We start from the raw sequence: 55,789 nt of genomic DNA, 5'->3' as shown, positions 1-55,789 counted from the left end.
CGACCTGATCGTAAATGCTCTCTGGATGGCCGATCCGGAGGTCGCCGAGAATGATCCTGAGGGGGTCCATATGGCGGCATTCTCGCTACCAGTGGCCATGGCCGAGTTTGCACGTGATCGTGGTATGGCGCTGCTCCAGCTGTCCTCCTGCTACGTGTTCGATGGCCGGAAGCAAAGCGGGTACATCACTTCCAATCCAGGGCAGCCGGTGAATGAGCTGGGTAACTGGCAATGGGAGTGCGAGCAGGCCCTGCGGACCCTGTTGCCTCGGCATATTATCCTGCGGACCGGCTGGAGCCTGGCACGGTTCATCCGGAAGGTGCAGGCCAGTACGGCTGCCGGTGAAATACTGTCACTACCCGGACGATGCCGGGGGCAACCCGTATCGGTCCGTGATCTGGCCCGGGTAATCGAGGCTGTGGTTCTGCAACTTGATTGCGGGGCCGAGGTCTGGGGCACCTATCAGTACGCCGGTGCCGAGGAAATCAATCTGTACGAGCTGGGCCTGGCGATTGCCGGGCTGCCCGGGATTCCCGAAGGGATCCGGGTGGTGGACGAGGTGCCCGAGTGGGGCCACCTTGAGCCGGTCAATACCACGCTGATCTGCACCAAGATCCGCAATACCTTCGGCATCAAGCAGATGCCCTGGCGCTCCGGCCTGGTGGATGAGCTGACGATGCTGAAAAAGAATAACGGCAGGGAAGTGGAGAGTGAGCCCGCCGGCTAGTAGCAACGGCGGGCAAAACGCAGTTTCTCAGTTATTGCACTGGCGGGAGAATTCCCGGCTGACCATTTGCAGGGCTTCGATATCCAGAAGTTCGACTTCCCGGCCCCGGGCCTTGATGATGCCCTGATTCTGAAAGCGCGTGAATACCCGGCTTACCGTTTCAACGGCGAGGCCCAGGAAGTTTGCGATGTCGTTCCGAGCCATGGGCAGACTGAAGTTGGTCGGCGACATACGGCGGCGCTGGAATCGGCTGGACAGCGACAAGAGCAGTGCAGCAATGCGCTCTTCAGCGGTGTTCTTGCTCAGCAGCATGGCCAGTTGATGGCTGTTCTGGATCTCCTGGCTCATCAGGTGATACATGTGGTGCTGCAACTCGGGCAGTTTGCCGGTCAGCTCCTCCAGTTTCTCCATCGGGAACTCACACACGCTGGTCCGTTCCAGAGCCTTGGCGGTGCACGCATAATGTTCACTGCCAATACTGTCCAGGCCTACCAGCTCTCCGGGCATGAAAAAGCCCGTCACCTGTTCCTCGCCATTCTCGGTAATGATCGACGTCTTTATGGAGCCGCTTTTTACCGCAAAACAGGAGCGGTAGGGCGTGCTCTGGTCGAAGATGTGTTCACCACGGTTGAAGATCCGCCCCTGCTGGACAATGTCTTCCAGCCGGTCGAGGTCATTCTCTTCAATTGCCAGGGGCAGGCACAGGTTGCTCAGACTGCACTGGTGGCAGGACGCCTTGAGGGGAGATGCCTGACGAAACGGAATTGCTTGAGCCATACGTGATAATCCGTCCGATTTGATCCATGTCAACTATGTACCTTAATACGGATGGCCGTCTTTGCCAATAATCAAGCTGGATGATCTTAGAATATATTTTTAAAAAATAAGGGCCCGCAGGCCCTTATGCATCGCGGTTTCAGAGCTTCTCGAATACCAGGGACGCGTTGGTTCCGCCGAATCCGAAACTGTTGGACATCACGGTGTTCAGCGAGGCTTCCCGACCTTCAGGGCCTACAATAGGAATATCGCTGATTTTCTCGTCCGGATTGTTCAGGTTCTTGGTGCCGGCAATGAACCCGTTCTGCAGCATCAGCAGCGAGTAGATGGCCTCCTGAACACCCGCAGCGCCGAGCGAATGACCAGAGAGTGATTTGGTTGAGGAAATGGCCGGGATGTCGGAACCGAAGGTGGCCCGCACCGCGCCCATCTCGGCAACGTCGCCAACCGGTGTGCTGGTGCCGTGGGCATTGATGTAGTCAATCTTGCCCCGGATAGTGGCCATCGCCTGCTTCATGCAGCGTTGGGCACCTTCGCCGGAAGGCGCGACCATGTCATAGCCGTCCGAGGTGGCGCCGTAGCCGGTCAGCTCGGCAATGATGTTGGCACCGCGTTTCTTCGCGTGTTCCAGTTCTTCCAGCACCATCATGCCGCCACCGCCGGCAATCACGAAACCGTCACGGCCGGCATCGAAGGGGCGGGAAGCCGTTTCAGGGGCATCGTTGTATTTGGTGGACAACGCTCCCATGGCATCGAACATCATGGTCAAGCTCCAGTCCTCTTCCTCACCGCCGCCGGCGAACACGATGTCCTGCTTGCCAGCCTGGATCTGCTCCATGGCGTGGCCGATGCAGTGGGCGCTGGTGGCACAGGCCGAAGACATGGAGTAGTTCACGCCACGGATCTTGTAGGCGGTGGCGAGGCAGGCGGACACTGTGCTGGTCATGATGCGGGGGACCATATAGGGCCCGATGCGCTTCACGCCTTTCTCGCGCATGATGTCGGTGGCTTCTACCTGGCTCGAGCAGGATGCGCCGCCGGAGCCGGCAATCAGGCCGGTGCGGTCGTTGGAGATCAGGTCTTCGGTGAGCCCCGCCTGCGCGATGGCCTGCTCCATGGACAGAAAACTGTACATGGCGGACGGACCCATGAACCGGCGGATTTTGCGGTCGATAACGGATGTGTCCACATCCACCGAGCCTGCAATCTGGCTCCGGAAGCCCATTTCCTTGTAGGTTTCGTTGAAGCGGATGCCTGATTTTCCATCCTTCAGGCTCTGGGTGACCTCGTCCAGTGAGTTTCCGAGGCAGGACACAATGCCCATGCCGGTGACGACGACGCGTCTCATAAGTTCCTCCTTACCGACCGGCCGAAATGGCCGATCCTGCGATCAATAACATTATTTGACAGTCTAGGCGCTTTGGCCCGGATACGATATTTGACCTTGGTAAGGGGAGCTCAGGAGGCGCTCAGTCTGCCGCCTCCTCGGCGGCCCGGGCTTCGCGTTCGACCATTTCCGGGGTTTCCAGGGAAATGCGTCCCAGCTTGCCCGACCGGAATTCGTTGAGAAGTACCTCCGAGACCTTGTGCAGGTCCGGAACGCCGCCCCGCCCGAAAAATCGGCGTTTCGCGGCAATGCCATCCATCAGCGCCAGGGCATCTTTCGGTAGTTCCGCGAAGCCGTAGCGGGTCCTGACCAAGTCCGGGTAGGCTTCCAGCAGGTACTCGGCCTCGAACATGGCCACATCCTCAAAATCCAGCACCGCGCTTCGAATCGCTCCGGTAACCGCCAGACGGTAACCACAGGCTTCGGGCGACAGTTTCGGCCAGAGGAAGCCAGGGGTATCGTAGAGCAGAATATTGTTGGGCAACTTGATAGCCTGCTGGGCCCTGGTTACTGCCGGTTCGTTCCCGGTTTTGGCCGCTGGTCGTCCCGCCAGTGTGTTGATCAGGGTGGACTTGCCGACGTTTGGAATGCCCAGGATCATCACCCGCAATGCACTCTTCTGGCGATCGTGACCGGGCGTCATCTCTTCCGCCAGCTTGAGGATGGACAGTGCTTCATTGCGCTGGTTGTGGGTAAGCGTGATGGCGCGTACCCCACGTTCTTTCTCGAGCCAGGCTAACCACTGCTCGGTAATTTCTGGATCCGCCAGGTCGCGCTTGTTCAATACCTTGATCAGTGGCGTATCACCACGAAGGGCCGGCACGAGCGGGTTTTCGCTACTGAAAGGAATACGCGCGTCAACCACTTCGATGATGAGATCCATCTGCGGCATGACTTTTTTGATCTCCTTGCGGGCCTTGTGCATATGCCCTGGAAACCAGTTAATGGCCATCTTGTCTGCTCCGGATGTGGTTAAACGGCGCCATTATGAAGGGGAATGACCAAACTTTCACATTTGTTTGAATCCGCGCGTGTGGCGGCTTTTGGCGCGGGATACTGAGAAGTATGTACAAAAAGAGGGCTGATCGGGGTGAAAAACCGTATCCGTATGTTTTAGGGTGTAGTCCCTGAACGATGAAACCAATGTATGTCGGTGGTATTCAGATTGTGGCCACCCTGTTAACGGAGACGTTTATGAAGCTTGTAAAACTGTTCGGTACTGCCCTGGTAGCCCTTAGCCTCTCGGTTCCGGCCGTGGCCCAGCAATCCGGTGGCCAGCCGGATCAGGTTGATCAACTGGCACAGATGGTGGGGCTGACCGATGACCAGCAAACTGAAATCCGTGCCATCATCGACGAGATGCAGGGCGAAATCGGCGAACTCCGCCAGGAAGCCCGTGCACTGCAGCAGCAGATGCAGGGTGAGATCAAATCAGACTTTGATGAATCCGCTATCCGCGAGCAGGCCAAAGAACTGGGTGATGTGACCGGCGAGATCGCTGCTCTGTCCACTCTGATGCAGGCGAAGGTCGACAGCGTTTTTACCCAGGAGCAGCGCGACGAGCTGGATAAGCGTATGCAGCAGATGCAACAGCAAATGCAGCAGCGTCGTCAGATGCAACAACAGATGCAGCAGGGGCAAGGTCAGGGCATGCAGTGATCCTGCTTTCCCTTTAGCTGGGTTGGAGAAGGGCCGCATCTTTTGGTGTGGCCCTTTTTTTGTGCCCCTAGCCTGCTGGTTTTGGGGGAGGAACAGGGGTGTGGCGCCCTCCCAAAAACCGCTACGAGCACATCCATGTGCGCTTGTCTGTGGCCATCCCTGGCCACAGACATTTTTGGGAGGGCGCCACACCCCTGTTCTTCGAACGATTCAGTCATCGCTCACTGCTCAACTGCTTGTCGGGGATATTGGGTGCGGAGTGTCTTCCTATAACTCCTATTTCTGAAGCTTGGCAGGTGTAGGCCTTTGCCAGAATGTCGGCGGCCAAGGATGGCCGACGTCAAGCGCACATGGATGTGCTCGTAGCGGTTCTGGCAAAGGCCTACACCTGCCGAGCCACCCCCTAACCTAGAAGGCTAGGAGCCCAGCCCAAACCTACACCCCCGAGCCAAAGGGCTTAACGAGAACAATGAGCCGAGGAAGCAGCGTAAGCGCCCCAACCAGAGCCATGAACATGGCAAACCCCGTAAACAACCCGAAGTAGATGGTCGGGATGAAGTTGGACAGCACCAGTATCGAGAACCCGGAGATGATGGTCAGCGACGTGAAGAACATGGCCTGGCCGATGCTTCGGTGGCAGCGGTGCATGGTGGCAATGTAGTCGCCGTCTTTATGGAACTCGGTTTTGAACCGGTGGATGTAGTGGATGGTGTCGTCCACGGCGATGCCGACGGTGATGGCCGCCACGGTGATGGTCATCATATCCAGGGGAATGCCCAGCCAGCCCATCAGGCCGAGCACTGAGCCGGCGGCGATGAGGTTCGGGGCGATGCCGATCAGGGCCAGTTTCAGGGAGCGGAACAGGATCAGGAACATCACCATGATGGCCGCGAAGACCACGCCGATGGTTTTGATCTGGGAATCGAACAGGCTTTGCAGCATGTTGTTGTACATCACGGTCATGCCGGCAAAGAGCACCTGATCTTCCGAGTAGCCCAGTTCCGTGGTCAGGTGATCGTGGATTCGGTTCAACAGCTCCTGTCGACGCAGTTCCGGCATGGTTTCCAGGATCCGGATGCTGAATCGGGCCTGGTCGTGCTCCTCGGAGATGTAGGGTGTCAGCAGGGTATCCTGCAGGTCATCCGGAACCGCAGCGGGTACAAACGCCAGTTCCAGGGCGTCCAGAGGCTCGCCCTGGTTGATTTGGGCGAGGATATCCAGCGTGGTGTTGATTGAGAGCACCTTGCCGGTCTCCGGTAGGCCGTCCAGGTAGTTGTGAACCGCTTCCAGTTCTTCCATTTTCTGGTAGGTGTACCAGGTATCCCGGTATTCCTCTCCGGCACCGCAGTCTTCCACGAACGGGTCGCAGTCACTGGCAAACGGGTCGCCGCCGCTCGCGCCTTCCGGTGGCGGATCGTCGGTGATAACCACGTCCAGGGGCGTGGTACCGCCCAGGCGGTTGTCGATGGTGATCATGCCCTGATGGATTTCGGTGGACGATTTGAAATAGTCGATAAAGCTGTTTTCCACCGTCAGCTTGTTCAGGCCGACCACGCAGAGCACCGCAATCAGGCCGGAGCCGACCAACACTGTCTTGCCGAAGTGTTCCGTGAACCGCGCAAAGGCATCGGTGAAGGGAACCCTGTCAGAGGTAACCCGGCTGTCCAGTGGTGGTGGCAACAGGGTGAGCAGGGCCGGGAAAACAATAAAGGTGATGAGAAAAGCCACGGTCAGGCCCAGGGTCATCATCCAGCCGAAATCGATGACCGGGCGAATGCCGCTAAAGGTGAGGGACCCGAAGGCGACAATGGTAGTGATGGCCATATAGAAGCAGGGCTTGATCATCGCCATTACGGTGTTGCGCAGGGTGTCTCTGGCGCTGGCCTCGGGCTCGTCGTGCTGGAATTCCCGGTAGCGCACGATCAGGTGGATGGTGAGCGACAGGGTCATGATCAGCAGCAGGGAAATAAAGTTGGATGAGATAACCGTCACCGGCCACTGGGCCCAGCCCAGAAAGCCGATCATCAGCCAGACGGTAAAGCTGCAGCACAACAGCGGCACCAGAACCCAGCGCCATTGCCGGAAAATGATGGCCAAAGTGAGCAGCAGAAAAGCCAGGACGCCAAGCCCGAAGGTCGACAGGTCGTTTTCGATGAAGCGGATCATGTCCGCCACAATCATGGGCACCCCGCCCAGGTGGATGTCCGCGCCGTCGCGGTAGGTGTCGAGAATGGAGCGAACCGTGCGGATGGTGGCATCGCGCTCGACCCCGAGGGTTTCGGTAAAGTCGATGAAATCCTGTTTTACCTGTTCCAGTTCGGCCAACTCGGCCTCGGAGGCTTTGCCGGCATCGGCCTTGTCTCTCAGATCGTTGCGCTTTCTCAGCAGCTCAAAATAGCGATCCGGCGTTGGCAGGTTGACCTGTATGGCAGTGGTTCGCCCGTCTTCGCTGATTAGCAGGTTGGGGTAGAGCGGATTGTTCAGAAGCGCCTGGCGGGCTGTGTCCGGCGTTACATCGTGGTCGTCCAGGGTCTTGATCTCGCTGTCCACGGTATCCAGCGTCAGATCCGGGCTGTGGAGCAGGGGTACGTTCAGGATGCTGTTGGTGGAGCCGACGGCTTCCAGGCCTTGCAGCTCATCCCGCAACGCGCCCAGCCTGGCCAGGCCTTCCTCAGAGAACAGTTCGTCTTCGGGGGTGTAGGTGACGATCAGAAAATCGTCGGAGGTGGTGAAGCGGCGGTTTACCTGGCGGTACTGTTCCAGGGAGCGGTCGTTTTCCAGCACCAGGGATTCGGCGGAAGCGTCCAGGCGGAATTCGCCAAACTTGACGGCTGCGAGGGCCAGCAACAGGGCAAAAGCCGCGAGGATAATAAAGGGATGCGGAAAAATCAGGCGGTCATACAGGGCGCGAAGACGATTCATGAACAACTACTCTGCCAGTTCAAACGAGTGCAGAGTGTGCCATAAACCTCAGTGAACCGTGACCTTTGACGAGGCTTCTTCCAGGGAATCGATCAGCTTTTTCAGGCGGCGGCTCATATCCGCGCTCTCGGCAAGCTGGGTCACCATGTTCTGGGTGGTTTCGCGAATGCCCTGTACGTTGGCCAGCACGTCGTCGGTGCCCGCGGTCTGTTCCGCCGACACGTTGGCGATTTCCTGGTTGGTATGATCGATCCGGCTGACCACCTCGTTGATGGCTTCCAGGGCACGGCGGCCTTCTTCGGATTCCTCAACGCAGCGGGTGGCATCCTCGGAGCTGCCGGTCATCTGGTTCACGGCAGTATTCATGGCGTTGAGCAGGCGATCGATGGTGCCCTGAATCTGATCGGTGGAGTCCTGAACCCGCTGGGCCAGTTTACGCACTTCATCGGCCACCACGGCAAAGCCGCGGCCCTGTTCGCCGGCCCGGGCCGCCTCGATGGCGGCGTTCAGGGCCAGTAAATTGGTCTGTTCGGCAATACCCCGGATCTCGGTAATGGCGTGGCTGATTTCATGGCTGTTCTCGGCCAGGGCTTCGACGCTGCTGGCGGAATTGCGCACCACATCGGCGAGCTTGCGGATGCTGTCGGCACTCTGGCCGACACGGCTGCTGCCGTCGCGAGCTGCGTCGCTGGCCTCGTGGGACAGGGTCTTGGCAATTCCGGCCTGTTCGGCGATGCCAGTGAAGCTTTGCAGCATGGTTTCGATGACTTCCGCCGACCGGTCTGCGCCCTGCTGTTGGCGGCCCAGGTCATCCCGGCGGGCTTCGGCGGCCGAGGTTAGTTCCTCGACTTCCCGGTGCAGGCGTTCGATAGCTTCCTTCATGCTTCGGACCACGCCTACGGTGCGGTCTTGCATGGCATTGAAGGCACTCGCCATTTCGCCGATTTCGTCGGTGGAATCCACCACCGCCCTCTGGCTCAGATTGCCCGAGGCCTGGACATCGACCATGGTGTCTTTCAGGCGATTCACATGGCGTTCGATAAACGAGATCAGCAGCTGGGACCCGGCCATCTCTAGCACCATAAGTATTGCCACAACCAGCGCGAAGCCGGGTGCTGTATCAGCGAAGACCTCGTTGAACGACCGGCCGGTCTGCCCGGCAATCGTGTTCATGGCATAGAGAACGAGCAAGCAGAGAACTGCAAAAACGACAATGTTCAGCAACCAGAATTTGTACTTCAGCCGGGCATTTCGCAGCAGTGTCAGCATGTATGTTCTCAGTCGATGGCCTTCACCGGAATCTGCATGGCATTGGAGGCTTGGGGAACCTCGGGCACGGCAAGACCCAGATTGTTTTTATCGAAGACTTTGTCAGCCCGGTAGCTGGAGCGGACCATGGGGCCGGATGGCACTTCCATGAAGCCCTTCTCCAGGCCGATTTCCCGGTAACGGTTGAACTCTTCGGGGGTGACGTAGCGTTCTACCGGCAAGTGGTTCGGAGTAGGGCGCAGGTACTGGCCCAGAGTCAGGATATCCACACCGATGGCGCGCAGATCGTCCATGGTTTCCAGGATTTCCTCTTCGGTTTCGCCGAGCCCCAGCATCAGGCTGGTCTTGGTAAGCACGTCCGGACGGTGCTTCTTGGCGTGCTCCAGGACCCGGAGGGTTTTTTCATACCCGGCACGCGGATCACGAACCCGACTGGTCAGCCGCTTGACGGTTTCCACGTTCTGGGCAAAGACATCCAGCCCGGAATCCACCACCTTCTCAACGTCCGCCATCACCGCATCAAAATCCGGCGTCAGCGCCTCAACGGCGACTTCCGGCGTGCGCTGTTTGATGGCAGAGACGCAAGCGGCATAGTGGGCAGCGCCGCCGTCTTCCAGGTCGTCACGGTCTACCGAGGTAAGCACAATATAACGAAGGCCCATCAGCTCTACGGACTTGGCCGTGTTCTCCGGCTCTTCATGGTCAAGCCAGCCTTTCGGGTTGCCGGTGTCCACCGCGCAGAATTTGCAGGCCCGGGTACACACAGACCCCATCACCATGATGGTGGCCGTGCCGGCGGTCCAGCACTCACCGATATTGGGGCAATGAGATTCCTGGCAAACGGTGCTCAACCGGTGCTCACTGACGTTCTTGCGTACCGCCTCATAGCGCTCGCCCCCGGGCATGCGTGCCCGGAGCCATTTGGGCTTCGGCTCTCGCTTTTCCGCTGTTGTGGCTTCCTGCTTCGATGACCGCTTGACGCCATCCTTGATGGCCGAGAAGCCATGCTCATTGCGGAATTTGGAACCACTGGTAATGCGGGTTTTTGCGCTTTCGCTCATTGCAACCGGACTCTCGATTCGGGCATGGGGAACACTAAAGAGTAATGGCCTGGCGGGGGAGTTACAAGACAGATAGGGGCAATCACGAGGGTGCCGGGCACGACATTGGTCGTACCCGGTTGACCGCTATCAGGCCTGGGCTTTGTCCAGGGCCTGGGTAATGTCGGCAATGATGTCGTCGACATGCTCGATACCGATGGACAGCCGCACCAGATCCTCGCTCACACCAGCGCTCTTCAGCTCTTCCGGGTTGAGCTGGCGGTGGGTGGTGGTCGCCGGGTGGCAGGCCAGGGACTTGGCGTCACCGATGTTCACCAGACGCAGGATCAATTCCAGGGCATCGATGAACTTTGCCCCGGCTTCCCGGCCACCCTTGATGCCGAAGCTCAGGATGCCGGACGCTTTCCCGCCGGAAATCTTCTCGCAGGTCGCCTTGTACGGGCTGTTGGCCAGGGTCGCGTAGTTGACCCATTCAACAGACGGGTGCTCCTGCAGGAAGTTCGCGACTTTCTCGGCGTTCTCGCAATGACGTTCCATGCGCAGCGCCAGGGTTTCCAGACCCTGCATGATCAGGAACGCATTGAACGGAGCAAGGGCGGCACCGGTGTTGCGCAGCGGAACCACTCGGCAGCGGCCGATGAAGGCAGCAGGGCCCAGGGCGTCTGTGTAGACCACGCCGTGGTAGGACGGATCCGGTTCGTTCAGCATCGGGAACTTGTCAGCACTGGCTTTCCAGTCGAACTTTCCGGAATCCACTACAACGCCTGCGACGGTGGTGCCGTGGCCACCGATGTACTTGGTGAGCGAGTGAATCACGATATCGGCGCCGTGCTCGATCGGGCGGCACAGGAACGGCGTGGCAACCGTGTTGTCCACCATCAGCGGGATGCCGTGTTTGTGCGCAATTTCGGCCCAGCGCTGGATATCGACCACGTTGCCCGCCGGGTTGCCGATGGACTCGCAGAACAGGGCGCGGGTGTTCTCATCAATAGCCTTTTCCACGGCATCGAAATCGTCATGGCGAACCATCTTGCACTCAATGCCCTGGTTCGGCAGCGAGTGCGCGAACAGGTTGTAGGTGCCGCCGTATAGCTGACTGGTGCTGACGATGTTGTTACCCACCTTGCAGATGGTCTGCAGCGCATAGGTGATGGCCGCCATGCCAGAGGCCACGGCCAGGGCGCCAACACCGCCTTCCAGTTCTGCCATCCGCTCTTCGAGAACCGCGTTGGTCGGGTTCATGATACGGGTGTAGATGTTGCCCTGAACCTTCAGGTCAAACAGATCGGCACCGTGCTGGGTGTCATCGAAGGTGTAGGACGTGGTCTGGTAGATCGGGGTGGTAGCGGCCCGGGTAGTGGGATCGCTTTTGAAGCCTGCGTGCAGCGCTAGGGTTTCCGGTTTCATGTCAACGGTCCTTGCTGGTGTGTTGTTCTTTATGGGTTTCAGCCCGTGAGTATGCCACAGAGTTTGTCTTTAGAGGATCGTCCCGCTCCCTCCTTGCAGACCTGAGATAGTCACTGATGGATGGGTAGAAGAATATCCCCAGGCAGACCCAAAAAACACTGATCGACAGGATGGCCGCCTTCACGCTCGCGCCGGCGAACCCAAGGGCAATGGGAACCAGAACAACGGCCAGGAACACGGTGAGCGCGTGGCGGGATTTCATAATGCGATACAGCCTTAAAACGCATTCGGGTGAAGCCTCTATCCTATCCGACTACTGCCCCCGGGATTGTCAAAGTTTGTTTAAGTGGCGTTGGATTTCTTGGCATCCGTGTCAGGAAATATTGTGTCGTAACACCAGGTGAATACGAACGCATACACCAGATAGAACACCACGAACGCCACATCTACGATCAGCGCTTGTAACAGGCCAATGCCCATCCACCAGGCAATGATCGGCAGGAAGATGAGCATCAGGCCCAACTCGAAACTCACCGCGTGCAGGAAACGGATCCGCAGGGATTTTCGGGTTGAGCCATTGAAGTGCTTCAGGCCGTGATCGAATCCCAGGTTGAACAGGTAGTTCCAGATGGTCGCGATGGTGGCGCCAACCACACCAAGAACTCCGGTTCTTCCCATATCGAATCCGAAGGTCACGGCAGCGAGGGGAACGGAAAGCAGGAGGCCGATAACCTCAAAGGAAATCGCCTGTCGAACTCTGTCTCTGGTTGATTTCATAGAATGTTTTGTACGGAGGCGGGTCGTCCCGCGTTCACTGCCCGGGAAGGGTGGGGTCGTCCCCAGAAGCTCAGGAGCCCGGCGCTTTCGCGACGGGCTTGCCAGAATACTGGTAGCAAGCGGCGGAGTCTAACCGCTGCCCGATAAAGACCACTAAGCAAAGGGCTGGAAAAGATGAGCACGGTGCCGATATGACAACTACTATAAAAAAAGCGCTTGGTGTTGTGTGTTAGTCAATGTCACGTTTTTTCGCTTAAATGCCTTAAAAGGTATGCACTGTATTCGCACGATTGGGGGGGTGAGGCATGCAAAGGCTCGTATGGCTCAAGCTTCTGCATTTCTTTTTGCTTCTGCTTTTCTCTCTATCTCTGTCTGCCGAGTCAAAACGCCACCATTTTGTTGGAGTCTTTGCCGATATAGAACGCGAAATTTCTGTAGAAAATGGAAAGCTCGTGGGTCGTTTTGCGCCTTATTATCGTTGTGTCTTTAGCCGCGTAGGCGGCGATTTCAGGTTCATTAATATGCCTTTGGCCCAGATACTTCGCCAACTGGAAAAGGGTGGTATTTCGGTTGGATTGCCCTTGATTCAAACGGCAGAAAGGGACAAGTATGCGGACTTTGGCGGTTCGCTGTTCCGATTAGAATATGTGTATCTCATGGCTCAGGATTTGCCGCCGCTAGAAACCATGACGGGGCTCAGGTTTGGATTTGTCCGCAAATTTGCTGGTTTACAGCTTTTAAAAGGTGATAGCCCTCGCGTAACTGATGTCTCTGATTGGGCGCAGGCGGTCGAAATGCTTCGGCTCGGTCGCGTGGATGTCGTGGTTCTGCCGCGGATCATGATGGACCTGTATATCGATGACTATCCGGGGCATTATTATGAACGGACAGCCGCCTGGATAGATTTGTCCATGTACATCTCTCATAGAGTAAAAGACAGCCGTCTCACGGAAGATTTCAGGGATGCAATCAGAACCTGCCGCTTGATTGGCGAGAAAAATCATGGTGCCTGGGATATTCACGGGAGACAGCGAGATCCAGAAGACGGACCTGGCGTCAGTGAATTTGCCAACCCTCAATAAGATTACAGCGCTCTGGGGCAGGGGACAAAAAGGAGAGATCCAACAAAAAAGGGTCACGACTCGCGTCGCAACCCTTTGAATCTTGGTAGCAAGGGGCGGAGTCGAACCGCCGACCCCAGCATTATGAGTGCTGTGCTCTAACCAACTGAGCTACCTTGCCATTTCGCTTTGGGCATCGCCCCAAACGAGGCGCGTATTTTCAGTATTTGGGCTCTTTCTGTCAAGGCTTAGGGCCCAGTTTTTCCTGAAAAATTACACGTTGAAGCGGAAGTGGATAACGTCGCCGTCTTTCACGATGTATTCCTTGCCTTCCAGGCGCCATTTTCCGGCATCCTTGGCCCCGGCTTCGCCGTTGTACTGAACGAAATCGTCGTAGCTCACCACTTCTGCCCGGATGAACCCGCGTTCGAAGTCGGTGTGGATCACGCCGGCGGCCTGAGGCGCTGTGGCGCCGATTTTTACGGTCCAGGCACGGACTTCTTTCACCCCGGCGGTAAAGTAGGTCTGCAGGCCCAGCAGGCCATAGCCCCCGCGAATTACCCGATCCAGGCCTGGCTCTTCCATGCCCATTTCTTCCAGGAACATCGATTTTTCATCGTCTTCCAGTTCGGAGATTTCTGCCTCTATCTTGTTGCAGATGGGCACAAGCGCGGCATTTTCCGACTCAGCGATCTGTCGCACGGTGTCCAGATGCGGGTTGTTCTGGAACCCGTCTTCGCTGACGTTGGCAATGTACATGGTCGGCTTCACGGTCAGCAGGCAGAGCTCTCGGATCAGGGCCATCTGGTCCTTGTCGAGGTTCATGCTGCGCACCGGTTTGCCCTCGTTCAGCACCGGCAGCAGCTTTTCAAAGATTTCGAGCTGAGCTTTCGCTTCCTTGTCACCGCTCTTGGCCACGCGCTGAACCCGCTTGATGGCTTTTTCAACGGTTTCCAGATCGGCGAGAGCCAGTTCGGTGTTAATGATTTCTATATCAGAAGCCGGATCAATCTTGTTGGCAACGTGAATGACGTTGTCGTCCTCGAAGCAGCGCACCACATGGGCAATGGCGTCGGTCTGGCGGATATTGGCCAGAAACTGGTTGCCCAGGCCCTCGCCTTTCGAAGCACCTTCTACAAGGCCTGCGATATCCACGAACTCCATGGTGGTTGCCACCACCTTTTCCGGCTTAACGATCTCGGCAAGTTTGTTGAGGCGCGGGTCGGGCATGGCGACAACACCAGCGTTGGGTTCGATGGTGCAGAACGGGAAGTTCTCTGCGCCAATGCCGGATTTGGTCAGTGCGTTGAACAGGGTGGATTTGCCGACGTTGGGAAGGCCGACGATGCCGCAGTTAAATCCCATGGAATGCCTCTGCTGGTACTGGAAAATTTGGGCGGATTATACCGGTTTGAAACTGTGCAGGCGATTCATGGCGGCGGGAAGCTTGCCGCTGGCTGCATCCGGTAATACCCGCATGATTTCGTCGATCACTGCGTTCAGTTCCTCGGTCTCCTGTTTGCCCAGGCGGCCGAGCACGTAGCCGGTTACCCTGCGGCTGTCGCCGGGGTGCCCGATTCCGATGCGCAGTCTCTGAAAATCGTTGGTGCCCAGGTGGGCGATGGTGTCGCGAAGGCCGTTATGTCCACCGTGGCCGCCGCCTTTCTTGAGCTTGGCGGTACCCGGGGGCAGATCGAGTTCGTCGTGGGCAATCAGAATCTGTTGGGGCTGAATCTTGAAGAAGTCTGCCAGCGCCTTGATGGCCAGGCCGCTGCGATTCATAAAGGTGGTGGGATTCAGGAGGTGCAGGTCGAGGCCCTGCCACTGAATGCGGGCGTAGAGCCCGTGGTACTTCTTTTCGGGGCGGAGCGTCTGGCCCGCAGCGCGGGCCAGAGCTTCGACGAAGAGAGCGCCGGCGTTATGGCGGGTATTCTCGTAGTCAGCGCCGGGGTTTCCCAGACCAACCACCATGACAATATCCTGCGCCATTCGCCGCTGCCCTCCTCAGAACAGGAGTGATTACTCCTTGTCTTCGCCGCCTTCTTCGCTTTCTCCGCCTTCTTCGGCTTCATCATCAGCCTTCGCGCCGCGCGGCTTGTGGATAGCCACAACCGGCAGGTCATGATCCTCACCCTGGAGCAGGGCGGCAATCTTGACGTCTTTCGGCAGCTTCAGATCGCTCAGGTGAACTACCTGGTCCATCTCGACACTGGTCATGTCGACTTCGATGAATTCGGGCAGGTTCTGCGGCAGACAGATCACTTCAACTTCGTTGATCTGGTGGTTCGCTACGCCGCCGTGGAGCTTGATAGCCGGTGCGGTGTCTTCGTTGATGAAGTGCAGCGGTACGTTGACGTGGATCTCGTGGTCCTTGTCAACACGCAGGAAGTCAGCGTGGGTCAGGATCGGCTTGTACGGGTGACGCTGCAGATCCTTCAGGATTACGCTTTCTTTCTTGCCGTTCAGCTCAACGGTCAGAACGTGGGAGAAGAATGCTTCGTTCTCCAGTGCTTTCTTCAGCTCGTTGTGCCAGATGGCAATCGGAGTTGCATCCTTGTTGCCACCATAAATGATGGCCGGGATTTTCCGTTCCTCACGACGCAGGCGGCGGCTCGCACCTCTCCCCTGATCGTCACGAGGAAATGCTTCGATAACAAATTCCTGAGACATGGTAATAACCTCAATCGTCACCTGAACTGCCCGCGACCAGGCGTAGGATCAGGTGATGTTTCTGAAAAGCCGGATTTTTCCGGCTGACTAAAAGAGTCGGGAGCCTGTGTAGGCTCCCGACCCGGTAACTGCTTGTAATGCCTTGATATTACGACCGAAAGGTCACTCAGGCATTCTCGAACATGGCACTGATGGACTCTTCGTTGCTCACGCGGCGAATCGACTCCGCAAGCAGCCCGGCCATTCCGAGGACGCGGATTCTATCACAATTATGCGCTTTGTCACCCAGCGGGATGGTATCGCAGACCACAAGTTCGTCCAGCTGTGAGGCATTGATGTTATCAATGGCCGGGCCGGAGAGAACCGGGTGGGTGATGTAGGCAACCACGCGGGCCGCGCCGTGTTCTTTCAGGGCGTTGGCCGCTTTGCAAAGCGTGCCGGCGGTATCAATGATGTCGTCTACCAGGATACAGGTCTTGTCTTTGACATCACCGATGATGTGCATTACCTGGGAAACGTTCGCTTTCGGGCGACGCTTGTCGATGATGGCAAGGTCGGCGTCGTCCAGGCGCTTGGCCACGGCACGGGCGCGAACCACGCCGCCAACGTCAGGAGATACCACGACAAAGTTCTCGAAACGCTGCTTGAAGATGTCTTCAAGCATGACCGGTGTGGCGTAGATGTTGTCCACCGGAATATCGAAGAAGCCCTGGATCTGGTCGGCGTGCAGGTCGACGGTCAGAACCCGGTCAACGCCGATGCTGGAAATCATGTCTGCGACCACCTTGGCGCTGATGGCAACACGGGTAGAGCGTACCCGGCGATCCTGGCGCGCGTATCCGTAATAGGGGATAACGGCGGTGACACGTGTAGCGGAAGCACGGCGAAGTGCGTCGGCCATCACGATCAGTTCCATCAGGTTATCGTTGGTGGGGTAGCAGGTCGGCTGGATGATGAACACATCATGGCCGCGGACATTCTCATTGATCTCGACGGTGGTTTCCCCGTCGCTGAAACGGCCAACAGTGGCCTGACCCATGGGAATGTGGAGTTTGCGGGCAATCGCTTGAGCCAGTTCAGGGTTGGCGTTGCCAGCGAAGATCATCAGTTTGGACACGACGGCATCCTTCTCAGTATCGGCGTTTGATTCAGAAGAAGCGGGAGAAAGGTGGCTGGGGTGGCAGGATTCGAACCTGCGCATGACGGGATCAAAACCCGTTGCCTTACCACTTGGCGACACCCCAGTATCGTGCTTTTTTGGCATCATTTCAGCTCTGTTAGCTTTTTGTGTAGAGGTGATTTGTTCACCCCTTTAGCTACGAACCCCGTGACGCCGGAGGGTTTGCTTTCCCAGATGATCCGGGCTGCGGATTCTGTCGGGAAACGTCCAAATATGCAAGCCCCGGTTCCGGTTAATCTTGCAGGTCCGAATTGTGAAAGCCATTCCAGGCTCTGGTTAACCTCAGGATACAGTTTTCGAACTACATCCTCACAGTCGTTTCGGTACCTCGAGGCGTCTCCCTCAAAAGCGGGCGCTATTTTGATTCTCGGGGTGTTCCTTGTCAACCCTTGCTCGGAAAAAATCTTGCCAGTGTTTATGTTGCAGCCGGGCTTGAGGACAACGAACCAGTCTTCCGGCGGATTTGTGTTGGTCAGTGTTTCACCAACTCCCTCGCCAAAGGCGGCATGGCCCCGGACAAATACCGGAACATCGGCGCCCAGGCCGAGGCCGATTCCGGCAAGCTCATCGGTGCTCAAGTCGAGCTGCCAGAGATGGTTCAGGCCCAGCAGAGTGGTTGCAGCATTGGAGCTGCCGCCGCCCAGGCCGCCGCCCATGGGCAGCCGTTTGGTGATGCCGATGGTGACCCCGGGCAAGTCGCCTTGAGCCCTCTCAAGGAGTGCTCTGGCCGCTCGAATGATGAGGTTGTCCTCGTCGTCGACACCGGGAACAGACTCCGCGAGCCTCACCCCCGGCTCGCCGGGTGTCAGGGTGAAGCTCAGTTCGTCGCCGTAGTCCAGAAACTGGAACAGTGTCTGAAGCTCGTGATAGCCATCATCCCTGCGCCCGACAATGTGCAGGAACAGGTTCAGCTTGGCCGGTGAGGGCAGTATCAGGTCAGGTGTCACTCGGGCTGCTCCTGCCAGTCGCTGACCACCAGGCGTACCCGCTTGTCGTCCTTGAGCGCGGTAATCCGGGCGGGCAGCGCAGGGTAAGCAGAGAGGAAGGCCTGCCAGCGGTCGTAGCGGATTTCCCAGCCGTTCTGGCGGATTATGGCCAGGGTGCCCTGATTATCAAACAGCAGGCGATAGTCGCTGGCGGGGGATGGCAGGCCCCGAATCCACCAGGTCAGATTCTCCAGTGGCAGCTGCCAGCCCGTGGCCGCCTCGACCAGCGCTTCCGGTTCGCCCGAGCGGTAAGTTTCGCCGCTCGGCAGGGTCAACTCGATAAACCCGGGAACCCCTTTGAGTGTTGTGCTGCCCATACCGAGGAACGATGAGGAGAGGGCAAGATCGTAGGCTTCGCCATCCTGAATCCAGTGATTGATGATGGCGCTTCCGCTGTCGGATGGCTGGCGTACGGCCAGCTTCCCGGACAGCTTCCAGTGGTCGAGTTTGTCGAGATTGACTGCGCGAGTGGTCCAGTCAGCCGGAGGCTGGTCTGTCATGCCCTCCGGCAATGGATCGATCTGGATCGTAGTGCAGGCGCCGAGGGTGGCAAGCATCGTCAGTGCGGCCAGAATTCGCGCCAGTCTCATTCGGTGTCACCACCATTGGTCAGCCGATCGATGGTTTCTCTGAGCACTTCGTGATTGCTGTCCTGTTCGAGGCCTTCCTGCCAGATGATTCTGGCCTGTTCTTCGGCTCCGTTCATCCATAGCGCCTCACCATAGTGAGCGGCAACTTCCGGATCGGGGAAGGCGGCCCAGGCACGGGAGAGGTAGTCGAGCGCCGGCTCGAGCTGGCCTTCGAGGAACAGGACCCAGCCCATGCTATCGAGAATGGCCGGATTGTTCGGGTCCAGCCGCAGAGCTTTCTCGATATAGCCGCGGGCTTCTCTGAGTCTGTCTGTCCGAGTGGTCAGGATGTAGCCCAGGGCATTCAGGGCAACGGCGTTTTCCGGTTCCTGTTCGATAATCTGCTTCAGGTCGGCTTCGGCGTCGGCAGGCCGTCCGATGCCATCGTAGAGCATGGCCCGGGCGTACCGGATCTCGATATTGTCCGGATGTTCTTCCAGGGCTTCCGTGGCGGTGCTCAGGGCCTGCTGTTGTTGTTCCTGATCCAGCAGCAGGTTCACCTCCAGCAGCCAGAAGTTCTCTGCCTGGCGGGGATTGGCTTCGCGCAGCCTGCGAATGCGGTTAATGGCGTCCTCAAGCTGTCCATTCTCGGCCAGCAGAGAGCTGGCGCGGGCCAGGGCCGGGAAGTAGTAATTGCCCTGTTCCACGCTCTGGTAATAGCCAATGGCCTGCTCGGTATTGCTTGCCTGGTCTTCAATGCGGCCCAGGTAGTAGTTGGCTTCGCTGGTATGGTGGCCCTGTTCGGCCAGTTGTGTCAGTTCTTGCCGGGCCAGGTCGGTCTGCCCATTTTCAAGAGCGACCAGTGCATGAGAGAGTCGCAGGCCCGGCGTGTCCGGGTACCGCTTTACGAGGCGATTGAATTCATCCTGGGCAGCCTGTAATTCACCTTCATTTATAAGCATGCGGCCGTAAAGGGTGCCCATTTGTCGGTTGCCCGGAAAGCGGCGGGTGTTGGTCAGCAGGTAATCCAGGGCGCTGCTTTTCTGATCGGTCTGGTAGAGCAGATCGCCCTTGAGAATGATAGCCGGCTGGAAGTTTGCGTTTTCCTGCAGCAGTGGTTCGAGTCTGTCCAGGGCTTGCTGTGGCTGCCCGGTTACTTTCAACAGGAGCGCGATGCTGTATTCCAGTTCCGGGGTGTCGGGGTGGCGGTCCGACATCTCATTGTAAAGAGCGAGCAGTTCCTGCTGTTGCTCTGGCGGCAAATTGGCCGCCAGAGCGGCAAGGCTGTCGAAGTCAGCATCGCCGCCCTGATCCATGATCCGTTCCATGTGATGGATGGCAGTTTGGAGGTCGTTTCCCTTTACGGCCTGGATGGCAGAAATCCTGTGGGCCTGGAGATTATCCGGGTCGATGTCCAGCCACAGCTCGGCGAGCTGTTTCTGGGCGTTATCGCCGTTCAGGGATTGGGCGATTCGCATCGCCCGCTCGATCACCACCTGGTCTCGGGACTGTTTGGCAGCCTTCAGGTAGTTAACCAGGGTAATGTCGTAGCGTCCGCGCTGGGCTGCAATTTCGGCAGATAGAAGCAAATAGAGGGTTTCGGGCTCAAAATCGGCGTATTCAACCGGCGGTTGTGGTTCTGTCTTTTCCCCAGCGGCGACGGTTTCGCTCTTGGCAGGCGCTTCCTCTGTGCCGGTGAGGCTGGCACAGCCTGCCAGCGTGAGGCCAAGCAGGCAGGTAAACAGAAACGGTACGGATTTGTGCATGCAACTTCCCATGATCTGTCGAAAACGCATCTGAAATAACCACGCTCCAGCCCCGGAATTGAGGTAGATCGGGTCGCGGCCTCAGCCGAATCCCTATAATGGCATAAGCACCTGATCTTGCCCAACCTGTCCGCACTTGCCGAAGCTGCGGTGGTTTTGGGTGGCAGCTCAGGCCGCTGGCCGTTAAAATGTCCAGTAATTGCGCGTCTCTAAACCGCTCATCGGCAAAAGGTTGTACAACCACGAAATGGCACTGGTAACGCTGGGAATCAATCATCGCACGGCCCCCGTAGAGCTACGGGAGCGAGTGGCGTTTACGCCCGAGCGTATGGCGGAGGCGTTCGCCGAGCTGCGTGCGACGTCAGGCGCCACCGAGGCGGCGATACTGTCGACCTGTAACCGGACCGAGCTGTACCTGGCCGGCGATGATGACTGCGCCCCCATGGTGCTTCGCTGGATGGCCGGCTTCCATGGAATGGACGCCGCGGAACTGGAGGAAGCGCTGTACGTGCACCGCGATGGCGATGCCGTCAGGCACATGATGCGAGTGGCCGCCGGCCTGGACTCCATGGTGCTTGGCGAGCCACAGATCCTCGGGCAATTGAAGGATTCCTATTCCCTGGCCAGGGAACACGGCGCCAGCGGCTCGTTCCTGTCCCGATTGTTCGAACATACCTTCTCGGTCGCCAAGCGCGTGCGGACCCAGACTGCCATCGGTGAAAATCCCGTTTCTGTTGCCTACGCAGCGGTGAGCATGGCGCATCACATATTTGCCGACATGTCCCGCAACAAGGCCCTGTTGATCGGTGCCGGCAAAACCATCGAACTGGTAGCCCGGCACCTTGCGGATGCCGGCGTGAAAGACTTCCTGGTGGCCAACCGTACCCTTGAGCGGGCACAGGCACTGGCAGAATCCCGTGGTGGCAAGGGCATTGTGCTGTCCGAGATTCCGGAACATCTGGCCGATGTCGACATTATTATTTCTTCAACGGCAAGCCCATTGCCGATTCTTGGTAAAGGTGCCGTTGAGCGAGCCCTGAAGAAACGCAAACACCGCCCCTATTTCATGGTGGATATTGCCGTGCCCCGGGATATCGAGCCGGAGGTGGCCTCGCTGGATGACGTGTATCTCTACACGGTGGACGACCTGCGCCAGGTTATCGAAGAAAATATCCGCTCTCGTGAGGGTGCGGCCCGGGAGGCCGAGAATCTGGTGGCGTCCGGGGTTCAGGATTTTCTGAACCAGCTAAGGGCGCTGGATGCGGTGTCCACGCTCAAGCAGTTCCGTCAGCGTGCCGAAGTGCTGCGCGATGCGGAGACCGAGAAAGCCCTGCGCGCCCTGCGCAATGGCACAGATCCTGAAACCGTGCTGCGCAGTATGGCACGCGGCCTCACCAACAAACTCCTGCACGAGCCCTCTGTGCAGGTTCGCAAGGCCACCACAGAAGGTCGCACCGAGGTGACAGAGTGGCTGCGTGAGTTGCACCAGCTGGATGCACTGGACGCGGACACGACGACAACCCCGGAAAAACTATGAAGCCATCGATCCAATCCCGCCTCGAGCAGCTTTCTGACCGCTTCGAGGAAGTCAGCGCATTGCTTAGTGATTCTTCCATTATCTCCCAGCAGGACAAGTTCCGGGACCTCTCTCGGGAGTTCGCCGAGATTGAGCCCATTGTTCATTGTTTCCAGGCCTGGCAGCACTCTCTGGATGACATCGAGGCTGCGCGCGAACTGGCGAAAGACGGCGACGCCGACATGCGGGAGATGGCCGAGGAAGAACTGCAACTTGCCGAGCAGAAGAGCGAGGAGCTCGATGAAGAGCTCCAGCGCCTGATGCTGCCGAAAGACCCGAACGACGGCAAGAACGTATTTCTGGAGATTCGCGCCGGCACCGGTGGTGACGAAGCTGCCATTTTTGCCGGCGACCTGTTCCGGATGTATCTGCGCTATGCCGAGCGCCGGCGCTGGCAAGTGGAGGTCCTGAGCGAGAGCGAAGGCGAGCACGGCGGCTTCAAGGAACTGATTGCGCGCGTGGCCGGTGACGGAGTGTATGGTGCCCTGAAATTCGAGTCTGGTGCTCACCGGGTGCAGCGTGTTCCGGAAACCGAATCCCAGGGCCGGATCCATACCTCCGCCTGTACTGTGGCGGTGATGCCCGAGGCCGATGAGGCCGAGGCCATCGAGCTCAACAAGGCGGATCTGCGGGTAGACACGTTTCGTGCGTCAGGTGCTGGCGGCCAGCACGTGAACAAGACCGATTCGGCGATCCGGATAACGCATTTGCCAACGGGCATTGTGGTGGAATGCCAGGAAGAGCGTTCCCAGCACAAGAACCGCGCCAAGGCGTTGAGCCTGCTGGCCTCTCGGCTTCAGAATGCCGAGACCGAGCGGCAGCAAAAGTCCATGGCCGAGACCCGCAAGAGCCTGGTGGGCAGTGGCGACCGGTCCGAACGGATCCGTACGTACAACTTTCCCCAGGGGCGGGTGACGGATCATCGGATCAACCTCACCCTTTACAAGCTCGACGAAGTCATTGCCGGTGACCTGGACGCCGTCGTCGTGCCTCTGCGGCAGGAGCACCAGGCCGAGCTGCTCGCCTCTCTCGCCGATGACCAGTAAACCCTCACTGACCTGCGAAGCCCTTCTGAAGGAGGCATCCAGCCGAATTGAAAGTGATTCGCCGAGGCTGGATGCCGAGCTGCTGCTTAGCAACATTACGGGGCTTAGCCGAACCAGTTTCCGGGCCTGGCCGGAGCGGGAAGTGACCAATGCTCACGCTGAGGCCTTTGAGGCGCTTGTGCAGGAGCGCGTGGCCGGCAGGCCTGTGGCACATTTGTTGGGGCATCAGGAATTCTGGTCACTGCCGCTGAAAGTCAGTGCCTCCACCCTGATTCCAAGACCGGATACCGAATGCCTGGTGGAAGTTGCTCTTGCTTTGCCGCTACCACCGCAAGCCAGTGTGCTGGATCTGGGAACAGGGACGGGCGCCATTGCCTTGGCTCTCGCCAGTGAGCACGTGGGCTGGCGAATATCTGCCTGTGATGCCGAGCCCGAGGCAGTGGCACTGGCCCGTGAAAACGCCGTTGCCCTTGGCCTGAACCTTTCCGTGGTCCAGAGTTCCTGGTTTTTGGGGCTGGAGCCAGAGAGGTTTGATCTGATTGTCTCCAATCCACCCTATATCCCCGATAGCGACCGCCACCTTGAGGAAGGGGACGTTCGATTCGAACCTGCCTCGGCCCTGGTATCCGGGAGCGATGGCCTGGATGATCTGCGGCTGATTATCAGCCAGGCGCCGGACTGGCTGGTTGAAGGCGGCTGGCTTCTGGTTGAGCATGGTTTCGATCAGGCAGAGGCCGTGGCACAGTTGTTTCACACTCGCGGGTTTAAAGCCGTTGAGACCCGGCAGGATTATGGCAACCGGGATCGGATGACACTCGGACAATGGTCTTCGGGTGCCTAAAAGTGGAGATGCAGATGCTCAGTGACGACGAATTATTGCGCTACAGCCGGCAGATCCTGATGCCCCGGTTCGATATTGCCGGCCAGGAAAAGCTGCAGTCGGCCAGGGTTCTTGTGATCGGTGCCGGCGGCCTGGGGTGTCCTGTCGCTTTGTATCTGGGCGCCGCAGGTGTCGGGACCCTGACCCTGGTGGATGACGATAATATCGAACTGGCCAACCTTCAGCGCCAGATCGGTTTTGAAACCTCGCAGCTGGGTGAATCCAAAGCGGAAAGCCTTGCCGATCGGATGCGTCGGATCAACCCGCTGGTGTCCGTTATCGCCCTGAATCAGCGCCTCGAAGGTGAGGCTCTGACGCGGAAGGTCGCGGAGGCAACCCTGGTGGTGGATTGCACGGATAACTTCAACACCCGGTTTGCGCTGAACCGTGCCTGTGTGGCGTCGAAAGTGCCGCTGGTGTCCGGTGCGGCTATTCGGGGCGAGGGACAGGTTTCGGTTTACGACAGCCGGCGGGAGGAAAGCCCCTGTTACCATTGTCTTTATCCGGAACAGGGCAATGAGGATCTGACCTGTTCAGAGGCGGGGGTTATTGCGCCACTGGTCGGGATGATCGGGGCGACCCAGGCCATGGAGGCCATAAAGGTGATTTCCGGGGTTGGCTCTCCTCTGGTGGGGCGATTGCTGATTCTGGATGCCTGGGAGATGCAGTGGCGGGAGATGAAGCTGGCTCGGGATCCTGATTGCCCGGTCTGTTCTGGCTGACTTTGGTGTCTGCGGAGTTGGCGATGGTCTGCCCAAAACACGCCGTGAATACGTCCCTGTAGGCTCCGCTCCGCCATCCATGGCTCCGCAGGGTTTTGGGCAGACCATCGCCAACCCCGCTTCCGGGTTTTGAGTCAGCCCTCCAGAGACTTTCAGTTCTTCAACTCTTGGAACTTGGCTATAGCCTCCTTCCTGCTTTCTTTAAGATCAACGATCTGCCTCGGATACCCCTTCGGAATAACACCACCTTTCGTACCCGGATCGTGAATCCGTTTGCTATCCAGTTTCGCTAGCTCCGGTACCCACTCCCGGATGAAATCCCCATCGGGATCGAATCGCTCGCTCTGGGTAACCGGGTTGAAAACGCGGAAGTAGGGGGCGGCGTCGGTGCCGGTGGAGGCGCTCCATTGCCAGCCGCCGTTGTTGGAGGCCAGGAAGCCGTCGATCAGTTTTGACATGAAGTAGGCTTCGCCCAGGCGCCAGTCGATGAACAGGTTTTTGGTGAGGTACATGGCGGTGATCATGCGCAGGCGGTTGTGCATCCAGCCGGTCTGGTTGAGTTGGCGCATGGCGGCGTCGACGATGGGGACGCCGGTGTTGCCGGTTTTCCAGGCTTCGAACTTGTCGCCCGGGGTGTTCCATTCGAGGGCTTCGGTTTCCGGTTTGAAGGCGCGGTGCATGCTGACCCGGGGGTAGTGGTACAGGATGTTGATGTAGAAATCCCGCCAGGCGATTTCGGTGATCCAGGTTCCCAGGCCTTCCTGGTTGCCGCCGGCGCCCTGCGCCTGCCGGCCGGCTATCAGGCATTGCCGGCCAGAGAGAACACCGTTGGCGAGATAAGGGGATATCTGGCTGGTGCCATCGATGGCGGGGAAGTCACGCTTTTCCTTGTACGCACCGCCGCGTTTTTCGAGGAAGCGCTCGAGCTGGTCGTGGGCGGCATCTTCACCGGTTGCAACGAGGGGCTCGGGGGCGTCTCGAAAGGCTTCGGGTATGGTGTCGATCTGTTCCGGGCTTACGGCGTTACCCCTGGCTTTGGGCGTTGGGAAGAGACCCGGATGGGTTTCTTCTATCCAGCTGCGCCAGCGTCTCGAAAACGGTGTGAATACGGAGTAGGGGTCATTCTGTTGGGTGAGGATCTCGCCTACTGGTGCAACTGTCTGGTCGCGGTATTTGCGAACGGCAATGCCGAGTTGATCAAAGCGGTGTTTCAACGCCTTGTCGCGCTTGCGCTCGTTAACGCCGTACTCCTCGTTAAAGTGCAGCGCTGTCACCCCGTGCTCTTCGCAGTGGCTCTCGAGTTTGCCAAGGCTGTCGTCGAAGCGTTTTGCCTGAATAAAGGACAGCGGTATACCCAGCTTGGCCAGCTCTTCGGCCAGGGCGTTGGCGTGGGCGACGACGAATTGCACCCGGGCCGGCGACCAATCGTGTTCCTGCCATTGGTCCGGGGTGAGAATAAAACAGGCTCGCACCTCTTCGCTGCTTTCGCAGGCGGCTGTGAGGGCGGGGTTGTCGGCAACCCGGAGATCGTTTCGGAACCAGACCAGTTGTGTCATCCGTAATCCATAGTTGTCTGAGGGATTGATGTAAGTGTAATTACAGCCCGGTGTATCAATAAAATCACCAACTTGGATATTCGCCCGGGCTGGCTGATTGGATTATAGTTAGGATACTTTTACAGCAATTCAGCCGGCCGATCCTCAAGGAGTTCTGTGGCAGGAATGGAGAACAACAGCGAAGGTCGCCGTGACGGCGTTTGGGCCCAGCCTTATTCACTGGCTTCCGGCCAGACCCAGTATCATCAACTGGGTCATATTCGTTTGTGGGTGACTCTGTTGGACCAGGAATGGCAGATTCGTTCAGAAACGCTGGAACTGGATACGGATCCGGCCAGCTGGACAGAAACCATCGGCCACACTCTGCCTTCGGCTTCTGTGCCGCTGCAGCGTTTCATTCGGGAAAACCAGTCGTCGACCGTGACATTCCTGCCGGCACTCGCAAACATGCCTACCGTGATTCGTCCTTTCCAGCCCCTGACGATTCCCGCCGGCGGCCGTTGCACAATCTACGTGGGCACGCTGGTCTGGATGAAGGTCTGTGCCGGCGACAAGCAAACCGTGTTGACGGAAATTCCCCTGGCGTCGCCTTCGATGACCTGGGTGGGCAGAAATACCATGGAGGGCGAGCTTTGTTATACCTCTCATAGTTTTGCCCGTCTTGTGCTTGAGGCGGTGCCGAAACGCCCCTGGCGAGCCGTCACGCCGGTGACGCTGATCAACCGGCGGGATGAGCCCCTGCTGCTTGAGCGCTTCAGTCTGCCCACGCCGTTGCTGTCATTGCACCAGAACGATCGGGGCCAGCTCTGGACGCCGGGGGTAACCGTTGAAGTTGAGACCGACATGAATTCAGCGAGTCTGCATGTGGAACAGTCGTTGCTGGCCGCAGCGGGCACCTGCCGGCCGGTGGCGGATGCTCGTGAAAAAATGGCCCGCGGCCGGCTTGTCCGGGCGTTTGACCGGATGTTTGGCTGAAACGGATCTGATGGAGTCGACGCTTTGCTGGAAACAATGCAAACAGGCGTAATGCAGTTTTTTACCGATATTGCCTGGGGGCAGTGGATCAGTTCCGCCTTTCTTGTTGTGTTGGGGCTGTTCCTCGGGTCTCTGGCGGCCCGCAGTGTCGGCCGTTTCATGGCGCAGCGCACCTCCCGCCATCATACCGTCATGGTTCGGCGGCTGGTGTTTTACGTCATCGTGGTGCTGTTTTTTGTGGCGGCCCTGCGGGAGGCCGGGTTCTCTCTGGATGTGGTGCTCGGCGCTGCCGGTATCCTCACCGTTGCCATTGGTTTTGCTTCTCAGACCTCGGCGTCGAACATGATCAGCGGCCTGTTTCTGCTGGTGGAAAAACCCTTTGAAATCGGTGACTTCATTGAGGTAGACGCGACCATCGGGGAAGTCGTCGGCATTGATATGCTGAGCGTGAAGTTACGCACGCCGGACAACCTGTACGTGCGGATTCCCAATGAAACCCTGATCAAGACAAGGGTGGTCAACCGTTCCCGGTTTCCGATACGCCGGCTCGACCTGACGGTGGGGATTGCCTACGCTGAAGATGTAGAGCGGGTGGAAAGTCTGCTTCTGAATCTGGCAGAAAAGAATCCGGTCTGTCTCGAAGAACCCAAGCCCTTCACCTTGGTGACAGCGTTTGGTCCATCCTCGGTCGATCTGCAGTTCTCTTACTGGGTGCCGAAGGAAAAGGTGCTTGAAGGGAGAAGCGGCATGATGGTCGCGATCAAGAAAACCCTGGATCGGGAAGGCATTGAAATTCCGTTCCCCCACACCAGCGTTTATGCGGGTAGCCATTCAGAGCCGTTCCGTGTTCAGCTGTTGGGGCCGGAAAAAATCACTGAAAAGGATCTCCCGGATGTCGACAAAGACAGCTGACGTTATCAAAACCATCCCACCGACCCCCGCCGAGAGTAAGATGAGTCTTGGCTGGCGGGAATGGGTGGCGCTGCCGGACCTGGATATCAGCCGTATCAAGGCGAAAATCGATACCGGAGCCAGAACTTCCTGTCTCCACACGTTCCGCACTGAACCCTACACGGAAAACGGTGAACGGCGCGTGCGCTTCTGGGTTCATCCGGTACAGAACGATCTTCACCAGGTGGTGGAGTGTGACGCCAGGGTGCTGGATGAGCGGAACGTGTCTGATTCCGGCGGCCACAAGGAAATGCGCCTGGTCATCGAGACCACGCTGCTGATTGGCGGCCAGAAATGGCCCATTGAAATGACATTGACCAACCGAGATTCCATGCGGTTCCGGATGTTGCTTGGCCGTACCGCTATGTCAGGGCGCTCAGTGATCTATCCCGAAGCTTCCTATCTTGCCGGCGAGCCGGCCTTAAGGACTGAAAAATGAAAATAGCGGTACTGTCACGAAACCGTCACCTCTACTCGACCCGCCGTCTGGTGGAAGAGGGCATTAATCGTGGCCACGAAGTGAAGGTGATTGACTGCCTTCACTGTTCGATGAATATCACCTCGGCCAATCCACAGATCCACTACCACGAGGAGGTCCTTGAGGATTTCGATGTGGTGATTCCGCGGATCGGTGCATCGGTGACGTTTTACGGAACGGCAGTATTGCGCCAGTTCGAGATGATGGGCGTGTTTCCGGTGAATGAATCAGTGGCTATCAGCCGTTCCCGGGATAAGCTCCGCTCGCTGCAACTGCTGGCCCGTAAGGGTGTGGGAATGCCGATTACCGGTTTCGCGAACAAGCCGGACAACGTTCCGGAGTTGCTTCAGATGGTGGGCGGGGCGCCGGTGGTGATCAAGCTGCTGCAGGGTACCCAGGGCATCGGCGTGGTGCTGGCAGAAACCCGCAAGGCCGCGGAGAGTGTTATTGAAGCCTTCATGGGCCTGAAAGCGGATATTCTCGTGCAGGAATTCATCAAGGAAGCCGGCGGTGCCGATATCCGTTGCTTTGTGATCGGCGACAAGGTGATCGCGGCCATGAAGCGTCAGGGTGCCGAAGGCGAATTCCGTTCGAACCTGCACCGGGGCGGCACTGCCTCCCTCATACGCATCACCCCCCAAGAGCGCAGCACGGCCATCAAGGCCGCCAAAGCCATGGGTCTGAACGTTGCCGGTGTTGACCTGCTCCGCTCCAGCAGGGGGCCTCTGGTAATGGAGGTGAATTCGTCGCCTGGCCTTGAGGGCATCGAGAACGCCACCGGCAAGAACGTTGCCGGCATGATCATTAACTGGACCGAAAAGAATCAGAAGCCCTGGAAGACCCGGACCAAGGGGAGAGGCTAAAGCATGGCTCGTGCCCCCTATGAAATTGCCGGGACCCAGGTAAAGGCCGGAACCCGGCAAACCGTGGAAGTTCCGGTCGCCAAGCTGTACACCCATACGCCGCTGCACATTCCCGTTGAGGTTGTGCACGGCCGGCGAAGTGGCCCGGTATTGATGGTGTGTGGTGCCATTCACGGTGACGAGATCAACGGTGTTGAGATCGTTCGTCGGGTGCTCACCAATTCGGCGTTGAGGCACCTTCGGGGCACGTTGGTTGCGGTGCCTATCGTGAACATTTTCGGGTTCGTGCAGCGCACCCGATACCTGCCTGACCGGCGGGATCTGAACCGCTGTTTTCCCGGCAGTGAAAGTGGCTCCCTGGGCGGGCGTATTGCCTACCTGCTGCGCACCCAGATTATGGAGCGGGTGACCCACATTATTGATTTGCACACGGGTGCAGTTCATCGATTCAATCTGCCGCAAATTCGTGCCGAGCTGAAAAATCCGGAAACCGTGCGCATGGCCGAGGCCTTTGGTGCCCCGATCATAATCAATTCGGGGCTCCGAGAGGGAAGCCTCCGGGCCTACGCTGATTCACAGGACATTCCGGTAATCACCTTCGAAGGCGGAGAAGCTCTGCGATTTGATGACGTGGTGATCGGGAGCGGTGTGAAAGGGGTTATTCGGGTGATGCGTGAACTCGAAATGATCCCGGCGAAGAAGGGGCCCAAGGCACCGAGAAAGCGGTCTGAAACCGCGGCCAATTCCCAATGGGTGCGGGCGGATATCGATGGGATCATGAGGCCTGTCGCCCGGCTGGGCCAGAAGGTTCGCAAAGGCCAGAGGCTGGCCATGGTGGCGGATCCCTTCGGCGAATCGGAAACCGCGGTGGTGTCACCCTGCTCAGGTATCGTGATCTGCGTGAATAACCTGCCACTGGTGAACGAGGGTGAGGCAATCTACCACGTCGCCCGATTTGACGAGCTCAGCGAGGCGGAAAAAGCGATGGATTATTTCCGCAGCAGCTACGAGGGCGATGTCGGCGACGATGTGGTTCCCGTGCACCCCTGGGATGACCGGCAGAAATAACCGAGAGGGCTGTCATGATCTGGGATCAGTCGTTTATCGAGTTGGCGCCGCTGCCGCGGGGGTTTCATCTGGTCACCAATGAAATCCTTGCCCAGGCGCCGGACCTGACCAACTGCGAAGTCGGCTTGCTGCACCTGTTCATCCAGCATACCTCCGCTTCGCTGGCGGTGAACGAGAACGCCGATCCGGATGTGCGGGGCGACCTGGAACGCCATTTCAACTTCATGGTGCCGGAGAATGCGCCGCACTATGAGCACGTTATGGAAGGGCCCGACGACATGCCGGCTCATATCAAAAGCATCCTGGTCGGCCCCTCGCTGACCCTCCCGGTCAGCCATGGTCGCCTGGCACTTGGAACCTGGCAGGGACTTTATCTCTGCGAGCATCGGGATCGAGCCGGTAGTCGTCGTATTGTGGCGACTCTTCAGGGTCGCTGGTAGCCAGAACCCGAAACGCCCTACGTGTCGGGATTCACCCATCTGCTCTTTCCGATGGGTGGATATCCACCCATTTTCCAGCGCCTGACCTTGCTCTGATTTTAGTAAGGCCCTGTTTTTCCGAATTAATCGAGATCTGGTCTGCTCCTTGCTGATTGGGTTACCCACCGGAGCTGTTAGAGCTTCGTTGAGCACCCAACAAACAAAATGAATCGGGAGCATTCCTTATGAAAACCCAAGCCGTAATGGCGGTGGCCTTTGCCTCCACCTTCGCAGTCGCAACCCCCGCAACAGCCCAAGATCGTTCGGACTGGCCGAGCAACTTCACCGTTGGCACCGCCAGTCAGGGTGGAACCTATTTTGCCTACGGTTCCGGTTGGGCCAACTTTGTGGCTGAAAACCTGGGCGTTTCCGGTGGTGCCGAGATTACCGGCGGACCGGTTCAGAATATGGCGCTGGTGCACACTGGTGACCTGAAGTTTGGCCTGACCACCATGGGCCCGGCTCGTGAATCCATGGACGGTAACAGCCCGCTTGCGCCGGGCATGAAGATGGACAACGTCTGCGCCATGTTCCCGATGTACGAAACACCGTTCTCGGTGACCGCGCTATCCAGCTCTGGCATTACTTCCATCGCCGATATCCCTGATGGCGCCACGATCGGTTTTGGTCCGGCGGGCTCCACCTCGGACACCTACTTTCCGCGCATGATGGAGACCCTGGGTGTGAACTTCGAACGCCGCAACGGCAGCTGGTCTGATCTGGGCGGTCAGCTTCAGGATGGACTGATTGATGTGGTTGCCTTCGCCGCCGGTATTCCCATTCCTGCGGTCAGCCAGCTGGAAGTGCAAACCGACGTGAACATCATCGGTATGAACGATGCCGAGGCCGAGACCATTATCAGCAACTTCCCGGTGTCCGAGTTCATCATTCCGGCGTCCACCTACCAGTCCCTGGATGCGCCTTCCCGCGTGGTATCCATGTGGAACTTCGCGATGGTCAACTGTGATGTATCTGAAAGCTTCGTGTATGAAATCACCAAGCTGACCATGGAGAACAACGACAAGATGGTCTCCATTCACAAGGCGGCCCGTAACTCGGTACCCGAGAACTACACAAAGAACAACGTCCTGCCCTGGCACCCGGGCGCTGCGCGTTGGTTCAACGAGAATGGTTACCCGATCGAAGACAGCCAGATCAAGTAACAGTGCTCGAGCAGGAGGCTGCCCTGCAGCCTCCTGCAATGTATGGCCAGCCGAGTTCTGGCTCCGATTTGCCTGCAAGCAGGGTGTGTCATGACTACCGAACAAGATTCCAAAGACCTTCCGGACATTGAAGTGGGCGAAGACCATGTACTCGCGCACAACGTGGACGAGGAACCGGTCGAAGCCAACCGCCGGCTTTTCGAAGGCGGCCTGCTGAAATTCGTCGCGCTGCTGGCGATAGCCTATTCAGCCTTTCACCTGTATTCCCTGAACATAGCGCCCCTGGAAACCTGGTCGTTCCGGATTGTGCACATTGCCGGTGCCCTGGTGCTGGGTTTCGTTCTGTTTGCCGGCGCCCGGTTTGTGTCATCGGAAGAGGGCGGCGCACGCCACCGGTGGACAACCTGGATCAGTGCCGGTGCCATGCTGCCGGCTCTCTATGTGTTGTATCAGACATTTTCGTTCTGGCAGATGGTTCAGAACGGCGCCATGCGGATTCCGGTCGAACTGGAGGTGTGGCACTTTGGCTGGCCGCTGCTGGCGGCGACCGGTGTTGGCATTGTCATGAGCTGGTTTCATCAGCGCGAGCGATCGGTATTCAGTGTGCCCGACCTGGTGTTGATAGTCTGCTCGCTGGCCGTGGCCGCCTATTTCCTGGTGGTTTATAACACGTCCATGCGGATGTCGACCGGCACCTCCTTTGCGCCGGTGGGTATCTCGTTTGCAGCCATTGCCGGCACGGCCCTGATCATGGAACTTACCCGGCGCGTGGCGGGGATGGCACTGGTGATCATCGGTCTGGTGTTTCTGGCCTATGTTTTCGCAGGACCCTACCTGCCAGGTTTCCTCGGTTACCCGGGGCTTTCGGTTCAGCGTTTCTTCAGTCAGGTGTATACCGATGCCGGAATCCTTGGGCCGACCACGGCGGTGTCTTCGACATACATCATTCTGTTCATCATTTTTGCCGCCTTCCTGCAGTCCTCGAAGGTGGGCGACTACTTCGTGAACTTTGCCTTTGCGGCGGCCGGCCGTTCCCGGGGTGGCCCGGCCAAGGTATCGATCTTTGCATCGGGCCTGATGGGTATGATCAACGGCACAAGTGCCGGCAACGTGGTATCCACTGGCTCCCTGACGATTCCATTGATGAAGAAGGTGGGCTACAGCAAGCAGTCTGCGGGCGCTGTCGAGGCGGCTGCGTCCACCGGTGGTCAGATCATGCCGCCGATCATGGGCGCCGGCGCCTTTATCATGGCGGAAATTACCGGCATTCCCTACACCGAGATTGCCATCGCGGCGATCATTCCGGCGATCCTGTATTTTGCCTCGGTCTACTTCATGGTGGATTTTGAAGCCGCCAAGACCGGCATGCGCGGCATGCGTGAAGACGAGCTGCCAAAGCTCAGAACCATGATGAAGCAGTGCTATCTGTTCGTGCCGATCATAATCCTGATTGTCGCCTTGTTCATGGGCTATTCGGTGATCCGGGCCGGCACCCTGGCGACCGTTTCTGCCGCGGTCGTGAGCTGGCTGTCGCCCAACAAGATGGGTCTGCGGCATATCCTTCAGGCACTGGAAATTGCTTCCTATATGGCGATCCAGATTATCGTGGTGTGCGCAGCGGCCGGGGTAATCGTGGGCGTGATTTCGCTGACGGGAGTGGGCGCGCGCTTCTCAGTGCTGTTGCTGGATGTTGCGGCCACGAGCCAGTTGCTGGCGCTGATCTTCGCCATGTTCATTTCCATTCTTCTGGGTATGGGGATGCCGACCACGGCGGCCTATGCGGTAGCTGCCTCGGTGGTCGCGCCAGGCCTTGTCCAGTTGGGTATTGAACCGCTGACGGCGCACTTCTTCGTGTTCTACTTTGCCGTAGTCTCCGCGATCACACCACCGGTTGCGCTGGCCTCCTATGCCGCTGCAGGCATATCGGGCGCCAACGCCATGGAAACCTCCGTGGCCTCGTTCCGGATTGGCATCGCAGCATTCATCGTGCCTTTCATGTTCTTCTACAACGGCGCGTTGTTGATGGAAGCCGGCTGGTTCGAGATCGCGAGGGCACTGGTAACCGCAACCTTTGGCGTTTACATGCTTTCTGGCGGCGTACTCGGTTGGTTTGCGAGCATTTCCGCGTCCTGGATAACGCGACTCCTGCTGATTGCGGCCGCGTTGCTGATGATCGAGGGTGGGCTCTGGACAGATCTCACCGGTATTGCCCTGGCGGTCCTGGCGTTCGTCATCCAGAAGCAGCGTAAAACTCGCCTTGCCACAGCTGGCGCCCTGTAAAGGGGGTCTTGCTGGCGGCGTCAGAACAACCGTGCCATGGAAGCATCGCACGGTTGTTCTGTACCCGGCCTGGCTATACTCTAGCGGCTTTCCGCGGTTTTTCGGGAACCGGACCCTATGCCTTACCGTATTGGCGTTTTTCTCCTTTTCGTGGCGACCCTGGTGGTCGCCTGGCTGCTCGGTGGCTGGGTTGGATACCGGCAGGTGGAGCAGGAGAGCCTCGAGGAGTCCTTTCGGTATCGCCAGTTGGTGGCCAACGAACTGAATCGGTATCTCCCGGTGCCCGAGCTGATGGCAGAGCATCCGTTATTGCAGCGGGCGCTGGAGGCGCCTGACAATCCCTCTGCTATTCTCGCGGCCAATGAACAGATGCAGCGCATGGCCACTATCGTAGGCAGTTCGGATGTCTACCTGATGGATACTCACGGCCTGACGATCGCAGCCAACAACTACCTGCAGCCAGACAGTTTTGTCGGGCGGAATTTCAATTTCCGGCCGTATTTCTATGAGGCGATGGAATCGGGCGATTCGGCGATCTATTTCGCCCTCGGCCTGATGTCTGGCGTTCGGGGTCTGTATTTCTCGCATCCGGTTCGGGACGAGGGCGGCGAGATTATCGGGGTGGTCGCCGTGAAGGTTCTGGTTCATGAACTGGAATCCCAATGGGATCGCCCTACCGGCTTGCGAGAGGCGGAGATGGTCGTGCTTGATCATAATGGCATCAGTTTTCTCGCGAGCAGGCAGGACTGGCTCTACCGCAATTTCTCGGGGATGGCCGATGCCGTGCCCGACGAGTATTCCCGCCGGCGTTATCCAGACCGTGATTTGACGCCAATGGCACTGAAAACGTTGGGAACCCCATGGGGGCTTCTGGAGCAGTCAGCAACGGTCCGCATCCAGGACAGTGGCAAACCCCGGGAATATCTAAGCGTAAGCACGCCTCTGCCAAGGATGGACTGGACGCTTCAAGTCATGGTGAGCACTCGCTCGGTCGTCTGGACCCGGTTGGGTTTTGCGGTCGGTGGCGCAGCGCTGTTCTTTGGCGGCCTGTTGACCTGGCTGTACCTGCGCGAGCGCTACCGGCGCGAGGCTGAACTGGCTCTTCGGGGCGAGCAGCTGGAGCGAAGCGTGGCCGAGCGAACCGCAGACCTGGAGAACTCCAATCGCAAACTGGTGGAGGAGATCCGAGAGCGAGAACGCACCCAAACCGAGCTGCGGGAAACACAGCAGGAGCTGATCCAGGCTGCAAAACTGGCGGTGCTGGGCCAGATGTCCGCGGGCCTCAACCATGAAATGAACCAGCCTCTGACGGCCATTCAGACCTATGCTCGAAACAGCCGCCGCTTCCTTGAGAAAGGTGCCGGGGAGATGGTGGATGCTAACCTGTCAGAAATCATCCTGCTGTGTGACAAGATGGCGGAGCTGACCCGGCAGTTCAAAGTGTTTGCGCGCAAATCCGAAGGCCCGCCAGCGGTGGTGGATCTCCGGCAACCGATTGACGCATCCCTGAAGATTATCGTTGCCCAGCAATCGAGTTCGGAAATCGATATCCAGTGGCACCGTCCGGACTCGCCGGTGATGTGCCACGGTGACCTGATACGGATAGAGCAGGTTATGGTTAACCTGATGGCGAATGCGGTTCAGGCGGTAGAGGGCGGTGCACGGCCGGAAATCCGGATTGATATAGAAGAAACCGAGCAGCACTGGAAATGCCTGGTGCGCGATAACGGGCCCGGATTGCAGGGCGACACCGAACAGATTTTCGAGCCCTTTTTTACCACCAAATCGGTCAAGCAGGGACTGGGTCTTGGGCTTTCCATATCGCGCCAGATTGTGGATGCGCTGGGTGGCAGCCTGACCGGTCGTAACCGCCGGGATGGGCCGGGCGCAGAATTCGTCGTAACCCTCAAGAAGCGGGAGGCCATGGAATGACAGAACCCTCGGTAATCTTTGTGGACGACGATCCACACATCCGCCAGGCTATTGCCCAGACACTGACCCTGGAGGAGTTGCCGGTCAGCTGCTTCGAAGATGCGCCATCGGCGCTGGGACATATCAACGCCGACTACGACGGCGTGGTTCTCTGCGACTACAACATGCCGGAGATGACCGGCCTGGAGTTGCTGGACCGGCTTCGAGCTATCGATAACACCATTCCCGTGATCATTCTTACCGGGCAGGGCGACATAAGCACGGCAGTAACGGCCATGCAGCAGGGCGCTTACGACTTTATCGAGAAGCCGTTTGATCATGATGAACTGATTGAACTGCTCCGTCATGCCCTGGAAAAACGGCATCTGGCCCTCGAGAACCGTCGACTGAAAGCACAGCTGCGACACCTGGCCAGACCCGGTCCACGAATGTTGGGGGATTCGCCGTTGATGCAAAAGGTCATGGCGACCGTTGATCCCATCCTCGATATTTCGGCCAATATTCTTCTGCACGGGGAAACTGGGTCCGGGAAGGATGCGCTGGCCCGATACATTCATGAGAACAGTGGACGCAGTGCCCACAACTTTGTAGCAATCAACTGCGGCGCGGTGCCCGAGAACCTGATTGAAAGCGAGTTGTTTGGCCATGAGGCCGGGGCGTTCACCGGGGCTGAAAAGCGCCGTATCGGCAAGATCGAGCACGCCCACAAGGGCACCCTGTTCCTGGATGAGGTTGAGAGTATGCCCGTGCCCTTGCAGGTGAAACTCCTGCGGGTGCTGGAAGAACAACGGGTCGAGCGTCTGGGCAGCAATCAGGTTCAGGAGGTGGATGTCCGGATCATTGCCGCCACCAAGGCGGATTTGAAAAAACTCAGTGACGACGGCGAATTCCGGCCTGATCTCTATTACCGGCTGAATGTGGTCAAAGTTGACATCCCGCCGTTGAGAGAGCGGAAAGAGGACATCCCGCTGCTGTTCCATCATTTCGTGCTGATTGCCGCGGCCCGTTACGATCGGGAGAGCATACCGCTTGATGCTGGTCAGGCAGCCCGGCTGATGCAACATTCATGGCCCGGCAACGTTCGCGAACTTCGGAACCTGGCTGAACGTTATGTCCTGCTGGGGCCGGCAGCGCTGGATGAGAACGAACCTGCGGATACGGCCAATGTGGCGGGTCGACAGACGCTCGCCGAAATGATGGACGGTTTCGAGCGTTCTGCCATTATCAGCGCCCTGAATGCCAGTCATGGCAGCATCAAGGACACCATGGTCCAGCTCGGTATTGCCCGGAAAACCCTGTACGACAAGATGCGCAAGCATGGGTTGGACAAAGCCCAGTTCAAGGATTGATGAGCAACAAAAATTTACCGGCATGGTTACAGGCTGGAAACAAACTACGCAGTATCATCAATGATATTGCCCCCGGTTTTTGCGTAGTCTTTGCGACTTTTTCCATGCCGGATCGCCCGGCGAATTGATCACTTAACCAAAAAGACTACCAGTCATGAAAAACCTGACCATCCAGACACGGGTACTGTTGCTGGCCCTGGTGCCGGTGATTGTGCTCACGGCATTCCTGACCAGTTACAACCTTAACCAGGCCAGTGCTATTGGCGAAGAGGCCGTTGCCGGTTTCTCCTCCGATATGGAAGAGAGTAAACGCCAGGAACTGCAGAATTATCTGGCCGTTGCAAAGTCTTCCATCGAGCATCTCTATAATCAGCCTGGGTCCGCAGACGATCCGGAGGTGCGCGAGAAAGCGTGGGAGATCCTGCGACAGCTTCGTTTTAACGATTCGGGAAGCACCGGTTATTTTTTTGCGTATGACACCCGGGGTGTCAATGTGATGCACGGCGTCAACCAGTCTCTGGAAGGCAAAAATCTCTGGGACTTCCAGGATCCCAACGGAACCTTCCTGATTCGTGAGCTGGTAAAGGCGGCGCGCAATGGCGGCGGTTATGTGCCTTATGGTTGGAAAAACAGCGAAACCGGACAAGTAGCGCCCAAGCTGGGCTATGCGGAAATGCTGCCCAAGTGGGGTGTGATGATCGGCACCGGCTTCTGGATTGACGGCCTTGAGGCCCAGGTAGCGGCGATGGAAAGCCAGGTGGGGACTTCACTCGAGGACGCTGTGATAGGCTCAGTCAGCACCTCACTTGTCGCATTGGCGCTGATCGTCCTGCTTGCCCTGATCGTGGTCCGCAGCATCATTCGGCCCCTGAAATCGGCCGTGTCGGCAATGAATGACATCGCCAGCGGCGATGGCGACCTGACCCGTCGTCTTGACGTTTCCGGCAAGGATGAGCTTGGACAGTTGGCGACTGCCTTTAACAGTTTCGCCGACCAGGTGCACGGACTGGTTGAACGCGTGCTGTCGTCTACCCGCACGCTGAACGAGGCCACGGCTGATTTGAACCAGGTCATGACTGAAGCCGAGCAGGGCGTCGAGCGACAGAAATCCGAGAGTGATCAGGTGGCAACGGCGATGAACGAAATGACCGCAGCTGCCCAGGAGGTTGCGAGCAACGCGAGTGAAGCCTCCACGGCCGCCGATCATGCCAATGGACAGGTTTGCGATGCCCAGGGCCTGGTACATCAGGCTACCGAAGTTATTGGCGGGCTCTCCGAGCAGGTGGGAGAGGGCGTTCGGGTTATCGAGCAGCTTGGCACTGACTCTCGCCGGATTGATAGCGTACTGGAGGTCATTCGCGAAATTGCTGATCAGACCAACCTGTTGGCCCTCAACGCTGCGATCGAAGCGGCACGGGCCGGCGAGGCCGGTCGGGGTTTTGCCGTGGTGGCTGACGAAGTTCGAACGCTGGCTCGCCGGACCCAGCAGAGCACCCAGGAAATCCAGGATATGATTGAGCGGCTTCAGTCTGGGGCAGGGAATGCGGTCAAGGTAATTGCTTCCATCAGTGAGCGCAGCGAAGCGACCGTGGAAGAAACCCGGCAGGTCAACGATGCGCTGCAGCGCATTGGTCAGGCTGTGGCAACGATCACGGACATGAATACACAGATTGCCAGCGCAGCCGAAGAGCAGACCAGCGTTTCCGAGACCATTAATCAGAACGTGCATGAGATCGTCGCGATTACCGAACAGACGGCGCAGGGAACCCGTCGGGCCGGAGATGCAACTCAACGGCTGAAGAACCTGGCGTCCGAGATGTCAGAGCAGGTCAGTCGGTATCGGGTGTAGGCATTACTGATTAAGTGAGAAAGGGGCAGAACTCGGGTTCTGCCCCTTTTTTTCGTTCTTTAAATGCTCGCCAATGTCAGAGATTGGCTTCGGCAAATTCTGCCAGTAGCGACCGGGGAACACCCTGCAGGTGGATGTGGGCGCCATGTCGAAAGCGCTTGAATCGTTCGGTCATGTAGGTGAGGCCCGAACTCAGGGCACTCAGGTAGGGCGTATCGATCTGCGCAAGGTTGCCGAGGCAGATCACCTTTGACCCGTTGCCAGCCCGGGTAATGATGGTCTTGATCTGATGGGGCGTCAGGTTCTGTGATTCATCGATAATGATCAGGCTGTGCTGGAAGCTGCGGCCCCGGATGTAATTCATGGATTTGAAGTGCAGGGGCACCTTGCTGAGGATGTAGTCGACGCTGGCGGTCATGTTCTCGTCGTCCTCGTGGAGGGCTTCCAGGTTGTCGACGATGGCGCCCAGCCAGGGCTCCATTTTCTCGGCTTCAGTTCCGGGCAGGAACCCGATGTCCTCGTCGAGGCCCTGGGTGGAGCGGGTGGCAATAATGCGCTTGTAGAGCTTGCTGGCCACGGTCATCTCGATACACGCAGCCAGCGCCAGGATGGTTTTGCCCGAGCCGGCGGAGCCGGTGAGGTTGACCAGGTGGATGTCCGGGTCCAGGAGCAGGTTCAGCGCCATGGCCTGATAGATGTCCCGGGGAACCAGGCCCCAGACTTCCTCGTTCATCAGGTCGTGTTGGTGCAGGTCCTTGATGATCAACTGGTCGTCGGAGAGGTCCACCACCTTGCCGACGAAGCCCATTTGATCGATGACGAATTCATTGATGTTCAGCTTCGCCAGCTCGCCTTCCCGCTTGAGGATATGTTCGGTCGAACCCTCCCGCTGAACAGTCTCCACTTTCTCGATGGTGTCCCAGAAGGAGTTGGGGAATTCCCGGTAGCCCTTGGGCAGAAGATCAATGTCATCGAGCAACTGGTCGTTGTGGTAGTCCTGAGCTTCGACGCCGAAGCCCCTTGCCTTGAGGCGCATGTTAATGTCTTTCGACACCAGGATAATGTCCCGGGACTTGTGGCGGTTCTGGAGAGCAGCCAGGGTGTTGATGATCTTGTTGTCGTTCAGATGCTCTGGCAGCGAATTGTTGCCACTGTCACCGGTGCTCATCAGGATCGAAAGAGTGCCCAGGGGTTCGGCCTTCTTGCCACGCACGATGGGAACACCTTTCTCGATCACCTTCGGGCTGGCATCGCCCAGCAACTTATCGATGTTGCGGATGGCCTGACGGCAGTCAGCGGCCACGGCTTGCTTGCCGGATTTGAGGCTGTCGAGTTCTTCGAGGACCGTCATCGGGATGATGACATCGTGTTCTTCAAAGTTGAGGAGGGCGTTCGGGTCGTGGATCAGGACGTTGGTGTCGAGGACGTACATCTTTCGGCGAGCTTGCGGTGCTCTGGGCATAAGTGGCGCTACCTCTCTGGTGGCTCAGTCGTTATCGGCGCAGCGTTGCGTGAGTTCCTCATCCGAGATCACTTTCAGCATATCGTAAGTCGTTATGATGCCGGTAATTTTTGAATCATTGGTGACAAAAATCCGGTGCAGGTGCTCGCGCATCATGATATTCGCAATGTCGCGCACCGGCGTCTTCTCGTCAACCGATAAAACGATGGGGGTCATGATGTCCCGGACTTCTACCGGCACCTTGCCCATTTCCTCAAAGATCACCATTCGCAGGCGTCGGGCTTCCTCCCGCTCTTCGGGAGTCAGATGCCGGTCCGCATCGGAGCGCGTGGCGTTCCAACGGAATTCGGTGATGTCTTTAAGAGTGGCAATGCCGACAATTTCGCCGTCGTCATCGGTGACGGGGCTGCCGGTTATCTCGTTGTCGGTGAGGAAGCGGGCCAACCGGTCCATGGTCCAGGATTGCGGGACGGCCTTGATGCTGGGTGTCATGATCTCGTAGGCGAGAACGGTCATTGATCTGGGCTGCCTTCTAGAGTCCTTTCATAAAGCTTAGCGCGTGATACTCCGCGCGTCATCCCTTACTGTGCGCCGGGACTCAGGGTTTGTTCATGCGAAGGCCGGTCAGTTGGCCCTGCTCGTCATAAACCAGTTGGTACCCCTGGTACTTTTTACTGTTGGCAACGCGTTCCAGCGCTTCCATCGACCTCACTGGAATATCCACCAGCAGGGAGTTCACCAGCCAGCCGGGTAGCGCTCCGTTTGGGTCCGTGTGCTGGACCCACACCATCCGGGTGCTCTCCCCCTCTGGCGTGAACCGGTACAGGGTGTCCGAGCGATCGACTCTCACCCGGCTACTGTTTTCCGCCCGCTGATCGGGCATGGCGTTCAGATCCATGACGATCTCACCGGAGGCCTGGTCACCCCGTGTGCGTATGCGCAGGACATAGTCGCGGTCAGTAACCGGCCAGGGCATGTCATTCACGGAATAGGCAAAGCGATCGTGAAACACGCCATCGCCAAACGCATAGGATTCGGTGCAGTTGTGCACCCACTCGACGCAGGAACCGGGGTTGGCCATCACGGCCATCAGGTTTTCGATAGGCGCGTCGAGCACCGCCACGGCCTTGAAGGCCTTGAAGCTGGAGCCTGGCTGCTCGATGGTATAGACCCGGATGTGATCGGCTTCCTTGCGTAGCGTCCACGCCTCGTCGCTTTCACTGGGCAGTTCAGCACGGGCACTGGCGGCAACGGCGAACACCAGCAACGCACAGACCAGCCCACTGAGCACCGAGGCCCAGCCCTTAATGCCATGGGCTATGCTCTTTCTCATAGGGTACACTTCCTTGCAGATGGTGGGCCGAGTCTAGCATGGGGCTTTTGCCGGCATGGCCACGGAAACAGTGGATTGTGAACCAGGTAGCGACCTGTTGATTTGGTAACCGAAATTGGCCCGATCTGACGACGACTATGACCATTAAGAAACTTATCAACGGCAAAGGGCAGGTGATTCCGGGACTGTTGGATGAACCGGTAGAAGAGATCAACTACCTGGACTATGACCTGCGTACGGTGATGGACCGCCCGCGTTCAAAGCTGGCAAGACGCTGGCGGTTCAACCAGTTCCAGTTTGTCAGCGCCATGGGCCCGGGTTGGGTGTTTGGTCTGGCGGTGGTGGATCTGAAACTGCTGGGCAGCGGATTCTTCTATCTCTATGACTTCGAGACTGGCCAGATGATGGAGCAGTCTTTCCTTCAGCCATTGGCCCGGCAAACCTGCATTGAGCCACGGCCAGAGGAAGGGGTGACAAGGTTCAGCAAGGGCGAGGTAGCCGTGCGAATTGCGCCTTCCGCGGATGGCCGGACAATTACGGTCTCGGCCCCTGGAGGTATCCGTATTGAACTGAGGCTTTCAGAGGATCGGGACCCGCTCCGGCTGGTATGCCCGGCCGGCTACAATGGCTGGGTATTTACCCGCAAGTCGGCAGGTTTGCCGGTGGAAGGGGAGGTGCGCTGGGATCATCGTATCTGGCGCTGCGACGAGCAGACTCGGGGATCCATCGATTGGAGCTGTGGCTTCATGCGCCGGGAAACAGCCTGGAACTGGGCCTGCCTGGCCGGCCAGCTTGCGGATGGCCGGTCCGTGGGATTGAACCTTGCCGCTGGGGTCAATGAGACGGGAATGACGGAAAATGCGCTCTGGCTGGATGGTGTCTGCCACGAACTGGGCGCGGCAAGGTTCCGTTTTGATCGCTATCAACCAGGCGGCGACTGGCATGTGAGCACCGAGGATGGTCGGGTCGATCTGCACTTTGTCCCCGCTGGTGTGCGCAAGGAAAAACTGGACGCCTGGGTACTGGCATCCAACTTCCGGCAGTACGTGGGCTCGTTCAGTGGAACGGTGACGGATGAGGCTGGCGGAAAAATTGAGGTTAAAGGTCTGCGGGGCCTGATGGAAGACCACTTTGCGAGGTGGTAAGAACTGGCCTGTCCCACCCGGGACAGGCCAGATAAGCGGGTTATCGCTCCGGTAGCGTGACGTTCAGCTCCAGTACCGAGCAGCTCTCGTTGCGGTCTACCTCAACCTGAACCATGTCGTCGCTGATCTGAACGTACTTTCGAATGACCTCCAGCAGCTCCTGCTGCAGCTGGGGCAGGTAGTCCGGCTGGTCACGTTGGCCCCGCTCGTGAGCCACGATAATCTGGAGGCGCTCTTTGGCCACGCTGGCGGTGTTCTTCTTTTTACCCTTGAAGTAATCGAGGAAACTCATCCCTTAGCCCCCCTTGAACATCCGTGAGAAGAAACCCTTCTTCTGGGACGTCATGAAACGGTGTTCCCGTTCCTCTCCCAGAAGGCGTGCAACCGCATCATCGTAGGCCTGGCCGGCATCGCTGTCCTCTTCGAGGATAACCGGCAAACCCTGGTTTGAAGCGTTCAGAACAATCTGGCTTTCCGGAATGACGCCCAGCAGAGGTATCGCGAGGATTTCCTCTACGTCCGCCACGGACAGCATCTCGCCCTTTTCGACACGGGACGGGTTGTAACGGGTCAGGAGCAGGTGTTCCTTGACCGGGTCCTGGCCCATTTCGGCTCGACGGGATTTGCTCTGCAGAATGCCCAGAATGCGGTCGGAATCCCGCACCGAAGACACTTCGGGATTGGTAACCACAATCGCCTCATCAGCGTAATACAGCGCCATCAGGGCACCATGCTCAATGCCGGCAGGAGAGTCGCAGACGATGTAATCGAAGGTCTCGGAAAGCTCGTTGATGACTTTCTCGACGCCATCTTTGGTCAGTGCTTCCTTTTCCCGCGTCTGGGAGGCCGGAAGGATGTACAGGGTATCGACCCGCTTGTCGCGGATCAGCGCCTGGTTCAGGGAGGCTTCGCCCTGGATCACGTTTACGAAGTCGTACACCACGCGACGCTCGCAGTTCATGATCAGGTCCAGGTTGCGCAGGCCCACGTCAAAATCGATGACTACTGTCTTGTGGCCTCGCTTGGCAAGGCCGGTGCTGATCGAGGCGCTGGTGGTGGTTTTGCCAACGCCGCCCTTTCCTGAGGTAACGACAATAATTCTAGCCAAGGTTCTGTTCCTGTTTCTCGGTGGATTCGTCGTGTCTGCCGAATTATCCGGTCAAGTTATTGTGTTCAGCTCCAAAATCAGGCCTTGTCCAGTGGCGTTACCACGAGCAGGTCGTCCCTGAGCTGGATTTGCACAGCGCTTTTCCAGCCATTGTCCTGAAGATCTTCGGAGATTTTATAGTGTCCCGCGATGGACACAAGCTCCGCTTCCAGCGATTGACAGAAAACCCGTGCGGATTCTGCGCCATGGATGCCGGCCAGTGCCCGGCCCCGAAGCGGGCCGTAAACATGGATGTTGCCCGCCGCGAGCACTTCGGCTCCGGCCTGCACCGGCGCCAGGATAACCAGGTCACCTTCCGGTGCGTGGATCTGTTGGCCGGAGCGGACCGGCTGGGAGATGATTTTGGCCGGAGGTGGGTCACCAGCAGCGCTTGTCGAGGCTGCAACAACTGCCGCTTCCGCTTCGTCCGCGGCCGCCTGTTCGGCTTCATGGGTGCGATCCCGCTGGCCGTTACCCGGCAGCAGCGCCAGTGCGGCGCCCCGGGCCAGGCGGCGCTGGTCGTCGGTGCCACCGCGAACGCCAATCACATGGATGTGGTTACGCCGGCAGGTGCCGATCATCTTGAAAAAATCCAGTTCACTGTCCAGTCCCTGGTATTTCTCAAGGCTGATGATCAGCGGAATATCCTTGAAGAACCCGGGTGCCTGGCTGATCTTGTCTCGCAGTACTTCTTCAAATTCGCTGTCGTCAAAATAATAGAGCTCCAGGGCTGTCATGGACACGCTGGCGCTTTTTAGCTGAAAACCCTGTTTTACCCCGGAGGTGGCGGTATCGCTCATGAAGGAGTCTCTTCCCTGGTCATGTTGTCGGTTGGGTTCGGGCGCTGCCGCAGTGGCACGCCTTCGAAGCGGATGCCTGACCATCCTGTACTGATAAACTGGCGGATGTTGCCATGGCTCTCGCCGGTCGGATCGTCCAGAACCTGCTGGTAGTGCTCGGCAAACAGCTTGAGCGTGTCCACTTCGCTCAGATTGCAGTACTGGCCCAGACCAAAGATCCGGCAGGAGCCGGCATTCTCGCCTTCTGCGTTTACCAGCGGGCCATTGCGGAAGCCGCAGGGCTGGTACTCGAAGTGCTGTTCAATCAGGGCCAGGGAATCTTTGAAACTGGCGTGGCCAGCGTCAAGGGATGCCAGGTGAATCCTTACGGCATCGTTGACGCTCATTATTTGTGTTCCTGCTTGGGGCCTGTCTGATAGAGCGCCTTCCAGTCCTCGTACGGCATTCCGTAGATTTCTTCACGGGCCTGGGGATCTGAAATCTCGAAACCACGCTCATTCGCCTCTGCCAGGTACCACTTGGACAGACAGTTGCGGCAGAAGCCCGCCAGGTTCATCAAGTCGATATTCTGAACGTCGGTGTTTTCGCGCAAATGCCTGACCAGTTTACGGAAGGCTGCGGCTTCAATTTCGGTGCGTTCTGCTTCAGGAATCGGGTTGCTCATGATGGCCTCGCAATGGTTGATGCGCCGGTTGTTGGGGTTCCTGACATTCTCTGCATGTTAGCTTAAGATACAAGGCTGTATAAATGTACAGAAAGTCGACGCGAGCCCTCTGATTATGCCACAACGCAAGATCATCCATGTGGATTGTGACTGCTTCTACGCGGCCGTGGAGATGCGGGACGATCCCAGCCTACGGGATGTGCCGCTGGCGGTGGGTGGCGATGGCGGTCGGGGCGTGGTGACTACCTGCAATTACAAGGCCCGGGCGTACGGTGTGCGGTCGGCGATGCCCGGCAGCGAAGCGCGACGGCTCTGCCCGGGGCTGGTGACGGTGCCAACAGATATGGGCCGGTATCGGGCGGTCTCACAGCAGGTGATGGCTATCCTGCGGGAACTGACAGACCTGGTGGAACCGCTCTCTCTGGACGAGGCCTTTCTGGACGTCTCCGATGTGACCGATCACAAGGGCAGTGCCACGCTTATGGCTCGCCACCTTCGGGAGAGGGTGCGCCAGGAAGTCGGTATCACTATTTCCGCCGGCGTGGCGCCCAATAAATTTCTCGCAAAGATTGCCAGTGACTGGGAAAAGCCGGACGGGCTGTTCGTGATTCGCCCTGAGGACGTTGGGAGTTTCGTGCAGGCGTTGCCTGTCGAAAAACTGTTCGGAGTGGGGCAGGTGACCGCCTCGAAACTGCATGCTCTGGGGGTCAAGACCTGCGGCGACATGCAGGCGCTCGGGCCCGATGTATTGATTGATCGGTTCGGCAAGCAGGGCTATCGACTCCACGAGATGGCCCACGGCCGGGATGAGCGGGCGGTGGTGGTATCGCGGATTGCCAAGTCGGTAAGCGTGGAACGAACGTTTTCCCAGGATTTGCCAGATATGGCCGCCTGCCAGACCGTCATGGCCTCACTGGTTGCGGATCTCAACCTTCGCCTGTCGCGCAAGGCCCGCCGAAAACCGATCCACAAACTCTTCATCAAGATCCGCTACAGTGATTTTTCAACCCATACCCTTGAGCGGGTTCGTGAGCAGGTCAAAGAGCCGGCTCTGGATGATTATCTGCCACTGCTGGCTGAGCTGGTCACTAACCGGGAGCGGCCGGTGCGGCTGCTGGGTCTTGGTGTGCGTTTCCGCAATGATGATGCGCCGGTTACCCAGTTGCGTCTGTTCGATTAGAAGTGCAGCCAGCTCATGGCCGCGTAACCCATCAGGCCACCGATCAGGGCGCCGGCAGCGACATCGCTGGGGTAGTGCAGGCCGAGCACCACCCTCGATGCCGCCACACTCAACGTAAACGGAAGCACGATGAGAGCCAGCGCCGGTTCCGCCACGGTCAGCATGACCTGAAAGCAGGCAGCGTGCAGCGTGTGGCCGGACGGGAAGCTGTAGCGGTCCAGGGGCGGTGTGCCGCAGTTGATGGCGGGAAAGGATATAAATGGACGTTCACGGATGAGCCAGCGCTTCAGTAACTTGTAACTGAGGGTGCAGGTGAGGCCGGTCAACGCCATAAGCAGTGCCAGCCCTGGCCCGGATTCCGGTCGGAGAAAGGGGATGAACAGAATCAGTGCGTACCAGAACCAGCCGTCGCCGAGTCGGCTGACCAGTCGGAAATACCCGAGGGCGGGCCGGAACTGAACAGCGCGTTTAATAGACTGGCAGAAAGCGACTTCCCGCTGGTCTGCCAGTTCAAAGAAGCGAGATGCTTTGCTTGTTGATGGCATGGTATCCGGCCTTTGCGGTTTGGTTGAAAACCAGTTGTTCAAATTGTTCGATCTGCGAGTTCCAGTTCTGTTCCAGAGCGTCCAGCCTTGCCTGGGCCCTGATCCGGTTCAGCAAGGTTGGTTGATCGGCCAGGCGGAGAGCGCTGTCGACGTATGCTTCATCCTCGTCCAGAGGCACCTTCATGCCGTTTTCTTCGTGGCGTATGTGTTCGGCTGCGGCGGCGTCGTCAAAGCTGACGACGCCCAGTCCGCTGGCCATTGCCTCCAGCACCACGTTGCCGAAGGTGTCGGTTTTGCTCGGAAACAGGAAGAGGTCGCCTGAGGCGAAATGGCGTGCCAGGTCGTCGCCCCGGCGGGTGCCGCAGAACACGTAATCGGGGTGGCGTTCAGCCAGCTGGCGCCGTAGCGGGCCGTCGCCAACCAGTATGAACCTGGCCTGGGGGTGAAGGCCGCGAATACGTTCGAAGCAGGCAACCGCCATCCGAAGGTTCTTTTCCGGTGCAAGCCGGCCGACATACAGAATGGCGCGGTCATTGGCCTGTAAGCCCCAGGATTCCCGCAGTGCGCTGTCTCGCTTGTGGGGAGTAAAGCGATGACAGTCCACGCCCCGACTCCAGAGGCCGGTCGCCGGAATACCCATGGCGCGGGTTGTCTGCTGCATTTTTCGAGTCGGCACCAGGGTGATGGCCGTGCGGTTGTGGAACCATCGACCGTAGAGGCACAGCAGCCTCTCCAGCATGCCGACGCCATAATAACGGCTGTAACTGTGAAAATTTGTGTGGAAGCCCGAGCTGACCGGAATCCCTATCTGCCTTGCGGCTGTGGTCGCCGCAACGCCCAACGGGCCCTGAGTGGCAACGTAGACGGCATCGGGGCGGTCAGTGGTCAGGAGCTTTTTCAGATGGCCGGTTCGGGCGAGGCCAAAGCGCAGGTCGGCGTACCCGGGTAGCGGCAATCCGGTCACCACATGTTCACGGGAGAAGAGTGCCTCGCCAGCACTGGCAAAGTGGCCTTTGCGCTCATGCTGCTGTCGCGGCCGTATAACCGTTACCCGGTGCCCACGTTGCATCAGCCCCTGGCAAAGCTGCCTGAGCGTGTTTGCCACGCCATTGATTTCCGGCGGAAAAGTCTCCGAAACAATGGTAATGTGTTGTGAGCGCCGGTTGGCCTGCATGGTCTCGGTCACGGTGTTTCCTGTGCTTCCTTTGACATGCCCCTACTATGAAAAGCCGGCATGACAGTTATGCGACACTCCCGTGACATTCCCTTTACCCGTTAACCGAACCGAATCGGAGACGATATGCAAACGCGAAAGCTTGGAAAGACCGATCTCGACGTTACCCTGATTTGCCTGGGCACCATGACCTGGGGGGAGCAGAACACCGAAAAGGAAGCATTTGAACAGCTGGATTACGCAGTCGCCGAGGGTATCAACTTTATTGATGCCGCAGAGATGTACCCTGTGCCGCCCCGGGCGGAAACCCAGGGGCTGACCGAGACCTACCTGGGAAACTGGCTTGCAAGCAGGGGCAACCGCAACGAACTGGTAATTGCGTCGAAAGTGGCGGGACCGGGCAACGGACTGAAGTACCTGCGTAATGGTCCGCGCCTGACCCGGGATCATATTATGGAAGCCTGCGACGCCAGCCTGAAACGCCTGCAGACCGACTACATTGATCTGTACCAGGTGCACTGGCCGGATCGCAGCACGAACTTTTTCGGCAAGCTCGGTTACGAGCACAACCCGGAAGAATCTTTCACGCCGATCGAGGAAACACTCGAAGCGCTGAATGATCTGGTTCGGTCCGGGAAGGTCCGGCACATCGGACTGTCCAATGAGACGCCCTGGGGCACCATGGAGTACCTTCGTCTGTCCGGCGAGAAAGGCTGGCCGAGAGTGGCCAGTATCCAGAATCCCTACAACCTCCTGAATCGTTCATTTGAGGTGGGGATGGCGGAAATTGCCCACCGGGAACAGGCCGGTTTGCTCGCCTACTCACCGCTGGCTTTTGGCATGCTCTCCGGCAAATATCTGGGCGGCAAGTGGCCTGAAAAAGCCAGAATGACCCTGTATGAGCGTTTCAGTCGCTACACCGGCAGTCGTGGCATGGATGCCACCCAGGCCTATGTTGAGCTGGCTCGGCAGAACGGATTGTCTCCGGTCCAGATGGCGCTGGCTTACGTGAACAGCCGTAGCTTTGTGACCAGCAATATCATCGGAGCAACATCCATGGAGCAGCTGCGGGAAAACATAGGGTCCGCAAAGGTCACCCTGAGCCCCGAGGTACTGGAAGCGATAGAGGCCATTCATCAGGAATTCACCTACCCCTGCCCCTGAGCCCGCCGGCTTGGTTGGCTTGAACCCCCGGCTGAGAGGCGCTGGCCGGGGGTGCTGTTACAGTCTGAAATATCGGGGATCATAAATTGACAAAAAGATGCTGATGCCGTGACAAAAAGTCGGCGTCTTTGTGTGCAGATTCACATTTTTCCGGCTCTTAATCATTAGACTTAAGCCTAAGGTATCCGTAGACTCCCGTGTCGGAAAAAAGGTCTCAGGCAGTGTCATGATTATTCGAATCTTTGTTGCGTTACTCGCTCTCAATCTTGTTGCTTTCGTCGTTCGCGCCGAAGCATCCGAGCGCGTCTTCGAACAGGTCGAAAGCAAGACAGCCAGCGAGCAGATTTTCGAAATCCAGGAACGGGTTTCCGGTGATTTTGACGAGGACAGTTCCGATGCGTTTGCCGAAATCGGTTCCCGCCTGCTGAGCCTTACCTTCACCCGTTCGAATCACTCCGGCAAGCATTATGCGTCAGATCCGGCCCAGGCCGACCATGGCATTGCGCTCCTGAACGAGGGTGCCTGCCTGAACCTGAAGTGGAACTTCTGAACCCCGCAATTCCCCGCACCCGGCAGTATCATCAAACCCCAGAATCATGATCTGGCGCATTGTCTGTGCCCGATGCTCGTGTGATCATCTCCGTTAACATGCTGATTAGCCAATAAGGAGCTTGGTAATGGCGGGTGATAGAGGGCAGTTATCAAATGATGTGAACGCCTGTGTTGACGAGGTGATTCGCCGGGTTGGCAAGGAGATTACTCTCGGTTTGCCGCTCGGGCTCGGAAAACCGGTTCGCTTTGTTAATGCGCTATACCAGCGGGCGAAAGACGATCCGGAAATCAGCCTGCACATTGTTACGGCACTGTCGCTGCTGGCGCCAAAGGGCGGCTCCTCGCTGGAAAAGCGTTTCATGGGGCCTTTTGTTGAGCGCCTCTATGGCCGGATTCCTGAACTGGCCTATGCCAGGGATGTATCGGCAAACCGTCTTCCTGAGAATGTTCAGGTCTCGGAGTTCTTCTTCAAAGCCGGCAGTTACCTGAACAATCGTTCCCAGCAGCGGCATTACGTGTGTACCAACTATACCCATGCCGTTCGCGATCTGATGGCGGTGGGTGTCAATGTCGTCGCCCAGATGGTGTCGCCGGGCGAGGCCCATGGGCAGCCCGGCCAGGTCAGTCTGAGCTGCAACCCGGATCTGACGCTGGACCTGATTCCCCTGCTCCGTGAGCGCGAGGCGGCTGGCACGCCGGTGGCGCTGGTGGCCGAGATGAACCAGAACCTTCCCTGGTTTGGCCATCATGCGGCGATTGAAGCAGACCGGTTCGATGTCTTGCTTGATCAGCCTTCGGGAGACTATCCGCTGTTCTCAGCGCCCCAGATGTCGGTCAGCCCGGAAGACCACCTGATCGGTTTCTACGCCAGTACCCTCCTGAAGGACGGCGGTACGCTCCAGGTTGGCATCGGCTCACTGGGCGCGGCCCTGGTCCACAGCGCCATTCTCAGACACAGTCACAATAAGGCCTGGCGGCAGGTGTTTGACCATCTCCAGGTTGATCAGCATTTCCCCGTCGTTCGCGAGGACGGTGGCACCGGCTCCTTCGAGGAGGGGCTTTATGGCTGTAGTGAAATGATGGTGGATGGTTTCCTCTACCTGATGCAGGAAGGCATCCTTACCCGCGAGGTATACGATCACGCCGGTCTGCAGACATTGATCAATCGCGGTGATATTCCCAGCGAGGTGTCTCTTGCAACCCTCGATGTCCTGCGGCGCGAAAAGCTGATTGATAGCCCGTTGCGGGCAAAGGATGTTCATTGGCTGGTCCAGCATGGCATCTTTAAAGAAGCTGTCGAGTTCAAGGGCGGCCGGTTGCGTATTGGTGATCAGTCGGTCGAGGGTGATCTGGACAATCCGGAGGCCCGGCAGGCCATCGAAACCCTCATCCTCGGGGAACGGCTGACTGGCGGTATCGCCATGCACGGCGGTTTTTACGTTGGTCCCGAGCAGTTTTACCAGTACCTCAGGGAAATGACCGACGAGCAGCGTGCAAAAATCTGCATGACCAGCGTGAACTTCATCAACCACCTGTATGACCACCGGTTCGGAGACCAGAAGCTGAAAGCGGCGCAGCGCGTTCATGGCCGGTTCATCAATTCGGCTATGATGTACACCCTCAACGGTGCTGGCGTATCGGATGGTCTTGAGGATGGTCGTGTGGTCAGTGGTGTCGGTGGCCAGTACAACTTCGTTGCCATGGCTCACGAGCTGCCGGGCGCACGTTCGATCCTGTCGCTACGCAGCACCCGATCATCCCAGGGCAAGGTACTGTCGAATATCGTGTTCAATTATGGTCATTGCACCATACCCCGCCATCTGCGGGACATCGTCATTACCGAGTATGGGATTGCCGATCTGAGAGGGCAGTCCGACGAGCAGGTCTTCCTGAGGCTGATCCGCATTGCCGACTCCCGGTTCCAGCAGGAGCTTCTGAAAAAAGCCCAGAAGGCGGGCAAGGTGGATCCTGCGTTCAAGCTGCCTGCCGACTGGTGTAACAATACCCCGCAAGCCATCCGTCTTGCCGTTGCGGCAGCGGGAGATGCCAGCCTGTTCCCGCCGTTCCCGTTTGGCAGGGACTTTACCGATGAGGAGCTGACGTTGGGGAAAGCCCTTAAGTGGCTCAAGGCCGCAACGGCCACTCGCCGTGGTAAACTGTCAACCCTGTTACAGGCCCTCCGGGCCCGGGATGACGAAGGCCGTTACGGGTCCCTGCTTGAGCGCATGGGCCTGAGTAACCCTTCAGGATTGCGGGACAAGCTGGATCAGCGACTGGTTATTCATGGCCTGCAACAGCTCGAAACACCACCGGATACAGGAAACTCGAAAACCTGATGACAGCTTCACAAGCAAGACCCGACGTTTTTACCGTTCACTATGTTTTGAAGAACAAGATCGGCGAGCTGGTTGATACTTCCGAAGGCAGTGAGCCCCTGCACTTCGTCTATGGCAGTCCCGAGATTATTGAAGGGATCCAACAGGCGGTGAAAGACCGCAACGTGGGCGATTGCCTGGAGGTAACGGTGCCGCCGGCCATGGCGTACGGTGAGCACAAGCCCGAGCTGGTGCGCAAGGTGCCACGTTCACTGTTCGAAGGCATCGAGAACCTGCAGATTGGCATGAAGTTCCAGACCAACACGGGCGATGAAGCGCAGATCGTGCAGGTTGTCGGGATTGATGGCAACCTGGTTAAGGTGGACGCCAATCACCCATTGGCGGGCTTTACCCTGTACTTTGATCTGGAGATCGTTGGCCGCCGTGAAGCGACGGAAGATGAGGTAGCCCAGGGTCGTCCCCTGTTCTGAGGCACTCGGTTGCCGGTCTGTCGTATTCACCACGGTATATTCGGGTCAGTCCTTCCAGAACGGTCTCTCTCAGGCTGGCGGCGAACTCTCCGGCCGGTATCTTTTCCGACGGGTGTAAAGGTTCGTGGAAGACTACGTCGACCCGGGCAGAAGGCTGGGCTAGCATCCGCAACAAATGGTGGTGGAACTCATCATCCTCAATGAAGGGAGCCAGATGGTCGGGTCGGCCTTCCCGGCGATAGGCAATGGTGATCGGCTGTACCGGCGTTCTGTTCTCTGGAGCGGCCTTGAGCAACAGGCCATGGAACGGCAATACCGTCAGACCTGCGCTGGTGGTTCCTTCCGGGTAGACCAGGACATTCTCTTCAGCCTGCAAGTTCTCAATAATCTGGTCCCGAACGCGGCGGGCCTGACCGCCTCCCCGCCGGATGAAAAGCGTGCCGGCCTGTCGTGCCAGCCAGCCTATGACCGGCCATTGGCCAACCTCGGCTTTCGACAGGAACCGGATCGGTGCCAGGCTCCCCAGAATCGGAATATCTGACCAACTGATGTGGTTGCTGACGAACAGAACGGTATCGTCTGAGGGTGAGCCATGCTGGTGTATACGCAGTCCCAGGCACCGGCAGGCCCACCGGAAACAGAATCTGGCCCAGGGTGTCCGATCGATGGCTTTGCGGGTAACCACTTCACTGACCCTCAAACCGGCGGCCAGCATCGTGGTGGCTGCCAGAAAAGCCATAAAGGCAGTGATCCGAACGCAGAGTCTCAGCCAGCTCATCTCACAGACTCCCGTCTTCAGGATGCCGAGCGCATGAAGTGCCGGCTGTAGCGGCCGGCCAGTTTGCTGACCTCCAGCACAACCAACAGGTCGGCACAGCGAAAATCCGGATCCCAGCAGGGCTCACCGCAGACACGGGCACCAAGACGCATGTAGGCTCGGATCAGCGCAGGAACGTCCACCGGTCGATCGCTGTCCCGGGTGTGGGTCAGATGCGGCATCGCGCGAAGTGGCTTTACCAGAAAGGCCGGATCGGCCAGGTACTCGTTCTGGAGGTGGCTGGCGATGCGCCAGGCTTTCAGGCCTCCGTCAGACATGCCGATGCTCGCGCAGCCAATCATGTAGTCAACACCGCGCTCAACCAGATATTCGGCCACTGCCGACCAGAGCAGGCTGATGGTCGCGCCATTGCGATAATCCGGGTGAACACAAGTGCGCCCCAGCTCGGCTATGGTGCCAGGGAGTCTCTCCAGGGCGCTCAGGTCGAACTCCCCGGCCGAATAAAAGCCGCCAACGGCTGCCGTGTCTGCCTGATGCAGGATTCGCGTGGTCGCTACCAGCTCGCCGGAATCCAGGTCGGTTACGACCAGGTGGTCACACACGGTGTCGAACTCGTCGGCGTCGATGCCTGGCGTCTGTGCGCCCAGGTCGCTGCCATACTCTTCCGAAAACACCCGGTAACGCAGTCGCTGGGCTGCTTCGACCTGTCTGGGGCACCGGGTCATGTCGGTTTTCAGGCGACGGGCGCTGCGGCGGGCTTTCGCGGTTTGTGTGGTCATGGCGTCGTCTCTTTTGTTTCCATTTCCCGACAAGCCTATGAAGCCGGTATGACACATCGGTGACCACCAGGTGACGTGTCTGTGACATCGGGGTCCGATTGGAGGTTACGGGAGCTCTGTCACAGGGTGTAACGAAGCAGTAGTTCCATGTATATTTCTGAATAGCATGTATAATTGCTGTTACAGCAGGTTGCCTGTATCGTCAGGTACACAGAATGACCTGAAACCGGAATAACAAAACCAGAGATGGATGGCGTGGAACAGACAAACGAAAGTTGGCGAATTCTGATTGTCGAGGACGACGAGCGGTTGGCGGAGTTAACCCGCGAATACCTTGAAAGCAACGGGTTGACCGTCTCCCTGGAAACTCATGGTGGTGCCGCGGTAGAGCGGATCCGTAACGAGCAGCCGGATCTGGTGGTTCTGGATCTCATGTTGCCTGGCGAGGATGGGCTCTCCATTTGCCGTCGGGTGCGCCCCTTCTTTTCCGGTCCGATCATCATGTTGACTGCCCGAACCGACGATCTGGACCAGGTCCTGGGTCTGGAAATGGGTGCCGATGACTATATTGGCAAACCGGTCAAACCCCGGGTGCTGCTGGCGCGTATTCGCGCGATGCTGCGTCGGGTGACCGAAACCGGCTCGGGGTCGGCGGACGAGGCAGGGGGCGAAGAACCGGTGCGCCTCCAGTTCAATGATCTGGTTGTCGACCGCTCCATGCGGGAGGCCTGGCTGAGTGAAGAAAGCATCGATCTGACCAGCGCCGAATTTGATTTGCTCTGGTTGCTCGCCAGCAACGCGGGCCGCGTGCTTAGCCGGGAAGAAATCTTCACCGCCTTGCGTGGTATTGAATATGATGGTCAGGATCGATCCAT

Annotated in this window: 54 protein-coding genes and 2 tRNA genes (2 of these 56 running past the window's edge); 25 read left to right on the top strand and 31 right to left on the bottom strand. The window is 58.2% G+C overall.

Annotated features, from left to right (window positions below):
- On the top strand, positions 1 to 727 hold the 3' portion of the coding sequence (locus BM035_RS03425) for an SDR family oxidoreductase (protein WP_008176370.1). The gene continues 152 nt to the left of window position 1, outside the view; the window shows 727 of its 879 coding nt (coding positions 153–879); its start codon lies beyond the left edge, outside the window; it ends in the stop codon at positions 725 to 727.
- Positions 728 to 754: 27 nt separating this feature from the next.
- Here BM035_RS03425 and fnr read toward each other — a convergent pair whose 3' ends face one another.
- The 3 genes from fnr to ylqF all read right to left on the bottom strand — a co-directional run bounded on the left by fnr (position 755) and on the right by ylqF (position 3,843).
- Positions 755 to 1,504 (bottom strand): fumarate/nitrate reduction transcriptional regulator Fnr, encoded by a 750-nt coding sequence (gene fnr / locus BM035_RS03420; protein ID WP_014576153.1) that lies wholly within the window; start codon positions 1,502 to 1,504, stop codon positions 755 to 757.
- Positions 1,505 to 1,643: 139 nt separating this feature from the next.
- Positions 1,644 to 2,852, bottom strand: coding sequence for a beta-ketoacyl-ACP synthase I (gene fabB, locus BM035_RS03415; protein ID WP_092030319.1), 1,209 nt, complete (start codon positions 2,850 to 2,852; stop codon positions 1,644 to 1,646).
- A 121-nt stretch (positions 2,853 to 2,973) separates the two neighbouring features.
- On the bottom strand, positions 2,974 to 3,843 hold the full coding sequence (gene ylqF / locus BM035_RS03410; protein WP_092030318.1) for a ribosome biogenesis GTPase YlqF: 870 nt from the start codon (positions 3,841 to 3,843) through the stop codon (positions 2,974 to 2,976).
- A gap of 242 nt (positions 3,844 to 4,085) precedes the next feature.
- Here ylqF and BM035_RS03405 point away from each other — a divergent pair, with 242 nt between their 5' ends.
- On the top strand, positions 4,086 to 4,550 hold the full coding sequence (locus BM035_RS03405; RefSeq protein WP_227497878.1) for a Spy/CpxP family protein refolding chaperone: 465 nt from the start codon (positions 4,086 to 4,088) through the stop codon (positions 4,548 to 4,550).
- Between the two features lie 435 nt (positions 4,551 to 4,985).
- Here the strand turns inward: BM035_RS03405 and BM035_RS03400 are convergent, their stop codons facing one another.
- From BM035_RS03400 to BM035_RS03375, 6 genes are all read right to left on the bottom strand, one after another.
- Positions 4,986 to 7,472: an efflux RND transporter permease subunit gene (locus tag BM035_RS03400; RefSeq protein WP_092030316.1), complete on the bottom strand. Its 2,487-nt coding sequence runs from the start codon at positions 7,470 to 7,472 to the stop codon at positions 4,986 to 4,988.
- 48 nt (positions 7,473 to 7,520) lie between these two features.
- Positions 7,521 to 8,741 carry a methyl-accepting chemotaxis protein gene (locus BM035_RS23110; protein WP_092030314.1) on the bottom strand — a complete coding sequence of 407 codons (1,221 nt, stop codon included), beginning with the start codon at positions 8,739 to 8,741 and terminating at the stop codon, positions 7,521 to 7,523.
- Positions 8,742 to 8,749: 8 nt separating this feature from the next.
- Positions 8,750 to 9,802, bottom strand: a complete 1,053-nt coding sequence (gene lipA, locus BM035_RS03390; protein WP_092030313.1) for a lipoyl synthase — start codon at positions 9,800 to 9,802, stop codon at positions 8,750 to 8,752.
- A gap of 129 nt (positions 9,803 to 9,931) precedes the next feature.
- Entirely contained in the window at positions 9,932 to 11,209 is a 1,278-nt protein-coding gene (locus BM035_RS03385; RefSeq protein ID WP_008176355.1) for an O-acetylhomoserine aminocarboxypropyltransferase/cysteine synthase family protein, read from the bottom strand.
- A 1-nt stretch (position 11,210) separates the two neighbouring features.
- Complete coding sequence (locus tag BM035_RS03380) at positions 11,211 to 11,471, bottom strand: hypothetical protein (RefSeq protein WP_008176354.1); 261 nt, start codon at positions 11,469 to 11,471, stop codon at positions 11,211 to 11,213.
- 80 nt (positions 11,472 to 11,551) lie between these two features.
- Positions 11,552 to 11,986 (bottom strand): PACE efflux transporter, encoded by a 435-nt coding sequence (locus BM035_RS03375; RefSeq protein WP_092030311.1) that lies wholly within the window; start codon positions 11,984 to 11,986, stop codon positions 11,552 to 11,554.
- A gap of 305 nt (positions 11,987 to 12,291) precedes the next feature.
- Between BM035_RS03375 and BM035_RS03370 the strand changes: the two genes are divergently transcribed.
- The gene (locus BM035_RS03370; protein WP_008176352.1) at positions 12,292 to 13,068 is read left to right on the top strand and encodes a substrate-binding periplasmic protein; all 777 of its coding nucleotides are present in this window, start codon (positions 12,292 to 12,294) and stop codon (positions 13,066 to 13,068) included.
- Positions 13,069 to 13,151: 83 nt separating this feature from the next.
- Here BM035_RS03370 and BM035_RS03365 read toward each other — a convergent pair.
- From BM035_RS03365 to BM035_RS03325, 9 genes are all read right to left on the bottom strand, one after another.
- Positions 13,152 to 13,228, bottom strand: a tRNA-Met gene (locus tag BM035_RS03365).
- Positions 13,229 to 13,320: 92 nt separating this feature from the next.
- The gene (ychF, locus tag BM035_RS03360; RefSeq protein ID WP_008176351.1) at positions 13,321 to 14,412 is read right to left on the bottom strand and encodes a redox-regulated ATPase YchF; all 1,092 of its coding nucleotides are present in this window, start codon (positions 14,410 to 14,412) and stop codon (positions 13,321 to 13,323) included.
- Positions 14,413 to 14,448: 36 nt separating this feature from the next.
- Entirely contained in the window at positions 14,449 to 15,036 is a 588-nt protein-coding gene (pth, locus tag BM035_RS03355; protein WP_008176350.1) for an aminoacyl-tRNA hydrolase, read from the bottom strand.
- A 30-nt stretch (positions 15,037 to 15,066) separates the two neighbouring features.
- Entirely contained in the window at positions 15,067 to 15,717 is a 651-nt protein-coding gene (locus BM035_RS03350; RefSeq protein WP_008176349.1) for a 50S ribosomal protein L25/general stress protein Ctc, read from the bottom strand.
- A gap of 166 nt (positions 15,718 to 15,883) precedes the next feature.
- The gene (locus BM035_RS03345; RefSeq protein WP_008176348.1) at positions 15,884 to 16,834 is read right to left on the bottom strand and encodes a ribose-phosphate diphosphokinase; all 951 of its coding nucleotides are present in this window, start codon (positions 16,832 to 16,834) and stop codon (positions 15,884 to 15,886) included.
- Positions 16,835 to 16,886: 52 nt separating this feature from the next.
- Positions 16,887 to 16,961 (bottom strand) — tRNA-Gln (locus tag BM035_RS03340).
- A 19-nt stretch (positions 16,962 to 16,980) separates the two neighbouring features.
- Complete coding sequence (gene ispE / locus BM035_RS03335) at positions 16,981 to 17,844, bottom strand: 4-(cytidine 5'-diphospho)-2-C-methyl-D-erythritol kinase (protein WP_092030310.1); 864 nt, start codon at positions 17,842 to 17,844, stop codon at positions 16,981 to 16,983.
- Positions 17,841 to 18,473: a lipoprotein insertase outer membrane protein LolB gene (gene lolB, locus BM035_RS03330; RefSeq protein WP_008176346.1), complete on the bottom strand. Its 633-nt coding sequence runs from the start codon at positions 18,471 to 18,473 to the stop codon at positions 17,841 to 17,843. Before lolB ends, ispE begins: the two co-directional genes overlap by 4 nt.
- Positions 18,470 to 20,218: a tetratricopeptide repeat protein gene (locus BM035_RS03325; RefSeq protein WP_092030386.1), complete on the bottom strand. Its 1,749-nt coding sequence runs from the start codon at positions 20,216 to 20,218 to the stop codon at positions 18,470 to 18,472. The genes lolB and BM035_RS03325 overlap by 4 nt, the downstream gene beginning before the upstream one ends.
- A gap of 247 nt (positions 20,219 to 20,465) precedes the next feature.
- Here BM035_RS03325 and hemA point away from each other — a divergent pair, with 247 nt between their 5' ends.
- From hemA to BM035_RS03305, 4 genes are read left to right on the top strand one after another with little or no spacing between them, the layout of a single operon-like run.
- Positions 20,466 to 21,755, top strand: a complete 1,290-nt coding sequence (gene hemA / locus BM035_RS03320) for a glutamyl-tRNA reductase (RefSeq protein ID WP_092030308.1) — start codon at positions 20,466 to 20,468, stop codon at positions 21,753 to 21,755.
- Positions 21,752 to 22,840, top strand: coding sequence for a peptide chain release factor 1 (gene prfA, locus BM035_RS03315; protein ID WP_092030307.1), 1,089 nt, complete (start codon positions 21,752 to 21,754; stop codon positions 22,838 to 22,840). Before hemA ends, prfA begins: the two co-directional genes overlap by 4 nt.
- Positions 22,830 to 23,681 (top strand): peptide chain release factor N(5)-glutamine methyltransferase, encoded by an 852-nt coding sequence (gene prmC, locus BM035_RS03310; protein WP_008176340.1) that lies wholly within the window; start codon positions 22,830 to 22,832, stop codon positions 23,679 to 23,681. The genes prfA and prmC overlap by 11 nt, the downstream gene beginning before the upstream one ends.
- A gap of 14 nt (positions 23,682 to 23,695) precedes the next feature.
- Positions 23,696 to 24,442: a HesA/MoeB/ThiF family protein gene (locus BM035_RS03305; protein ID WP_092030384.1), complete on the top strand. Its 747-nt coding sequence runs from the start codon at positions 23,696 to 23,698 to the stop codon at positions 24,440 to 24,442.
- Between the two features lie 152 nt (positions 24,443 to 24,594).
- Here BM035_RS03305 and phrB read toward each other — a convergent pair whose 3' ends face one another.
- Positions 24,595 to 25,998, bottom strand: a complete 1,404-nt coding sequence (gene phrB, locus BM035_RS03300; protein ID WP_092030305.1) for a deoxyribodipyrimidine photo-lyase — start codon at positions 25,996 to 25,998, stop codon at positions 24,595 to 24,597.
- A 165-nt stretch (positions 25,999 to 26,163) separates the two neighbouring features.
- Between phrB and BM035_RS03295 the strand changes: the two genes are divergently transcribed.
- The 11 genes from BM035_RS03295 (at position 26,164) to BM035_RS03245 (ending at position 39,385) form a co-directional block, all read left to right on the top strand.
- A complete protein-coding gene (locus BM035_RS03295; protein WP_092030303.1) occupies positions 26,164 to 26,973 on the top strand; it encodes a hypothetical protein in 810 nt (269 codons plus the stop codon).
- A gap of 51 nt (positions 26,974 to 27,024) precedes the next feature.
- Entirely contained in the window at positions 27,025 to 27,885 is an 861-nt protein-coding gene (locus BM035_RS03290; RefSeq protein ID WP_008176333.1) for a mechanosensitive ion channel family protein, read from the top strand.
- Positions 27,866 to 28,363 (top strand): ATP-dependent zinc protease family protein, encoded by a 498-nt coding sequence (locus BM035_RS03285; RefSeq protein ID WP_092030302.1) that lies wholly within the window; start codon positions 27,866 to 27,868, stop codon positions 28,361 to 28,363. Before BM035_RS03290 ends, BM035_RS03285 begins: the two co-directional genes overlap by 20 nt.
- Positions 28,360 to 29,265, top strand: a complete 906-nt coding sequence (rimK, locus tag BM035_RS03280; protein ID WP_008176329.1) for a 30S ribosomal protein S6--L-glutamate ligase — start codon at positions 28,360 to 28,362, stop codon at positions 29,263 to 29,265. The genes BM035_RS03285 and rimK overlap by 4 nt, the downstream gene beginning before the upstream one ends.
- A gap of 3 nt (positions 29,266 to 29,268) precedes the next feature.
- The gene (locus BM035_RS03275; protein WP_008176327.1) at positions 29,269 to 30,333 is read left to right on the top strand and encodes a succinylglutamate desuccinylase/aspartoacylase family protein; all 1,065 of its coding nucleotides are present in this window, start codon (positions 29,269 to 29,271) and stop codon (positions 30,331 to 30,333) included.
- Between the two features lie 14 nt (positions 30,334 to 30,347).
- Complete coding sequence (locus BM035_RS03270; RefSeq protein ID WP_092030300.1) at positions 30,348 to 30,773, top strand: secondary thiamine-phosphate synthase enzyme YjbQ; 426 nt, start codon at positions 30,348 to 30,350, stop codon at positions 30,771 to 30,773.
- A gap of 224 nt (positions 30,774 to 30,997) precedes the next feature.
- A complete protein-coding gene (locus BM035_RS03265; protein ID WP_008176323.1) occupies positions 30,998 to 31,975 on the top strand; it encodes a TAXI family TRAP transporter solute-binding subunit in 978 nt (325 codons plus the stop codon).
- A gap of 90 nt (positions 31,976 to 32,065) precedes the next feature.
- Complete coding sequence (locus BM035_RS03260) at positions 32,066 to 34,255, top strand: TRAP transporter permease (protein WP_014576235.1); 2,190 nt, start codon at positions 32,066 to 32,068, stop codon at positions 34,253 to 34,255.
- Positions 34,256 to 34,372: 117 nt separating this feature from the next.
- The gene (locus tag BM035_RS03255) at positions 34,373 to 36,187 is read left to right on the top strand and encodes a sensor histidine kinase (protein WP_092030299.1); all 1,815 of its coding nucleotides are present in this window, start codon (positions 34,373 to 34,375) and stop codon (positions 36,185 to 36,187) included.
- A complete protein-coding gene (locus BM035_RS03250; RefSeq protein WP_092030297.1) occupies positions 36,184 to 37,536 on the top strand; it encodes a sigma-54-dependent transcriptional regulator in 1,353 nt (450 codons plus the stop codon). The genes BM035_RS03255 and BM035_RS03250 overlap by 4 nt, the downstream gene beginning before the upstream one ends.
- Before the next feature lie 154 nt (positions 37,537 to 37,690).
- Positions 37,691 to 39,385, top strand: coding sequence for a methyl-accepting chemotaxis protein (locus BM035_RS03245; protein ID WP_053114609.1), 1,695 nt, complete (start codon positions 37,691 to 37,693; stop codon positions 39,383 to 39,385).
- A gap of 76 nt (positions 39,386 to 39,461) precedes the next feature.
- Here BM035_RS03245 and BM035_RS03240 read toward each other — a convergent pair whose 3' ends face one another.
- The 3 genes from BM035_RS03240 to BM035_RS03230 form a co-directional block, all read right to left on the bottom strand.
- Positions 39,462 to 40,847, bottom strand: a complete 1,386-nt coding sequence (locus tag BM035_RS03240; protein ID WP_008176310.1) for a PhoH family protein — start codon at positions 40,845 to 40,847, stop codon at positions 39,462 to 39,464.
- Between the two features lie 24 nt (positions 40,848 to 40,871).
- Complete coding sequence (locus BM035_RS03235) at positions 40,872 to 41,363, bottom strand: CBS domain-containing protein (RefSeq protein ID WP_008176308.1); 492 nt, start codon at positions 41,361 to 41,363, stop codon at positions 40,872 to 40,874.
- A gap of 82 nt (positions 41,364 to 41,445) precedes the next feature.
- Complete coding sequence (locus tag BM035_RS03230) at positions 41,446 to 42,180, bottom strand: START domain-containing protein (RefSeq protein ID WP_014576241.1); 735 nt, start codon at positions 42,178 to 42,180, stop codon at positions 41,446 to 41,448.
- 137 nt (positions 42,181 to 42,317) lie between these two features.
- On the opposite strand from BM035_RS03230, the gene BM035_RS03225 reads away from it, so the two are divergent.
- Positions 42,318 to 43,325, top strand: coding sequence for a DUF2804 domain-containing protein (locus BM035_RS03225; RefSeq protein ID WP_092030296.1), 1,008 nt, complete (start codon positions 42,318 to 42,320; stop codon positions 43,323 to 43,325).
- Positions 43,326 to 43,365: 40 nt separating this feature from the next.
- Here the strand turns inward: BM035_RS03225 and minE are convergent, their stop codons facing one another.
- The 5 genes from minE to BM035_RS03200 form a co-directional block, all read right to left on the bottom strand.
- Entirely contained in the window at positions 43,366 to 43,617 is a 252-nt protein-coding gene (gene minE, locus BM035_RS03220; protein WP_008176301.1) for a cell division topological specificity factor MinE, read from the bottom strand.
- A gap of 3 nt (positions 43,618 to 43,620) precedes the next feature.
- On the bottom strand, positions 43,621 to 44,433 hold the full coding sequence (gene minD / locus BM035_RS03215; RefSeq protein WP_008176299.1) for a septum site-determining protein MinD: 813 nt from the start codon (positions 44,431 to 44,433) through the stop codon (positions 43,621 to 43,623).
- A gap of 77 nt (positions 44,434 to 44,510) precedes the next feature.
- Positions 44,511 to 45,272, bottom strand: a complete 762-nt coding sequence (minC, locus tag BM035_RS03210) for a septum site-determining protein MinC (protein ID WP_008176297.1) — start codon at positions 45,270 to 45,272, stop codon at positions 44,511 to 44,513.
- Positions 45,269 to 45,658: a HopJ type III effector protein gene (locus BM035_RS03205; protein WP_014576244.1), complete on the bottom strand. Its 390-nt coding sequence runs from the start codon at positions 45,656 to 45,658 to the stop codon at positions 45,269 to 45,271. The genes minC and BM035_RS03205 overlap by 4 nt, the downstream gene beginning before the upstream one ends.
- Positions 45,658 to 45,936, bottom strand: a complete 279-nt coding sequence (locus tag BM035_RS03200) for a DUF1244 domain-containing protein (protein ID WP_014576245.1) — start codon at positions 45,934 to 45,936, stop codon at positions 45,658 to 45,660. Before BM035_RS03200 ends, BM035_RS03205 begins: the two co-directional genes overlap by 1 nt.
- 115 nt (positions 45,937 to 46,051) lie before the next feature.
- Between BM035_RS03200 and dinB the strand changes: the two genes are divergently transcribed.
- Complete coding sequence (dinB, locus tag BM035_RS03195; RefSeq protein WP_092030294.1) at positions 46,052 to 47,116, top strand: DNA polymerase IV; 1,065 nt, start codon at positions 46,052 to 46,054, stop codon at positions 47,114 to 47,116.
- On the opposite strand, the gene BM035_RS03190 is transcribed toward dinB, so the two are convergent.
- Together BM035_RS03190 and BM035_RS03185 are read right to left on the bottom strand one after the other, a co-directional pair.
- Positions 47,113 to 47,661 (bottom strand): phosphatase PAP2 family protein, encoded by a 549-nt coding sequence (locus BM035_RS03190; RefSeq protein WP_092030292.1) that lies wholly within the window; start codon positions 47,659 to 47,661, stop codon positions 47,113 to 47,115. The two genes, dinB and BM035_RS03190, sit on opposite strands and share 4 nt — an antisense overlap.
- The gene (locus tag BM035_RS03185) at positions 47,627 to 48,835 is read right to left on the bottom strand and encodes a glycosyltransferase family 4 protein (RefSeq protein ID WP_008176287.1); all 1,209 of its coding nucleotides are present in this window, start codon (positions 48,833 to 48,835) and stop codon (positions 47,627 to 47,629) included. Before BM035_RS03185 ends, BM035_RS03190 begins: the two co-directional genes overlap by 35 nt.
- Before the next feature lie 126 nt (positions 48,836 to 48,961).
- Here BM035_RS03185 and BM035_RS03180 point away from each other — a divergent pair, with 126 nt between their 5' ends.
- The 4 genes from BM035_RS03180 to BM035_RS03165 all read left to right on the top strand — a co-directional run bounded on the left by BM035_RS03180 (position 48,962) and on the right by BM035_RS03165 (position 53,357).
- The gene (locus BM035_RS03180; RefSeq protein ID WP_008176285.1) at positions 48,962 to 49,999 is read left to right on the top strand and encodes an NADP(H)-dependent aldo-keto reductase; all 1,038 of its coding nucleotides are present in this window, start codon (positions 48,962 to 48,964) and stop codon (positions 49,997 to 49,999) included.
- Between the two features lie 226 nt (positions 50,000 to 50,225).
- Positions 50,226 to 50,549, top strand: a complete 324-nt coding sequence (locus tag BM035_RS03175; protein ID WP_053114615.1) for a hypothetical protein — start codon at positions 50,226 to 50,228, stop codon at positions 50,547 to 50,549.
- Positions 50,550 to 50,676: 127 nt separating this feature from the next.
- Positions 50,677 to 52,887, top strand: coding sequence for an acetyl-CoA hydrolase/transferase C-terminal domain-containing protein (locus BM035_RS03170; protein ID WP_092030291.1), 2,211 nt, complete (start codon positions 50,677 to 50,679; stop codon positions 52,885 to 52,887).
- On the top strand, positions 52,887 to 53,357 hold the full coding sequence (locus tag BM035_RS03165; protein ID WP_008176279.1) for an FKBP-type peptidyl-prolyl cis-trans isomerase: 471 nt from the start codon (positions 52,887 to 52,889) through the stop codon (positions 53,355 to 53,357). The genes BM035_RS03170 and BM035_RS03165 overlap by 1 nt, the downstream gene beginning before the upstream one ends.
- On the opposite strand, the gene BM035_RS03160 is transcribed toward BM035_RS03165, so the two are convergent.
- The gene (locus BM035_RS03160) at positions 53,275 to 54,135 is read right to left on the bottom strand and encodes a lysophospholipid acyltransferase family protein (protein WP_092030289.1); all 861 of its coding nucleotides are present in this window, start codon (positions 54,133 to 54,135) and stop codon (positions 53,275 to 53,277) included. The genes BM035_RS03165 and BM035_RS03160 overlap by 83 nt on opposite strands.
- A 17-nt stretch (positions 54,136 to 54,152) precedes the next feature.
- On the bottom strand, positions 54,153 to 54,914 hold the full coding sequence (locus BM035_RS03155) for a GNAT family N-acetyltransferase (RefSeq protein ID WP_092030288.1): 762 nt from the start codon (positions 54,912 to 54,914) through the stop codon (positions 54,153 to 54,155).
- Positions 54,915 to 55,160: 246 nt separating this feature from the next.
- Between BM035_RS03155 and BM035_RS03150 the strand changes: the two genes are divergently transcribed.
- Positions 55,161 to 55,789, top strand: the 5' portion of a protein-coding gene (locus BM035_RS03150; RefSeq protein WP_014576254.1) for a response regulator. The gene runs 109 nt beyond the window's last position; 629 of the gene's 738 nt are visible here — the first part of the coding sequence; it begins with the start codon at positions 55,161 to 55,163; the stop codon falls past the right edge of the window.

The organism is Marinobacter sp. DSM 26671 (assembly GCF_900112835.1).
In the GTDB taxonomy this organism is placed as follows: Bacteria; Pseudomonadota; Gammaproteobacteria; order Pseudomonadales; family Oleiphilaceae; genus Marinobacter; species Marinobacter flavimaris.
This window is presented reverse-complemented; position numbering and strand designations above follow the sequence as displayed.

Excerpts from the sequence above, each read along its gene's own strand:
- fnr (WP_014576153.1), bottom strand. The coding sequence starts at position 1,504 with ATGGCTCAAGCAATTCCGTTTCGTCAGGCATCTCCCCTCAAGGCGTCC.
- fabB (WP_092030319.1), bottom strand. The coding sequence starts at position 2,852 with ATGAGACGCGTCGTCGTCACCGGCATGGGCATTGTGTCCTGCCTCGGA.
- ylqF (WP_092030318.1), bottom strand. The coding sequence starts at position 3,843 with ATGGCCATTAACTGGTTTCCAGGGCATATGCACAAGGCCCGCAAGGAG.
- BM035_RS03405 (WP_227497878.1), top strand. The coding sequence starts at position 4,086 with ATGAAGCTTGTAAAACTGTTCGGTACTGCCCTGGTAGCCCTTAGCCTC.
- BM035_RS03400 (WP_092030316.1), bottom strand. The coding sequence starts at position 7,472 with ATGAATCGTCTTCGCGCCCTGTATGACCGCCTGATTTTTCCGCATCCC.
- BM035_RS23110 (WP_092030314.1), bottom strand. The coding sequence starts at position 8,741 with ATGCTGACACTGCTGCGAAATGCCCGGCTGAAGTACAAATTCTGGTTG.
- lipA (WP_092030313.1), bottom strand. The coding sequence starts at position 9,802 with ATGAGCGAAAGCGCAAAAACCCGCATTACCAGTGGTTCCAAATTCCGC.
- BM035_RS03385 (WP_008176355.1), bottom strand. The coding sequence starts at position 11,209 with ATGAAACCGGAAACCCTAGCGCTGCACGCAGGCTTCAAAAGCGATCCC.
- BM035_RS03380 (WP_008176354.1), bottom strand. The coding sequence starts at position 11,471 with ATGAAATCCCGCCACGCGCTCACCGTGTTCCTGGCCGTTGTTCTGGTT.
- BM035_RS03375 (WP_092030311.1), bottom strand. The coding sequence starts at position 11,986 with ATGAAATCAACCAGAGACAGAGTTCGACAGGCGATTTCCTTTGAGGTT.
- BM035_RS03370 (WP_008176352.1), top strand. The coding sequence starts at position 12,292 with ATGCAAAGGCTCGTATGGCTCAAGCTTCTGCATTTCTTTTTGCTTCTG.
- ychF (WP_008176351.1), bottom strand. The coding sequence starts at position 14,412 with ATGGGATTTAACTGCGGCATCGTCGGCCTTCCCAACGTCGGCAAATCC.
- pth (WP_008176350.1), bottom strand. The coding sequence starts at position 15,036 with ATGGCGCAGGATATTGTCATGGTGGTTGGTCTGGGAAACCCCGGCGCT.
- BM035_RS03350 (WP_008176349.1), bottom strand. The coding sequence starts at position 15,717 with ATGTCTCAGGAATTTGTTATCGAAGCATTTCCTCGTGACGATCAGGGG.
- lolB (WP_008176346.1), bottom strand. The coding sequence starts at position 18,473 with ATGAGACTGGCGCGAATTCTGGCCGCACTGACGATGCTTGCCACCCTC.
- BM035_RS03325 (WP_092030386.1), bottom strand. The coding sequence starts at position 20,218 with ATGCACAAATCCGTACCGTTTCTGTTTACCTGCCTGCTTGGCCTCACG.
- hemA (WP_092030308.1), top strand. The coding sequence starts at position 20,466 with ATGGCACTGGTAACGCTGGGAATCAATCATCGCACGGCCCCCGTAGAG.
- prfA (WP_092030307.1), top strand. The coding sequence starts at position 21,752 with ATGAAGCCATCGATCCAATCCCGCCTCGAGCAGCTTTCTGACCGCTTC.
- prmC (WP_008176340.1), top strand. The coding sequence starts at position 22,830 with ATGACCAGTAAACCCTCACTGACCTGCGAAGCCCTTCTGAAGGAGGCA.
- BM035_RS03305 (WP_092030384.1), top strand. The coding sequence starts at position 23,696 with ATGCTCAGTGACGACGAATTATTGCGCTACAGCCGGCAGATCCTGATG.
- phrB (WP_092030305.1), bottom strand. The coding sequence starts at position 25,998 with ATGACACAACTGGTCTGGTTCCGAAACGATCTCCGGGTTGCCGACAAC.
- BM035_RS03295 (WP_092030303.1), top strand. The coding sequence starts at position 26,164 with ATGGAGAACAACAGCGAAGGTCGCCGTGACGGCGTTTGGGCCCAGCCT.
- BM035_RS03290 (WP_008176333.1), top strand. The coding sequence starts at position 27,025 with ATGCAGTTTTTTACCGATATTGCCTGGGGGCAGTGGATCAGTTCCGCC.
- BM035_RS03285 (WP_092030302.1), top strand. The coding sequence starts at position 27,866 with ATGTCGACAAAGACAGCTGACGTTATCAAAACCATCCCACCGACCCCC.
- rimK (WP_008176329.1), top strand. The coding sequence starts at position 28,360 with ATGAAAATAGCGGTACTGTCACGAAACCGTCACCTCTACTCGACCCGC.
- BM035_RS03275 (WP_008176327.1), top strand. The coding sequence starts at position 29,269 with ATGGCTCGTGCCCCCTATGAAATTGCCGGGACCCAGGTAAAGGCCGGA.
- BM035_RS03270 (WP_092030300.1), top strand. The coding sequence starts at position 30,348 with ATGATCTGGGATCAGTCGTTTATCGAGTTGGCGCCGCTGCCGCGGGGG.
- BM035_RS03265 (WP_008176323.1), top strand. The coding sequence starts at position 30,998 with ATGAAAACCCAAGCCGTAATGGCGGTGGCCTTTGCCTCCACCTTCGCA.
- BM035_RS03260 (WP_014576235.1), top strand. The coding sequence starts at position 32,066 with ATGACTACCGAACAAGATTCCAAAGACCTTCCGGACATTGAAGTGGGC.
- BM035_RS03255 (WP_092030299.1), top strand. The coding sequence starts at position 34,373 with ATGCCTTACCGTATTGGCGTTTTTCTCCTTTTCGTGGCGACCCTGGTG.
- BM035_RS03250 (WP_092030297.1), top strand. The coding sequence starts at position 36,184 with ATGACAGAACCCTCGGTAATCTTTGTGGACGACGATCCACACATCCGC.
- BM035_RS03245 (WP_053114609.1), top strand. The coding sequence starts at position 37,691 with ATGAAAAACCTGACCATCCAGACACGGGTACTGTTGCTGGCCCTGGTG.
- BM035_RS03240 (WP_008176310.1), bottom strand. The coding sequence starts at position 40,847 with ATGCCCAGAGCACCGCAAGCTCGCCGAAAGATGTACGTCCTCGACACC.
- BM035_RS03235 (WP_008176308.1), bottom strand. The coding sequence starts at position 41,363 with ATGACCGTTCTCGCCTACGAGATCATGACACCCAGCATCAAGGCCGTC.
- BM035_RS03230 (WP_014576241.1), bottom strand. The coding sequence starts at position 42,180 with ATGAGAAAGAGCATAGCCCATGGCATTAAGGGCTGGGCCTCGGTGCTC.
- BM035_RS03225 (WP_092030296.1), top strand. The coding sequence starts at position 42,318 with ATGACCATTAAGAAACTTATCAACGGCAAAGGGCAGGTGATTCCGGGA.
- minE (WP_008176301.1), bottom strand. The coding sequence starts at position 43,617 with ATGAGTTTCCTCGATTACTTCAAGGGTAAAAAGAAGAACACCGCCAGC.
- minC (WP_008176297.1), bottom strand. The coding sequence starts at position 45,272 with ATGAGCGATACCGCCACCTCCGGGGTAAAACAGGGTTTTCAGCTAAAA.
- BM035_RS03205 (WP_014576244.1), bottom strand. The coding sequence starts at position 45,658 with ATGAGCGTCAACGATGCCGTAAGGATTCACCTGGCATCCCTTGACGCT.
- BM035_RS03200 (WP_014576245.1), bottom strand. The coding sequence starts at position 45,936 with ATGAGCAACCCGATTCCTGAAGCAGAACGCACCGAAATTGAAGCCGCA.
- dinB (WP_092030294.1), top strand. The coding sequence starts at position 46,052 with ATGCCACAACGCAAGATCATCCATGTGGATTGTGACTGCTTCTACGCG.
- BM035_RS03190 (WP_092030292.1), bottom strand. The coding sequence starts at position 47,661 with ATGCCATCAACAAGCAAAGCATCTCGCTTCTTTGAACTGGCAGACCAG.
- BM035_RS03185 (WP_008176287.1), bottom strand. The coding sequence starts at position 48,835 with ATGCAGGCCAACCGGCGCTCACAACACATTACCATTGTTTCGGAGACT.
- BM035_RS03180 (WP_008176285.1), top strand. The coding sequence starts at position 48,962 with ATGCAAACGCGAAAGCTTGGAAAGACCGATCTCGACGTTACCCTGATT.
- BM035_RS03175 (WP_053114615.1), top strand. The coding sequence starts at position 50,226 with ATGATTATTCGAATCTTTGTTGCGTTACTCGCTCTCAATCTTGTTGCT.
- BM035_RS03170 (WP_092030291.1), top strand. The coding sequence starts at position 50,677 with ATGGCGGGTGATAGAGGGCAGTTATCAAATGATGTGAACGCCTGTGTT.
- BM035_RS03165 (WP_008176279.1), top strand. The coding sequence starts at position 52,887 with ATGACAGCTTCACAAGCAAGACCCGACGTTTTTACCGTTCACTATGTT.
- BM035_RS03160 (WP_092030289.1), bottom strand. The coding sequence starts at position 54,135 with ATGAGCTGGCTGAGACTCTGCGTTCGGATCACTGCCTTTATGGCTTTT.
- BM035_RS03155 (WP_092030288.1), bottom strand. The coding sequence starts at position 54,914 with ATGACCACACAAACCGCGAAAGCCCGCCGCAGCGCCCGTCGCCTGAAA.